The organism is Pseudoalteromonas sp. SWN166, assembly GCF_015864485.1.
Classification (GTDB): Bacteria; Pseudomonadota; Gammaproteobacteria; order Enterobacterales; family Alteromonadaceae; genus Pseudoalteromonas.
Genome location: NZ_JADYXB010000002.1, coordinates 1 through 57,671, shown reverse-complemented (window position 1 = coordinate 57,671; position 57,671 = coordinate 1). Strand labels below are relative to the sequence as shown.

The 57,671-nt window shown below is 39.6% G+C and carries 44 protein-coding genes (1 of these 44 running past the window's edge); 17 read left to right on the top strand and 27 right to left on the bottom strand.

All coding sequences use genetic code 11. The annotated features are described in order from the left end of the window. From I6F49_RS01500 to I6F49_RS01490, 3 genes are all read right to left on the bottom strand, one after another. Positions 1 to 1,239, bottom strand: the 5' end (the start) of a protein-coding gene (locus I6F49_RS01500) for a glycosyl hydrolase family 8 (protein ID WP_197178091.1). 1,518 nt of this gene lie to the left of the window's left edge; 1,239 of the gene's 2,757 nt are visible here — the first part of the coding sequence; the start codon lies at positions 1,237 to 1,239; its stop codon lies beyond the left edge, outside the window. Between the two features lie 575 nt (positions 1,240 to 1,814). Next, positions 1,815 to 3,218 (bottom strand): sugar porter family MFS transporter, encoded by a 1,404-nt coding sequence (locus tag I6F49_RS01495; RefSeq protein WP_442961238.1) that lies wholly within the window; start codon positions 3,216 to 3,218, stop codon positions 1,815 to 1,817. A 67-nt stretch (positions 3,219 to 3,285) separates the two neighbouring features. After that, positions 3,286 to 4,326, bottom strand: a complete 1,041-nt coding sequence (locus tag I6F49_RS01490; RefSeq protein WP_197178089.1) for a LacI family DNA-binding transcriptional regulator — start codon at positions 4,324 to 4,326, stop codon at positions 3,286 to 3,288. Between the two features lie 210 nt (positions 4,327 to 4,536). Between I6F49_RS01490 and I6F49_RS01485 the strand changes: the two genes are divergently transcribed. Next, positions 4,537 to 6,147, top strand: a complete 1,611-nt coding sequence (locus I6F49_RS01485) for a glycoside hydrolase family 43 protein (protein ID WP_197178088.1) — start codon at positions 4,537 to 4,539, stop codon at positions 6,145 to 6,147. 94 nt (positions 6,148 to 6,241) lie between these two features. Here the strand turns inward: I6F49_RS01485 and I6F49_RS01480 are convergent, their stop codons facing one another. Continuing rightward, positions 6,242 to 7,198 (bottom strand): Gfo/Idh/MocA family protein, encoded by a 957-nt coding sequence (locus I6F49_RS01480; protein ID WP_197178087.1) that lies wholly within the window; start codon positions 7,196 to 7,198, stop codon positions 6,242 to 6,244. Between the two features lie 162 nt (positions 7,199 to 7,360). On the opposite strand from I6F49_RS01480, the gene xylB reads away from it, so the two are divergent. From xylB to I6F49_RS01450, 6 genes are all read left to right on the top strand, one after another. Continuing rightward, positions 7,361 to 8,818 (top strand): xylulokinase, encoded by a 1,458-nt coding sequence (xylB, locus tag I6F49_RS01475; protein ID WP_197178086.1) that lies wholly within the window; start codon positions 7,361 to 7,363, stop codon positions 8,816 to 8,818. 30 nt (positions 8,819 to 8,848) lie between these two features. Continuing rightward, positions 8,849 to 10,168, top strand: coding sequence for a xylose isomerase (gene xylA / locus I6F49_RS01470; protein ID WP_007375167.1), 1,320 nt, complete (start codon positions 8,849 to 8,851; stop codon positions 10,166 to 10,168). 39 nt (positions 10,169 to 10,207) lie between these two features. Further along, positions 10,208 to 11,146 carry a transaldolase gene (tal, locus tag I6F49_RS01465; protein WP_197178085.1) on the top strand — a complete coding sequence of 313 codons (939 nt, stop codon included), beginning with the start codon at positions 10,208 to 10,210 and terminating at the stop codon, positions 11,144 to 11,146. A 58-nt stretch (positions 11,147 to 11,204) separates the two neighbouring features. Next, positions 11,205 to 13,223: a transketolase gene (gene tkt / locus I6F49_RS01460; RefSeq protein WP_197178084.1), complete on the top strand. Its 2,019-nt coding sequence runs from the start codon at positions 11,205 to 11,207 to the stop codon at positions 13,221 to 13,223. 80 nt (positions 13,224 to 13,303) lie between these two features. Next, positions 13,304 to 13,687, top strand: coding sequence for a hypothetical protein (locus I6F49_RS01455; protein ID WP_197178083.1), 384 nt, complete (start codon positions 13,304 to 13,306; stop codon positions 13,685 to 13,687). Positions 13,688 to 13,700: 13 nt separating this feature from the next. Next, positions 13,701 to 14,675: an aldose epimerase family protein gene (locus I6F49_RS01450; RefSeq protein ID WP_197178082.1), complete on the top strand. Its 975-nt coding sequence runs from the start codon at positions 13,701 to 13,703 to the stop codon at positions 14,673 to 14,675. A 96-nt stretch (positions 14,676 to 14,771) separates the two neighbouring features. On the opposite strand, the gene I6F49_RS01445 is transcribed toward I6F49_RS01450, so the two are convergent. Continuing rightward, positions 14,772 to 15,920, bottom strand: coding sequence for an endo-1,4-beta-xylanase (locus I6F49_RS01445; RefSeq protein ID WP_197178081.1), 1,149 nt, complete (start codon positions 15,918 to 15,920; stop codon positions 14,772 to 14,774). A 169-nt stretch (positions 15,921 to 16,089) separates the two neighbouring features. Here I6F49_RS01445 and I6F49_RS01440 point away from each other — a divergent pair, with 169 nt between their 5' ends. From I6F49_RS01440 to I6F49_RS01425, 4 genes are all read left to right on the top strand, one after another. Beyond that, positions 16,090 to 16,560, top strand: a complete 471-nt coding sequence (locus I6F49_RS01440; RefSeq protein WP_231615002.1) for a cupin domain-containing protein — start codon at positions 16,090 to 16,092, stop codon at positions 16,558 to 16,560. Between the two features lie 275 nt (positions 16,561 to 16,835). After that, positions 16,836 to 18,740 (top strand): ATP-dependent nuclease, encoded by a 1,905-nt coding sequence (locus tag I6F49_RS01435; RefSeq protein ID WP_197178080.1) that lies wholly within the window; start codon positions 16,836 to 16,838, stop codon positions 18,738 to 18,740. Then, positions 18,733 to 19,458 carry a UvrD-helicase domain-containing protein gene (locus tag I6F49_RS01430; protein ID WP_197178079.1) on the top strand — a complete coding sequence of 242 codons (726 nt, stop codon included), beginning with the start codon at positions 18,733 to 18,735 and terminating at the stop codon, positions 19,456 to 19,458. Before I6F49_RS01435 ends, I6F49_RS01430 begins: the two co-directional genes overlap by 8 nt. Continuing rightward, entirely contained in the window at positions 19,422 to 20,585 is a 1,164-nt protein-coding gene (locus tag I6F49_RS01425; protein ID WP_231615001.1) for a hypothetical protein, read from the top strand. Before I6F49_RS01430 ends, I6F49_RS01425 begins: the two co-directional genes overlap by 37 nt. 222 nt (positions 20,586 to 20,807) lie before the next feature. Here the strand turns inward: I6F49_RS01425 and I6F49_RS01420 are convergent, their stop codons facing one another. Continuing rightward, positions 20,808 to 23,030 carry an endo-1,4-beta-xylanase gene (locus tag I6F49_RS01420; RefSeq protein ID WP_197178078.1) on the bottom strand — a complete coding sequence of 741 codons (2,223 nt, stop codon included), beginning with the start codon at positions 23,028 to 23,030 and terminating at the stop codon, positions 20,808 to 20,810. 596 nt (positions 23,031 to 23,626) lie between these two features. Further along, on the bottom strand, positions 23,627 to 24,760 hold the full coding sequence (locus I6F49_RS01415) for an endo-1,4-beta-xylanase (RefSeq protein ID WP_197159491.1): 1,134 nt from the start codon (positions 24,758 to 24,760) through the stop codon (positions 23,627 to 23,629). A 115-nt stretch (positions 24,761 to 24,875) separates the two neighbouring features. Here I6F49_RS01415 and I6F49_RS01410 point away from each other — a divergent pair, with 115 nt between their 5' ends. Next, the gene (locus I6F49_RS01410; protein ID WP_197178077.1) at positions 24,876 to 25,850 is read left to right on the top strand and encodes an SMP-30/gluconolactonase/LRE family protein; all 975 of its coding nucleotides are present in this window, start codon (positions 24,876 to 24,878) and stop codon (positions 25,848 to 25,850) included. 153 nt (positions 25,851 to 26,003) lie between these two features. On the opposite strand, the gene I6F49_RS01405 is transcribed toward I6F49_RS01410, so the two are convergent. The 9 genes from I6F49_RS01405 to I6F49_RS01365 form a co-directional block, all read right to left on the bottom strand. Then, positions 26,004 to 27,284, bottom strand: a complete 1,281-nt coding sequence (locus tag I6F49_RS01405) for a glycosyl hydrolase family 8 (protein WP_197178076.1) — start codon at positions 27,282 to 27,284, stop codon at positions 26,004 to 26,006. A 213-nt stretch (positions 27,285 to 27,497) separates the two neighbouring features. Continuing rightward, positions 27,498 to 28,256, bottom strand: coding sequence for a ThuA domain-containing protein (locus tag I6F49_RS01400; protein WP_231615000.1), 759 nt, complete (start codon positions 28,254 to 28,256; stop codon positions 27,498 to 27,500). A 76-nt stretch (positions 28,257 to 28,332) separates the two neighbouring features. After that, on the bottom strand, positions 28,333 to 29,043 hold the full coding sequence (locus I6F49_RS01395; protein ID WP_024611073.1) for a DUF6445 family protein: 711 nt from the start codon (positions 29,041 to 29,043) through the stop codon (positions 28,333 to 28,335). Between the two features lie 5 nt (positions 29,044 to 29,048). Continuing rightward, the gene (locus tag I6F49_RS01390; protein WP_165727807.1) at positions 29,049 to 30,533 is read right to left on the bottom strand and encodes a tryptophan halogenase family protein; all 1,485 of its coding nucleotides are present in this window, start codon (positions 30,531 to 30,533) and stop codon (positions 29,049 to 29,051) included. Positions 30,534 to 30,555: 22 nt separating this feature from the next. Further along, positions 30,556 to 31,566, bottom strand: coding sequence for a cupin-like domain-containing protein (locus I6F49_RS01385; RefSeq protein ID WP_197178074.1), 1,011 nt, complete (start codon positions 31,564 to 31,566; stop codon positions 30,556 to 30,558). Between the two features lie 10 nt (positions 31,567 to 31,576). After that, complete coding sequence (locus I6F49_RS01380) at positions 31,577 to 32,320, bottom strand: SapC family protein (protein WP_197178073.1); 744 nt, start codon at positions 32,318 to 32,320, stop codon at positions 31,577 to 31,579. A gap of 185 nt (positions 32,321 to 32,505) precedes the next feature. After that, positions 32,506 to 35,535, bottom strand: a complete 3,030-nt coding sequence (locus tag I6F49_RS01375) for a TonB-dependent receptor (RefSeq protein ID WP_197178188.1) — start codon at positions 35,533 to 35,535, stop codon at positions 32,506 to 32,508. A gap of 388 nt (positions 35,536 to 35,923) precedes the next feature. Continuing rightward, a complete protein-coding gene (locus I6F49_RS01370) occupies positions 35,924 to 36,991 on the bottom strand; it encodes a glycoside hydrolase family 43 protein (protein ID WP_197178072.1) in 1,068 nt (355 codons plus the stop codon). A 62-nt stretch (positions 36,992 to 37,053) separates the two neighbouring features. After that, a complete protein-coding gene (locus I6F49_RS01365) occupies positions 37,054 to 38,409 on the bottom strand; it encodes an MFS transporter (RefSeq protein WP_007585185.1) in 1,356 nt (451 codons plus the stop codon). A 364-nt stretch (positions 38,410 to 38,773) separates the two neighbouring features. Here I6F49_RS01365 and I6F49_RS01360 point away from each other — a divergent pair, with 364 nt between their 5' ends. After that, complete coding sequence (locus tag I6F49_RS01360) at positions 38,774 to 39,502, top strand: NUDIX hydrolase (RefSeq protein WP_166419481.1); 729 nt, start codon at positions 38,774 to 38,776, stop codon at positions 39,500 to 39,502. A 100-nt stretch (positions 39,503 to 39,602) separates the two neighbouring features. On the opposite strand, the gene I6F49_RS01355 is transcribed toward I6F49_RS01360, so the two are convergent. Next, on the bottom strand, positions 39,603 to 40,364 hold the full coding sequence (locus I6F49_RS01355) for a 2-keto-4-pentenoate hydratase (RefSeq protein WP_197178071.1): 762 nt from the start codon (positions 40,362 to 40,364) through the stop codon (positions 39,603 to 39,605). Positions 40,365 to 40,552: 188 nt separating this feature from the next. On the opposite strand from I6F49_RS01355, the gene I6F49_RS01350 reads away from it, so the two are divergent. The 3 genes from I6F49_RS01350 to I6F49_RS01340 all read left to right on the top strand — a co-directional run bounded on the left by I6F49_RS01350 (position 40,553) and on the right by I6F49_RS01340 (position 45,098). After that, on the top strand, positions 40,553 to 43,384 hold the full coding sequence (locus I6F49_RS01350; protein WP_165739262.1) for a TonB-dependent receptor: 2,832 nt from the start codon (positions 40,553 to 40,555) through the stop codon (positions 43,382 to 43,384). 173 nt (positions 43,385 to 43,557) lie between these two features. Continuing rightward, positions 43,558 to 44,295 carry a FadR/GntR family transcriptional regulator gene (locus I6F49_RS01345; protein WP_149605834.1) on the top strand — a complete coding sequence of 246 codons (738 nt, stop codon included), beginning with the start codon at positions 43,558 to 43,560 and terminating at the stop codon, positions 44,293 to 44,295. Between the two features lie 68 nt (positions 44,296 to 44,363). Beyond that, complete coding sequence (locus tag I6F49_RS01340; protein ID WP_197175043.1) at positions 44,364 to 45,098, top strand: FadR/GntR family transcriptional regulator; 735 nt, start codon at positions 44,364 to 44,366, stop codon at positions 45,096 to 45,098. Between the two features lie 102 nt (positions 45,099 to 45,200). Here I6F49_RS01340 and I6F49_RS01335 read toward each other — a convergent pair whose 3' ends face one another. The 10 genes from I6F49_RS01335 to I6F49_RS01290 all read right to left on the bottom strand — a co-directional run bounded on the left by I6F49_RS01335 (position 45,201) and on the right by I6F49_RS01290 (position 56,609). Beyond that, positions 45,201 to 45,821, bottom strand: a complete 621-nt coding sequence (locus I6F49_RS01335; protein WP_165739258.1) for a 2-dehydro-3-deoxy-6-phosphogalactonate aldolase — start codon at positions 45,819 to 45,821, stop codon at positions 45,201 to 45,203. Then, on the bottom strand, positions 45,812 to 46,819 hold the full coding sequence (locus I6F49_RS01330) for a 2-dehydro-3-deoxygalactonokinase (protein ID WP_197178070.1): 1,008 nt from the start codon (positions 46,817 to 46,819) through the stop codon (positions 45,812 to 45,814). The genes I6F49_RS01335 and I6F49_RS01330 overlap by 10 nt, the downstream gene beginning before the upstream one ends. 18 nt (positions 46,820 to 46,837) lie before the next feature. Continuing rightward, the gene (locus I6F49_RS01325) at positions 46,838 to 48,001 is read right to left on the bottom strand and encodes a mandelate racemase/muconate lactonizing enzyme family protein (RefSeq protein WP_024594150.1); all 1,164 of its coding nucleotides are present in this window, start codon (positions 47,999 to 48,001) and stop codon (positions 46,838 to 46,840) included. A gap of 10 nt (positions 48,002 to 48,011) precedes the next feature. Next, positions 48,012 to 49,439: an NAD-dependent succinate-semialdehyde dehydrogenase gene (locus I6F49_RS01320; protein WP_197178069.1), complete on the bottom strand. Its 1,428-nt coding sequence runs from the start codon at positions 49,437 to 49,439 to the stop codon at positions 48,012 to 48,014. Between the two features lie 123 nt (positions 49,440 to 49,562). After that, positions 49,563 to 50,546, bottom strand: coding sequence for a hypothetical protein (locus I6F49_RS01315; RefSeq protein ID WP_197178068.1), 984 nt, complete (start codon positions 50,544 to 50,546; stop codon positions 49,563 to 49,565). Position 50,547: 1 nt separating this feature from the next. Next, positions 50,548 to 51,327 (bottom strand): SDR family NAD(P)-dependent oxidoreductase, encoded by a 780-nt coding sequence (locus I6F49_RS01310; RefSeq protein WP_197178067.1) that lies wholly within the window; start codon positions 51,325 to 51,327, stop codon positions 50,548 to 50,550. Positions 51,328 to 51,338: 11 nt separating this feature from the next. Continuing rightward, positions 51,339 to 52,910, bottom strand: a complete 1,572-nt coding sequence (locus I6F49_RS01305; protein ID WP_197175037.1) for a sugar porter family MFS transporter — start codon at positions 52,908 to 52,910, stop codon at positions 51,339 to 51,341. Positions 52,911 to 53,111: 201 nt separating this feature from the next. Then, positions 53,112 to 53,987, bottom strand: a complete 876-nt coding sequence (locus I6F49_RS01300) for an SMP-30/gluconolactonase/LRE family protein (protein ID WP_197178066.1) — start codon at positions 53,985 to 53,987, stop codon at positions 53,112 to 53,114. Between the two features lie 17 nt (positions 53,988 to 54,004). Next, positions 54,005 to 55,168 carry a mandelate racemase/muconate lactonizing enzyme family protein gene (locus I6F49_RS01295; RefSeq protein ID WP_197178065.1) on the bottom strand — a complete coding sequence of 388 codons (1,164 nt, stop codon included), beginning with the start codon at positions 55,166 to 55,168 and terminating at the stop codon, positions 54,005 to 54,007. 19 nt (positions 55,169 to 55,187) lie between these two features. Beyond that, positions 55,188 to 56,609 (bottom strand): sulfatase, encoded by a 1,422-nt coding sequence (locus tag I6F49_RS01290; RefSeq protein ID WP_197178064.1) that lies wholly within the window; start codon positions 56,607 to 56,609, stop codon positions 55,188 to 55,190. Positions 56,610 to 57,027: 418 nt separating this feature from the next. Between I6F49_RS01290 and I6F49_RS20545 the strand changes: the two genes are divergently transcribed. Further along, the coding region (locus I6F49_RS20545) for a multiheme c-type cytochrome (protein WP_331461434.1) at positions 57,028 to 57,671 on the top strand (644 nt) is incomplete at its 3' end.

Genomic DNA, 57,671 nt, shown 5'->3' with positions numbered 1-57,671 from the left:
GGCATAATCAGGTGATAAGCCGGTACTAGAATTTGCAGTTGTCTTGAAAAATTTACGACTTTCAACCGCCATTTCAGCCCATAAGTCATTATTATTATCAGCCCATCGAGCCCACAATTCATAAAATGCAGGTAAATGATATGAAGGGTCGGTCCAGTTACGGTCAGTAGGGGTAGATGGCGAGAATACGATTTGTTTGTTCGCTTTATCAATTAAGGTATATTGTTCTAACTGCCCTTGATTGTTATAACGTGTTTCACCATTACCAACCATGTCTTTTAATATTTGGTTTGCGTGTGCTTCATAGTTATAAATACCTGAGCCATTACCCCATCGGTTAGCAGCAAAAAATAGTGCTGTTACAAAGTACTCTTCACCATCAGGCGCCGGCGCAGCATCTTGCACTTGGCCACTTGTACTTACTTTCCATGCAAAATAACCTTTATTGTTGCCTGATTTATTTAAAGAATAAGTATTGGCCCATTTCCATAATTTATTAAAGTCATCTTGGCGATCCATTTGAACAGCCGCCATCATACCGTATGACATACCTTCGGAGCGTACATCGTTATTACCCACATCCCAAATGTAAGCCATATCATTACCAGTAGGAATGAAAATCGCTTTATTAGCTGTATCGGTAGAATGGAATAATTGGTCATAAACTTTATTTAAACGCGCTGTTACTTCTGACGAAGAATAACCAAACTCTTGGAACATACTACGATATTGACCAGAGTCGAATGCTCCTTGGCTTGGTAACGTAGGCGCTGCAGGCGCTGCCGGAATGTCGCCAACACGGTGTAATTCATAAAAATCTAAAAAGGTGTCATTGCTACCATTATCAGATTCTAAAACAAACTTAAGTTTTGTATTACTGGGTTGACTCGATAATTTAAAATCGATGCTCGATACGCTAGCAGATGAACCACTAAAGCTGGTTGCGCCCACTTTTTTATCGCCAAGGTATACACTAATATCGGCAGCGCTGTTATCGGTACTTGCACCACGAATATCTAAACGAAATTTCCCCGGTATGCCACTCACTTGGGTATTTACTTCCACGCCATCATTGTTAGCAAATGCCGCGACACCGTTAAAAGGAGTATCTATAACACTAGAATAACCAGGTAGTAATGTACCGCCTTCTAATTCACCACTTGCCAATTGTTGAGCATAAGCACTTGTTGTTAATGTACTTATACCTAAAATCGGTAATAATAATTTATTAATTTTCATAACAATCCTATTTTTAATATTTGATTACTTTACGATCCATGTTTTTTATTATTTAGAAATACATGAATGTAGAGCTACTTGCTAAACACTTGTAATAAACTCGTAAAACACTGCGTACAACAATCAACTCAAATATCACAACCAGCAAAACCAGATTTCACATATCATCTAGTTTTTTATGCTGTTTTTTGAATAATTAACCATCAATGCACAGATGATTATAGGTGTTAATGTCATTTTGACAATAAGATATTAAATAAATAATATTTTGTCATCAAATATTAACAATTAAGGGGCCGACGGCGATGCAAGCAGATTAAATAAGGAATAATAAAAATTGAATAATGATGTTAAACGCTATTACAGATCGTGATATTAAACAAGCGACTCACACTTTAATTAAATTCATTGATAATTTAACTATTGAGAAATTAGGTAGTTACTGCAAGTTTATAACGTGTTGGTTTAGTAAAAAAGCTTAACGAATGAAGCAGTCTAACAACGCCAAAACTATTGCTTTAGTTCTATTATTTTAGTTCTATTGCATTAGTTTGGCGCTTATTAAAGGGATAATACTACCCTTTCATTTGTTCAAGCTCTTTGCCTTTGGTTTCGTGTAAAAACTTAAATACAAATATAATTGAAACAAACGCGCAAAATGCGTAAAAACCATAAGCCCCTGCTAAACCAATACCGGTGAGCATTACTGGGAACGACCAAGTAATTAAAAAGTTAGCTATCCACTGGGCAAAGCCGGTAACTGCAAGGCCTGAACCGCGAATTTGGTTAGGGAACATTTCACCTAACATAACCCACATTACAGGGCCCCACGATAAGTTAAAAAAGAATACATAAACATTAGCGGCTATTAAAGCAACTATGCCCTGCTCTCCTAATTCTAAGTTACCTGTTGAGCCAATATCTGCGTTTAAAAAGGCATAAACAATAACCGAAAGCGTCACTGTCATACCTATAGAGCCGGTTAACAAAAAAGGTTTTCTGCCAATTTTGTCTATAAAATACATGGTAATAAACACCGCTAAAATACTTACAAAGCCGCTTATTATATTAATGAGTAACGCGTCAGATTCAGTAAAACCAGCTGCTTGCCAAAGTACCGCGCCATAGTAAAAAACAACGTTAATGCCGACTAATTGCTGAAATGTAGCTAAGCCAATTCCTATCCAAACGATGGGGCGTAAACGTTTTTTAGGTTTATCAATAAGATCAGATAATTTAGGTTGGTGCTTATCGGCAGCAAGCGACTCTGCTATTTCATTCAATTTATGAGCGGCAGTTTTATCACCATATAATGACGATAACACCCGTGCAGCAGCGTCTTTTTTACCAGCCATAATTAAGTATCGAGGGCTTTCGGGGATAAAAAATAAAGCGATTAAAAATAAGCATGCAGGTAATAATTCAACCCAAAACATCCAACGCCATGTTTCAAAGTCGAGCCAAAATATAGCCGTAGAACCGCCAGCAGTATTGGCTAAAAAGTAGTTACTCACAAATGCGCTAAACAAACCAAAAATAATAGCCACTTGTTGAAGTGTAGAGAGCGTGCCTCTGTATCGCGCGGGGGCAATCTCGCTAATATAAGCTGGGGTCATAACCGACGCAGCCCCTACAGCTAAGCCGCCTAAAATGCGATAAATCACAAATTCAAACGAGGTGACTGACACACCCGAACCCCAAGCACTTATAATAAATAAAGCAGCGGCAAAAAGTAATATCGGACGCCGACCAAATTTATCAGCTAACCGACCTGCGCAAAACGCACCAATGGCACAACCAATTAGCATGCTCGATACGTTAAATCCCGTACCCGCACTACTGGAGCCAAACGCCGTTTGGAGTCCATCAACCGTGCCGTTAATTACACCGCTGTCAAACCCAAATAAAAACCCGCCAATGGTCGCAACAAAGCAAACCAGTACTATTAAAAGTACATTTTCTTTCTCGTTCATAAGTATCCATATTGTGTGTTGTTGTTATTTTATATAGATTTTGAAGCTCAAAAGGGTGTGCGTACTCGTTTATTTAGTTGTTTTTATTGGCTGAGCTTGATTCTCTTTCTATTAATTCAAAATCTAAAATATGTCTTAAGTCTAAGCTTTTTACATTGCTCAAATCGTTATACTGACCCGATGCAAGCAAAGTAATGGCAAGCTCAGCCATTTCATTAATAGGCTGTTTTACCGTAGAAATATTAGGCCAAACTATGGTTGCAAGTTGCGTGTCATCAAAGCCAACAACCGAGAGTTCGCTTGGAATATTAATACCTTGCTTTTGAGCTATTGAGATAACAGCGGCAGCCATATCATCGTTAGCTGCAAAAATAGCCGTTGGTTTATCATCAAGCGAAAGTAATTTTATTGCCGCTTCCATACCCGATTGATAGGTAAAACTGCCCTGCTCTATATACTCAGGTGGCGTTATTATTTTATTAGAACGCAATGCATCTAAATAACCTTGGTAACGCAAACGACTTACACCTTGTTTGGTGTCGCCAATAATATGTGCAATTTTGCTATGCCCTTGATTTATTAAATGCTCTGTAACATCAAACGCCGCTTGATAATCGTCCATGCATATATAAGGGGAACGATTTAATTTTGTATCTGGTGTTATTCTTACAAACGGAACATTTGCTTTAGTTAGTACATCTAAAACCTGTTCGCTGTCGCACATAGGAGGCAGTAAAATCATGCCATCAACCTGTGTAACATCAATAAGTTGCTTTACCGATTCAATTGTTTTGTCAATATCGGTATGCGCTTCGTCAACAACAAGGTGATAGCCCAATGCGCGGCATTTTTTAAGCGCTGCCAATAAAAACTGGCTTATATAAGAGTCACTTGGGTTATCGTATAAAAGTCCTAAAAAGAATGACTTAGTGCTTGCAAGGCGCCTAGCAGACACGTTTGGCCTGTAATTTAATTGCTCAACAACCGCCATTACTTTTTCGCGGGTTTTGTCGCTTACTTTTTTGTCTTGGTTGAGCACGCGCGAAACTGTCATCATTGATACACCAGCCTGCTCGGCTACATCTTGTATTCTTGCTCTTTTAGGGTCGGCCATATTCTTATTACCTACTCACAATCATGTGATTGTTATAATTAACTTTCTTAATTTTCATTATACATAATTGCGAAGCTTGATATTGTTTACAGCGTGTTTTAAATGATTACTTATTGACAAAGTCTTATACTACACTGAAAATGTTAGCGCTAACAACAAATTTGTAATATTCACAAATAATAATATAAAAAACTTAATAAGGCCTATATTATGAGCATGCTGCAAAACCCAATCCTAAGAGGCTTTAATCCAGACCCAAACATTGTCAGAGTGGATGATGATTACTACATAGCCACTTCAACATTTGAATGGTTTGGCGGTGTGCAAATTCACCACTCTACCGATTTAGTAAATTGGCGAGTTATAGGCCAAGCACTTAACACCGTAGAGCAACTCGATATGCGAGGAGTGCCCGACTCTTGCGGCGTATGGGCACCGCAACTTAGTTACAATAATGGCCGTTTTTATTTGGTATATACCAATGTAAAAAGCTTTGATGGCCCGTACAAAGACACGCCAAACTATTTTGTATCAACCACTAATATTACCGGTAACTGGTCACAGGCTACTTACTTAAATTCTAGCGGTTTTGATCCGTCTATTTTTCACGATGATGACGGTAAAAGCTATTTGCTAAACATGCTGGTTGATCACCGCAACAACGCACTATTTGGTGGCATAGTAATGCAAGAGCTTTGCCTAAAAACCAATAAGTTAATAGGCGATGTTAAACCTATATTTTCAGGCACAAAACTTGGTTGCACTGAAGGCCCACATATTTTAAAACGCGGCGATTACTACTATTTAATTACCGCTGAAGGTGGCACTGGGTATGAACACAGCATTAGTGTAGCGCGTGCTAAAAACGTATTTGGCCCTTACCAAGTACACCCGTACAACCCCGTAATAACAGCAGCCCACGAGCCGAGTAATACGCTACAAAAATGTGGCCATGGAGATTTTTTTCAAACACAAACCGGTGATTGGTACACGGTATTTTTAACATCTAGACCACTGACTGAGCGCGGCCGCTGCATTACAGGGCGTGAAACAGGGATTGAGCAAATAATCTGGAAAGACGATGACTGGCCTTATGCCAAACACACAAATAAAGCCCCGAGAATACACGTACCCGTTGAAGGTTTAACGCTAAACCCACAGCCGCAACCCACAACACATATTGATTTTAGTAAAGATGATCTGACTGTTGATTTTCAGTCATTGCGTATACCCATGTGCAAAAGCTGGGTGTATAAAAATACTCAAAAAGCATCGCTCACCCTAGTGGGAAAAGAGTCTTTAAGCTCATTGCATCAGCAAAGTTTTATTGCCAGGCGTGTACAGGCTCATCATACTGTTAGCAGCACATGCGTTAATTTTGCGCCGTGCAGTTTTCAGCAAATGGCGGGGCTAGTATGTTATTACAACACCGCACATTACTACTATTTGCATATAAGCGGCGGCGATGTAGGCGATGAAACCACACCACGTTATTTAAATATAATTAGCTGCGATAAATATCAAACAAGCACGCCTGTTGCACCGTTTTTGCTTAAAACAAACAAACCTGTTTACTTAAAAGTTGATTTTAATGGCGCTCAGCTGCAGTTTTACTACGCCACCGAGGAAGACTGCTGGATAAAGTTTGGCCCAGTGCTAGATGGCAGTATTTTATCTGATGATTACGTACAGCAATCACCGCAAGGGTATCGCCCGTGTTTTACCGGTGCTTTTGTTGGTATGGCGTGCCAAGACTTATCGGGTCAAAATAAAGAAGCTCACTTTTCATTTTTTGATTATGACGAACCTAGCGGCGAATAAATCGCCGCCACTTAAGTTTATTAGTTGATTTAGAGCTGATATAAAGCTTTTTAAAACTCTTTTAAAGCTCTATTAAAGTTCTCTTAAAACTATTTTAAAACAGGGCTTTAATACGCTCCATTTGCGATTGTAAAAGTAAACTCTGAGAGTGGCTCATAATGTCACTCTCTCGTTTATTTTCGCTCAGTAAGCGCCCTACTTCTTGGGCTTCAAAGCTGTAACCTTGTGACTGCCTGCCATCTTCAAAATGCTCAATTAAATCATCAAGCTCATACAAAGAGCACTCATAAGCTCTAAATGCATCGGGTATTTTTATATAGCCTTTGTCGCCAATAATATACGCGCCATTACCTAACCGACATTGAAATGACGTTGCTAAGCTCACCATTACATCGCCACAATTAGCCGTAATAAGTACATCGTCTTCCACGCCTTTGTAGCGAATATTTGCTCTTACGTATAAGTTTTCAAGGTCGTTATTTAAAAAGTAATTGGCAATAGCTAGCGGATAAATTCCCATATCAAGTAAACAACCGCCCGCTAAATCTGGGTTGTATTCACGCCCGCCGGGATTAAAAGGCACGGGGTAGCCAAAGTCGGCTTTAACATGCTTAATAGTGCCTATTCGTCCTTCTTCTACCCATTGTTTAGCTTTTTGTATTGCTGGTAAAAAGTACGTCCACATGGCTTCCATTAAAAATACGTCGTGCTTTTTAGCCAGTAAAGACAACTGCTTACACTCTTCAGCCGAGACCGTAATGGGCTTTTCACACAATACATGCTTACCTGCTTTAATAGCATCGCTGGCATTTTTAAAGTGAAAGTTATGCGGGGTCGCAATGTAAACCACATCAACGTTTTTATCGTCAAATAATGCTTGATACCCTTCGTAGGCATTGGCCGCACCATACTTGCTCGCAAAAGCGGTTGCATCACTCCCGTTTCTTGCTGCAACCGCGTACGCAACACCATTGTTGGTATGTGCTAAGTCTTCACAAAATTGTGCAGCAATTCGGCCACAACCAACGATACCCCAGTTTATTTTTTTCATAGTGTTTCCTTATGATCTTAAAAAGAAATTTAAGTGAACTCCAACAACCAAGCAATAAACTTGCAAATTAATTGTTAAACATAGTTTAAAACTAGCTTGACTTAACAATATCAAATCATTAATGTTAGCGCTAACACTAAAACAACATTAAGCATCACATTTATGTTCCTTGGTATCGATTTAGGCACTTCAGGTGTAAAAGTAATTATTTTAGACGAGCAAGACCAATTGCTTGCTCAAGCAAGTGGATCTTTGAGCGTTTCACGCCCGGCCCCCCTTTTTTCTGAACAAAATCCAGCAGATTGGTGGCTTGCTACATCTCGCGCAATCGAGGAGCTTAAAAATACTCACCCTGCATTACTAAAGTCAGTAAAGGCAGTAGGCCTTTCTGGGCAAATGCATGGCGCAACACTACTTGATAAAAACAATAATATTATTCGCCCCGCCATTTTATGGAACGACGGGCGCAGCGCAGCGCAATGTGTAGAGCTTGAAAAACGCGAACCTAACTCTCGTAATATTACCGGCAACATTGCCATGCCTGGTTTTACTGCACCAAAATTAGTGTGGTTAAAAGAGCATGAGCCAGCAAACTTTGCAAAAGTAGCCAAAGTATTGTTACCAAAAGACTACCTACGCTTTTTAATGACCGGCGATTTTGCATCAGACATGTCTGACTCTGCAGGCACACTGTGGCTAGACGTAGAAAAAAGAGCATGGTCACAAAAAATGCTTAGCGCCTGCGACTTAACAGAGCAACACATGCCTACTCTTTTTGAAGGCACACAAATTACGGGCAAATTAACCGCTGAAGTGGCTGCTAAATGGGGAATGGAGCAAGTACCTGTTGTTGCAGGCGGAGGCGATAATGCCGCAGGCGCTGCCGGTGTTGGCGTAGTAAGGCCTAAACAAGCGTTTTTATCATTAGGTACTTCGGGCGTTTACTTTGTTGCCAACGAAAAATACCTGCCTAACCCAGAAGGTGCAGTACATACCTTTTGTCATTGCATTGAAAACACCTGGCACCAAATGTCAGTGGTGTTAAGCGCAGCGAGCTGTTTAACCTGGGTCACTAAATTAACCGGTTTTGAAAACGAAGGAGCATTGCTTGAACAAGTAAGCAAATGCGACTTTAGCAAACCAAGCTCAGTGATATTTTTACCTTATTTAACTGGCGAACGTACGCCGCATAATAACCCCGATGCCAAAGGTGTGTTTTTTGGTTTAGACAGCGATACCGATGCAGCAGCCCTTGGCCGCGCAGTACTCGAGGGCGTTGCTTTTGCCTTTGCCGATGGCCAACAAGTTCTGCTTGATGCTGGCGCACAAATTGACGATGTAACCGTTATTGGTGGCGGCGCTAAGAGCCCACTGTGGGGAAAAATCATCGCAAGCGTACTTAACCGCCCCCTTATTTACCGAGAAGGCTCAGAAGTTGGCCCTGCATTTGGCGCAGCAAGGCTTGCCCGAATAGCAGTAACACAACTCCCTGCACAACAAGTGTGTGTTAACGGCAAAGTAACGCAAACAATTGAGCCAGACCCAGTTATGCAAGACTTTTACGCACAGCAATACACAACATACAAAGCACTTTACCAAAGTGTAAAAACATACTTTTAATACACTATTATAAAATTAATGGAGCACATTATGAGCGAACAATTTTTTACAAACGTTGAAAAAATTAAATTTGAGGGTGAAAACTCTAAAAACCCATTTGCATTTCGTTACTACGACGAAAACCAAGTAGTGCTTGGCAAAACAATGAAAGAACATTTACGTTTTGCAGCCTGTTACTGGCATAACTTTTGTTCTACAGGGTTTGATATTTTTGGTGAAGGTACGTTTGACCGTCCTTGGATCCAACCTGTAGGCAACCAATTAGAACTTGCTGAACAAAAAGTAAAAGTAGCCTTTGAATTTTATGAAAAATTAGGCGTTCCTTACTTTTGTTTTCATGATGTTGATATTGCCCCTGAAGGCAAAACACTACAAGAAAGCCACGATAACGTAACGCACATAGCTAACATTATCGAAAAAGAAATGCAGCGCACAGGTGTAAAACTACTGTGGGGTACTGCTAACTTATTCTCAAATCAACGTTTTTGTGCCGGTGGTGCAACAAACCCTAATCCTAATACGTATGCATATGCAGCAGCACAAGTTAAACATGCAATGGAAATTACGCATCGTTTAGGCGGCGAAAACTACGTACTTTGGGGTGGCCGTGAAGGTTACGACACGCTACTAAATACAGACCTTGCACAAGAAAGCGAACAGTACGCACGCTTTTTGAAAATGGTTGTAGAGCACAAGAAAAAAATTGGTTTTAAAGGCACATTATTAATTGAGCCAAAACCACAAGAGCCAACTAAGCACCAGTACGATTACGATACAGCAACGGTTGCAGGCTTTTTATATAAGCATGGCTTACAAGACGAAATTAAAGTAAACATTGAAGCAAACCACGCAACACTTGCGGGTCATAGTTTCCATCACGAAATTGCAGTTGCTTGCGCAGAAGGCATTATGGGTAGTATTGATGCTAACCGTGGCGACATGCAAAACGGTTGGGATACTGACCAATTTCCTAACGACGTAGCCGAGTGCACACTTGTTGTTTACGAAATTTTAAAAATGGGTGGTTTTACAACCGGTGGCTTTAACTTTGACACTAAACTTCGTCGTCAATCGTGTGAGCGTGATGACTTATTCATTGGTCACATTGGCGGTATGGATACAATGGCTAAAGCATTACTCAATGCAGCAGCAATGATTGAAGGTGGCGAGCTGACTGATTTTGTTGAAAAACGTTACGCTGGTTGGAAAGAAGACCTAGGTCAAAGCATTCTAAATGGTGAGCAATCACTTGAGAGCCTTTCTGCCTTAGTACACGAGAACAACATCGATCCTAAGCAAGTTTCTGGTCGCCAAGAGCTGCTTGAGAATATTGTTAACCGCTACGTATAAGGACATCGCCTCGGTTTTAAAGCCGAGGCGTACATCATTATGAACTTGTTAGAACAACTCAAAAAAGTAACCACAGTCGTTGCCGACAGTGGCGATGTAGAGTCAATCAAAGCCCTACAACCGGTTGATGCAACAACCAATCCTTCGTTAATTTTACAAGCTGCAAAATTACCTCAATATAAACATTTAATTGAAGACGCTATACAAAAAGCTGGCAACAACGTTGACGCTATATGCGACCAACTTATTGTTAACTTTGGCTGTGAAATACTAAAAGTAATACCTGGGCGTATATCGAGCGAAGTAGATGCGCGTTTATCGTTTGACACCCAAGCAAGTATTGCCAAAGGGCGTAAGCTTATTTCACTTTACGAGCAAGCGGGTATTTCAAAAGACCGCGTACTCATTAAACTTGCTTCAACGTGGGAAGGCATTAAAGCCGCCGAGCAGTTAGAAAAAGAAGGCATTAAGTGTAACTTAACGCTGCTTTTTTCGATGGCTCAAGCCATTGCCTGCGCACAAGCTAACGTAACGCTTATATCTCCGTTTGTTGGGCGTATTCTTGATTGGTATAAAGCGTCTGAAAACAAAGAGTACACCCCAAGTGAAGATCCTGGTGTGCAGTCGGTTACTGGTATTTATCAGTATTACAAAAAGTACGATTATAAAACGGTGGTAATGGGCGCAAGCTTTAGAAACATTGAAGAAATAATCGAACTTGCTGGCTGTGATTTACTCACTATCTCGCCACCACTGTTAAATAGTTTACAAAGCCAAGAAGGTGAACTGGTTACAAAGCTTGACGCTGCAAACATTGCCAAAGCACCGCAAAGTGACTTAACCGCACTCACCCATGAGCAATTTTTATGGCAGCACAACGAAGATGCAATGGCCAGCGAAAAGCTCGGTGAAGGCATTCGTAACTTTGCCAAAGACCAACGTATTTTAGCTAAATTGGTTGAAGACCTACTAAACTAATTTCCCTCAAGCCTGCCACATTACGTGCGGGCTTTTTTAATTTTATTTGAGGTAATACATGACTCAGCTTTCTTCTCGTGCGCCTTTTGCTAATGCCATTCGCGCACTCAGTATGGATGCGGTACAGCAAGCAAATTCAGGGCATCCGGGCGCACCTATGGGTATGGCCGATATAGCCGAAGTACTGTGGAACGATTTTTTAAACCACAATCCAACCGATCCAAATTGGCCAAACCGAGACCGTTTTGTACTCAGTAACGGTCACGGATCTATGCTTATTTATTCTTTATTGCATTTAAGCGGGTACGAACTACCACTTAGCGAGCTTAAACAATTTAGACAAATGCATTCAAAAACCCCAGGTCACCCTGAATACGGTTATACCCCAGGTGTTGAAACAACCACAGGTCCGCTTGGCGCAGGTTTATCAAATGCCGTAGGTATGGCTATTGCCGAAAAAGCCCTAGCAGCACAATTTAACAAAGAGAGTTTTGATATTGTTGATCATTACACTTACTGTTTTATGGGTGATGGCTGTTTAATGGAAGGCATATCGCACGAAGCATGTTCGCTTGCAGGCACATTAGGCTTGGGTAAACTAATTGCTTTTTGGGACGATAACGGCATATCTATCGACGGACACGTTGAGGGCTGGTTTACCGACGACACCGCTAAACGCTTTGACGCTTACGGCTGGCATGTAATAAAAGATATAGACGGCCACGACCCAGAACAAATTGCAAGCGCCATTGCACAAGCAAAACAAGTGAGCGACAAACCTACTCTACTTTGTTGTAAAACCGTGATTGGTTTTGGCTCGCCAAATAAATCAGGCTCGCACGACTGCCATGGCTCGCCATTAGGTAAAGACGAAATAACTGCGGCACGTAAATTTTTAAACCTCCCAAATGAAGCATTTAGTATCAGTGATGATATTTACGCCCATTGGGACGCTAAACAAAGCGGTGATAAAAAACAAAAACAATGGCAGCAACTGTTTAGCGACTACACCAAAAGCCACCCAGAGCTTGGCAAAGAATTTGAGCGTCGCGTAATTAAACGCACCCTTCCTGACAACTTTGAAGCTATTGCAAACAACTATATTGCACAGTGCAACAAAGACGCCGCTAACATTGCCAGCCGAAAAGCCTCGCAAAACACCATTGAAGCCTTTGCCCCGCATTTACCAGAGTTATTAGGTGGCTCTGCCGATTTAGCCGGTTCTAACTTAACGCTGTGGTCTGGCTCTAAAGGCATAAGCGCAGATGACGCCAGCGGTAATTACCTGTTTTATGGCGTGCGCGAGTTTGGTATGAGCGGCATTATGAATGGCATATCACTGCACAGTGGTTTTATTAATTACGGCGCAACGTTTTTAATGTTTATGGAATATGCCCGCAACGCAGTAAGAATGTCGGCACTAATGGGTATACAAAATATATTTGTGTATACCCACGACTCTATTGGCCAAGGTGAAGACGGTCCAACTCATCAACCTATTGAGCAACTAGCCAACCTACGTATGACGCCAAACCTAGTAACATGGCGCCCATGTGACGCGGTAGAAACCGCTGTTTCGTGGAAAAACGCTATACAAAATCAGCAGCAACCTACAGCGCTTATTTTTAGTCGCCAAGGGCTCAACCATCAGCCACGTACCGCTCAGCAAATTAGCGACATAGAAAAAGGCGGCTATATTCTCAGCGATAGCAATAAAACGCCTGAGCTTATTTTAATTGCAACAGGCTCTGAGGTTGATTTAGCAATGCAAGCCGCTAAAGAGCTAACAAAACAAGGCGTTGCCGTGCGTGTGGTATCAATGCCAAGCACCACATTGTTCGACCTGCAATCAGACGATTACAAGCAAAGTGTATTACCAAACTCAATTGTAAACCGTATTGCAATTGAAACCTCACACCAAGATTACTGGCTTAAATATGTTGGCTTACAAGGCAAAGTAATTGGTATGAGCACTTTTGGTGAATCGGCGCCAGGTAACGTGCTATTAGCGCACTTTGGCTTTACAACCAAAAACGTAGTTAGCACCGCACACGCGTTAATTAAAGCCAACGCTTAATACTCTTAAAAATACAATTTTATCCAATTAATGCGCTAAGTATCCCAATGCTTAGCGCATTTTTAAATTTAAGGAATATGATGAAATACTTACTATTAATTATGCTTTTTAGTGCAAGCATTAGTTTTAACGCATGGGCAAATGACGACCAAAATGATGAACTAATGCTGACGATTTTTTTAAAGCACGACCAATCAAAAAGCCTCTCTGAAATAAAAGAAATACTCAACAACGCCAACTTTTACAAACATTTTCCGCCAGAGGGTGCAACGGTAGAATCTTGGAAAGTAATGATGGGCATAGGCCAAGTAGTTACTTTGCGCTTTCCGGCAGCACTATTACCAAAAGTAAATTTATCGATTGAACGTTATGGTTGGAAAGCCTACAGCACTGAGTTTTACCCAACTTACGATCTGTATCCAATCGTAAAAGAAGAAATTAAAAAAGCCAGAATGAACAATTAAAAGAGTAACCACCATGACAACTTCACTTGTTCAATACACACTAAGTAATGAGGCAAACGACACTATTTCTATTATTAACTACGGTGCCCGGCTTACCAGCTGGGTTACCCATGTTGATAATAAAAAAAGAAATATTGTACTTGGCTATTCTAATATTAATGACTATTTAAACGACGAGTTTTACTTAGGCGCAGTAGCCGGCCCTTATGCAAATAGGCTAAGTAACGCCCAAATACACATTGATAATAAAGCTTATGCGCTTAATAAAAACGAAGGCAATAACCAACTTCATGGCGGGCATAAAGCATTAAGCGACTTGTTTTGGCAGCTCGATTATCATCACAAAAATGCATTAAGTTTAAGTATTAGCCTACCCGATGGTTACAACGGCTACCCAGGTAAAACCACATTTAATGTGCTGTACAGCTTTACCACTAGCAGTAAAAACGAGAGTAATCTTGATATTAAATTTACAATTACCAGTAATAAAAAAACCATTGCAGGGCCTACATCACACCCGTATTTTAATTTAAATGGCATTACTAACAGCGCACAAGGGCATATATTAAAATTGGCCGCCGCGCATTATACGCCCATAAATTCTCACGCAATTCCCACAGGTTTAATAGCCCCTGTAGCAAATACGCCTTTTGACTACATAGATGCGAGCGTGCTCAATAAAACCGATAAACTCGATCATAACTTTATAACCGAACAAACACTTAACCTGCAAACCAATAAGCAACACGCTGAGCTTACAAGTGCTGATGAAAAGGTAATGCTGAGTGTGCTTTCTAACTATCCTGCTATTCAGGTATATACGGGGCAGCACTTAAAAGGTGCGTTTAATGCATATGACGGTATTTGCCTAGAGCCGCAATTTTGCCCCGACAGCCCTAATAACCCACACTTCCCATTTAGCTATTTAACACCACAAGTGCCTTTGCAAACGCATATTAGTTATTGCTTAACTAACTTGAAATCTTAATAATAAACCTATCAAAAATAGCTATTTTAAGCGCTTAAAACCAAAAAAGGATCGCTATTAAGCGATCCTTTACGGGAGGTTAAATGTTTTTTACTATTATAAATCGCTTACAAAGCTTTTAAGTTTTAGCTCACGGTCAATTAATAATGGGTAATCGGTGCGCCCTTGCATTGGCCAATCGTTACGCCAAGTGCCTGCATCGCTTATACCCCAAAATGTTACGCGGCTTACTTTATCGTCATGCTTTTTAAGTATGTTAAACACGGCTTTATAGCGCTCGCCTAACTGGGTATTTACTTCGTTCGGTAAACCATTAGGGTATGGGTTAAAGCGCTCTTGTAGCGCAATATCTAACGAAATATCAGCCCCTTGCTCTTCACCTTCAGGGAACGGCAATACTGAAATATCAAGCTCGGTTATCATCACATCAATACCCGTTGCAGCATATGCCACAATAGAGTCTTCCATTAACGACAGCTCTGGGTTATCAAGCGAATAATGCGCTTGCATGCCAATGCCATCTATTTCAATGCCTTTGCTTTGTAAATTTTTAATAAGCGCAATTGCACCGGCTCTTTTTTCTGGCTTATACAAGTTGTAGTCGTTGTAATACAGCTTGGCATTAGGCGCTGCCTGCTTAGCGTATTTAAACGCGTATTCTATAAAGTCGTCACCAATAATAGTGCTCCATTTAGATTCACGCAGTGTGCCGTCTTCGTTTAATGCTTCGTTTACAACGTCCCATGCAAAAATACGGTTTTTATAACGCCCTGCAACAGCATTAATATGGTTTTGCATACGCTTAAGTAATGCGTCGCGAGTAAGCGGTTCGCCCTGCTCGTCTTCAAAAACCCAATCAGGTGTTTGCGAATGCCACACTAATGTATGCCCAACTAATTCTTGGTTGTTCTCTTGTGCGTACTTAACTAACGCATCAGCGGCTTCAAAATCATACGTTTCAAGCTCTGGGTGTATACGTTCCCACTTCATAGAATTTTCTGGCGTAAAGGTATTAAATTGCGCTTTAGCCACGTTTAAATCTTCAGGCAAAGCTCCTAACACTTGGTCGCGGCTAATTGCGGTACCAATTTTAAAGTGGTCTTTAAATTGCGCTTTAAGCGTTAATTGCGCCGGCGCTTTTTGTGCTTTTAAAGTCGGTTTACTTTGCTCTGCTGAGCCATTACAGCCAAGTGTAAGGCTCGACATTCCTAATAAAATAGCAATCGTTAGTTTATTTTTATGCATGATGTACCTGTTGTGTGTTTTTTAGTGTGCAAGGTAAACTTAACACCATATAGTCTTTTTGACAACAACGTTTTATTAAAATAGACTGAACAAAAATAACACAGCACACATTCCTTAATTGCATACCTAACTAGCAAGATAACTAGTAAATAAATTAGCAAGGACACACATGAAAAACACAACAAACACTTTATCACTAAAAGCCGCAGGCACCTTTGCATTAACGGTCGCATTAACTGCTGCATTAACTTCTGCAATAATTACTGCATTACCTGTCAGCGCAGCAGATAAACCCAAGCAACTTACCTCATCTATAGTGAGCCCAAAAGACGCGCATATCACTCACTACGAAGGCGGTGATTTTCATACCTACTTTTATGGCGATACATCACTCACCAAAGGCGCTATTACCGGCGTCGCGGTTATTAAACCTAATAACGAAATACACCCTGCCCACCAGCATCCCGATGAAGAATACTTAATGATTCTTGAGGGCTCAGGCACCTGGACGCTTAATGGTAAAAGCCAACCTGCACTCACCGGAGATATTTTATTTGCAGCCCCTAATGACCTACACGGGATTTATAACAACGGCGATGTGCCACTTAAGTTTGTGGTAGTGAGGTATCAGGCTAAGTAGGTTTGATTTTTTAGTTTTTAGTGAAATAGATTAAGTGAATTATGCACAAAGAGGTTAAGAGGCGCTTCGCTTTTAGAGGAAAAAATAGTCTGATATAGGGTTAAACTGCGTATTTCTGTCCATGATAATTTACTAACAAAGAATTTAGCTAATATTTACTCAGTGAGATAATTACTTAATACTTTAATTTGAAGGTAAATTTACTCAATTTACCAAGTAATAAAATATTACTTTTATTTCTTGGTAAGTTACCATAGATAACTAATGACACTCAAATGGATAGGATGCCAAGTATGTATTTATCGCGGCTAGAAGTACGGAATTTTCGACAGTTTGAAAATTTTTTAATCGAGTTTAACAGAGACTTAAATTTATTAGTCGGTGAAAATAATGCAGGTAAAAGCTCTGTCATTGATGCTATAAGAATTGCCCTTGATACCACCTCTGCTGAATGGGTCTCAATTACTGACACTGACTTCTTAAGTGGTAAAAATGAACTTCAAATAAAATTACAGTTCGTTGATTTATCTATATGTGAGTCTGGAATTTTTCTCGAACACTTAACAACAGAAGAAAACGCTGATCAAATTGACGAGCCTCGTCTCTACATAACACTGACAGCAAAATTAACTAGAAACTTCTCAAAAAAAACCCAATATATTAAAACTGAAATTCATTCAGGAAAAATTGGTGACGGACCTATAATTGAACGAGACATACGTGACTACCTAGCGACCACCTACTTAAAACCTCTTCGTGATGCTGAGGCTGAATTAAAAGCAGGAAGATCATCAAGATTGTCACAAATATTAGGAAGTAGCAGCAGTCTAGCTGGTGATAATGTTGCCACTAAACGTATTATCGAATTACTTACAGCAGCAAGTAATCAAATTCAAGCGGATCTATCAATTCAAGCCGCACAAGAAAGTATTGCCACTCTACTAAACTCCTTAACATTTAAGTCAAACGTATTTTCCCCAGCATTAAGCTTACTCGGTAGTAAAGCTTATAATGATATGAATGAAGCTGAAAAAACATTTGCATTGAAGTCTATTCTAGAGAAGCTCACCCTCGAACTTGATGGTACAGGCATTAAACACGGTCTGGGTTATAGTAGTTTGTTGTTTATGGCTACTGAGCTAATGCTAATTAAGCAAGAAGAAGATCAATATCCTCTTTTATTAGTTGAAGAACCAGAAGCACATCTTCACCCTCAATTACAGTTAAAGTTCATTAAATACTTACGTGAAGATAATAGTGATCTGCAATGCATATTATCTACTCATAGCACTGTTTTAGCATCAAAAGCCCCTCTTCAAAGTTTAATATTAATGCAGAACGGCAAAGCTTTCCCACTTAGAGAAACCCATACTGCATTAGCACCGGATGACTATGTGTTTTTAGAAAAATTTTTGGATTCCACAAAAGCTAATATGTTCTTTGCAAAAGGTGTACTTCTAGTCGAAGGTGTTGCTGAAGTTGTTCTGTTACCTCAAATTGCCGAGCTACTCGACAGACCCTTGGAGGATTACGGTGTATCACTAGTAAGTGTAAATGGATTATCGAGGAAGAGATACGCTAAGATTTATCGCTCTAACTCTAACTCAACAACATCAAGTCCTTTACCTATAAAAGTTGCCTGTGTAACAGACCTCGACTTATGGCCAGACGAAGCTGAGAAAGTAGCTGCTAACCCTCATGGTTTTAAAGTAAAAAAACAACCAAATTCTGAGACCGGTACAGGTGGCAATCTTCGTTATTGGCTTAATGAACTTGATCAAGCTGCTATAGATTCGCAGATAGCAACGAAAAAAGCACATGATGGCGAGTTAGTTAAAACATTTATATCTAGCGATTGGACATTTGAGTTCTGTTTAGCGAAGTATGGGTTAGCAGAAGAAATTTATCTTGCACTACACGGTACCAATAAAGGATTTGACGATTTAAGTACGAACAACCAGATTAGAGCTGTTCAATTGTACGGAATGATTGAAAGTAAAGGGAATGCTAAAAGTGAAATTAGTTATGTACTAGCGAGCATTATATCAAAGTACAGCGGTCAACCAGAATTATTAAGGAGCAAGCTACCAAGCTATATTATTGATGCCATCGAATATGTGACTGAACCACTCCCATTGTTACAAACAGCAACTAATACAGATATTAACCAAAATGATTGATATTTATGATGCTGATATTATTGAGATCGAACAACAGTTAGGTATCACTTTTGATGAAACAAGGAAAAATATCATAAAAATATTTGATGATGTACAAGCTTGTCCTGGAAGTGGAAAAACGACTATGGTTGCTGCAAAGTTGCTAATCATAGCTAAAAAATGGCAAAGTAAACACCAAGGTATCTGTGTTCTGACACACACAAATGTTGCTAAACAAGAAATTATAGCCCGTCTTAACAAAGATTCAGATGGTGTTAAATTGTTATCTTATCCACACTTCATTGGCACTATTCAGGAATTTATAAACAAATACATTGCTATACCAGCGCTCCGCTCAAATGAGCTATGTGTTAATCAAATTGATGACGAAATGTGTAACACCAAAGCTTGGTATCTTCTCAGTCGAAGAACAAGGACTTATTTAGAAAATAAATTCATAACGTCTTTACAAGAGTTGCAATATAAATTTAGTGAGGGACGACTAAAACTGAAAGTTCCTGGGTTTAATTCTGAATCGACATCAAATAGTTATAAGGAAATAAAAAAAGCTAAAGATATACTCATAAATGATGGATATTATTATTATCACGAAATGTATGCTTTCGCTGAAAAGTTCATTCATGAAACCCCAAAATACTTGACTCTATTCGTCACAGATTCCCCATCGCATTCATTGATGAGATGCAAGATACACAAAAATTTCAAGACGAATTATTGAATAAAATATTCCTGCACGATAATGTACAATATCAGAGGTTTGGTGACCCGGATCAAGCAATATATAGTGGTAGTGGAGAAGAAAACCAAACTTATAATCCTGCTATATTAAACAAAGTTGAAAACAGTCATCGATTTGATAACTCAATTGCCTTATTGGCAAAAAATTTAAGTTATAACCGTATAGCTCTCACTTCGAATAAAACTGTTCCAGAGGCTTCTCCACATACCATCTTTTTAGTTGATGAAAACTCTAGATATAATGTTTTTAATGCATTTGCTAGGTTGTGTGAACAAGTTATTCCTGTTGACAGCGTCAAACCCATAAAAACTGTTGGTGCTGTCGGAAAAAGAAAAGAAGATAGTTTAACAATTTGCCATTATCTCGACTCATTTGATAAAAACAATAATACCAATAAATTTAAACCCAAAAAACTAATTCATTACTTCTATGAAGCAAAACGTCTAAGAAACGGCCATGAAGCATATCAAATGATTTTAAATGGCATTGCAAGGTGTGGTCGCATAAGTGACTGTGAATTGATTTTTTCAGATAACTCAAAATATTTTTACTCCATAGCCAGTACCCGTAAATATTTGAAAGATTCAAATAATTTACTTACTTTCAATATTTTAGTTAAAGAATTTCTTGATAGCTCAATGGATGTAAATCAATGGAATAATACGATTTCAAAATTATTAATGTTAAGCGGTATACAAACATCTATAGTTCCACAGGACTTTATTCTTTTTGATAATTCTACTGTTCAGAATACGCCGCTGAATGAAACTTGCTCTAATAGGGTCATAATAGAAATCAACGGGCGAAGAGTAGAAAATGAAGTATCTACTATTCACTCTGTCAAAGGCGAAACGCATGCTGCAACACTTGTACTAGAAACAAAAAACTATAATTTTGATATAGGTACTCTAATTGATTACATCCTCAACGAAAATACAATACAACCAAAAGCAGTAAGAAAAAAAGGATTTATGAAAATGCTCTATGTTGCCTTCTCAAGACCTGAGCACTTACTTTGTATTGCAATGGATAAATCTCGATTTCCGACAGAGCACCTGCACAAGTGTAGTTATGCAGGATGGAGAATCTGTGATCTGACGACTTAACTTAAAAAACGAGAATTTAAATTAAGATGCCCTAGTTATAGGTAGCTTATTCTGTTTGGTATTAGGTAATCGCTTATCAAGGCATTCCAACAAGCCACCTAAAAAGGAAGCGCTGCTTAACTTGCTTCGTTTTGATTAAAACAATTAAAGCCCGCGCAAAAAAATAGTCTGTATAAAAATACAGACTATTTAATCTGGGGTTAATTACTTTTAGTTAGGTTTTTATTCGACCAAGGTTACCGATACATCATCCACATAAAAGTCAGCGGTGAGCTCACTTGACTCAACATAAAGCAAAGCGGCGCTTTCCTGTGTTGTAATTGAATGTGTGTAAGTACCTGATAACTGAACCCAGTCACCTGCGTTAACAGATGTAACGGGTGTAAGCTCAAGGTACTCGGTGCTAGTGTGTTCTATTTGTAGCGTTAGTTTTATCTCTGGTGAAACGGTGCTGGTATCATCAGATAACTTAATCCATGCAGATACGTTATACGTTTTACCTGCGCTAAATAAGCCTTTTACATCCTTTTGTAACCCATTCCATGTTTCAGTTCGACCTTGAACTAAAGCGCTATTATTACCGCTATGAGCTTGGGTTGACTCTAAGGTTATGCTTGCACTGCCACGCGCTTGCCATGAATCAAGTCCTGCTTCAAAGTCGCCATTAGTTAGCAGCTCTGATGAAGGTGCTGGTTGACCTACTTCAATTAACTCTTTTAATGCATTAGCAAATCCTTGTAAGGCAGGCTTTGCAGTAAAGTCATTAAAAAATAACAGTGGCCATTCTGTTGTCGGCTCTGGCCAGTTTTGTAACCAGCTATCCTCGTCAATTACGCCCCAAATTGTAATACCACCGCGTTGATCTTCAGGTACAGTTTCTAGGTATGTTTTAACAATATCGTAGTAGTACTGCTTTTGCTCATCGGCTCTTTCACTGGTTAGGTAAGTTAAAGGTACGCCGCCTTCGTTGTTCATTCGAACATCGAGTTCGGTAATTTTTACTTTAATTTTAGGGCGAATGTCGACCACTTTTTGAAGATGTGCCTGAATGGTTGAAATATCAGGGCTGTTAAGTGAAATATGAGATTGAAACCCTATACCATCAATAGGCACGCCATTGTTTTGAAAATCGTTAACCATAGATATAACGGCATCTAATTTATCAGCATTCCAAATCAGGTTGTAATCATTGTAGTATAAGTCGGCATCGGGGTCGGCCGCTCTTGCTGCTTTATAGGCTAATGGTAAAAATTCGGCTCCTATATTTTCAAACCATACAGATTCGTCGGCACTGTCGTTTGTCGTTTTTTCACCACGGTATTTGCCATTTTCCATAAACGCTTCGTTAACTACATCCCAACTCACTACGGTATCGTTATCGCCTTCTTCTTCAAAGTGAGTGGCAACTTGAGTGATGTGGTTTTCCATCATGGTTATCCACGCGGCTTTATCACCTTGAAAACTCTGCATCCAAGGCGCAATTTGCGAGTGCCAAACAAAAACATGACCATGTACCGTGAGTGAGTTGTCTTTGGCGTAGTTAACTAGCTCATCAGAATCATCGTAAAAAAATTCACCTTGGGTTGGTTGTAAATAGGTAGGCTTCATAATATTTTCAGCAGAGAGCTGATTAAAGTGTTGTTCAATAAGCGTTTTAATCTCTGGTCTGTCTATTATGCTGTTACCAAAACCACCCGCTGGTACAGCCACGCCAATATTAAAATTAGGTGCCAATGCTTTTAAACTTTGTGCTGTTACTTCGCTGTATTGAACATCAGGTATTTCTTCTGCTGGTACATCGTCTAAAATAAAGCCTGAAAATTCGTCTAGGTATATAGACTTATCTATGTTCTCTTCTTTTGAAAAGTGAATTGCCAGCCTAATTAAAGAGTCAGCTTCGGCAGTTGCTGCTGTTAATGTAATTTTTTGCCACTCTCCCGTGAGTGTTTCTTTTACTAGGCTAAGTTGACCATAATCTGGAGCGGGTGTTTGAATCCAAAAATCGGCACTGGTTCCCTCTTCACCTTTGGTCCAAACACTAAACTCATAATTTTTACCTCCAGTGACAGGAATGTCCTCATAAGCTATTTCAATACCCCAAGGGTTATCACCTAATTCACTAACGATAACCTCTACCGCTTTTGTCCCTTTATAGGTATTAATGCCTTCTTGTGATTCAATTACTTCTATAGTTGAAGAAGCGCTTAATTCTTGAACAGGTCTAAATACCCAATTTCCGACGGGTGTTGTTTGCCCTGCTGTGTCTTCTTCAAACCCGCCATTTGTTATTTCAGCTGCTATTGGCGCTTCAGGCTCTGGAGTATCAGGGGCTACTACTTCAGGTATGGGTTCAGGCACCGGTGTATCTTTATTATTCCCCCCGCACGCCATTAAAAGTGACACTAAGGTCACTAATCCGGTGTTACGAAAAATCGATTTATTCATTTTTTATTCCTTAGACTAAAGCAATAAATGAGTCGTTTTTTAACTAGATGCAATAAACGTCATTTAAGTGAATAAATATGCTCAAAGTGTTTTTTACAACACTTTCAAACTATCTATTATTCAATATGACTACAACTTACTAGTAAAAATAGACTGTCATCTATATTTATTATTGTAATATCTCTTTAATTATTAATATTCACCTTGTAAAAAACCACAAAGAGAAGCTAATAATCAATTAGTTATAGTTAAGGTTTAAATTAAATTTTTATTGTTCTATATCGTGTGTGTGAATATACAATCATTAAATTAACCTAAAACCAACACTGTTATAGTCTAATTAACAATAAGTATCAAGATTAAAATTTGTTCTACTTTTATATTTGCCTAGGTGGTTAAATCGTAAGGTGAATACTTTTATAAAAGGCATAGTGGTATCTGAACGTATAACACTTGCGTAAAATCAGGATATTTAAAATCACTAACTAGCTAAGTTAGTGAAGCGGTTGCTCATTATTTTTCTTTGTAACAACTTCAAACACAAAAAAGCCGAGTATTTAAAAACACTCGGCTTTACATTTTACACATTAAATTGCTTACTGAACTACATCAGCAATTGTTTTAATAATCGGTTTAGGATTTAAATTACGATCCCATAATAATGGGTAGTTTGTTCTGTTTGGGATTGGGTAGTCGTTTTTCCACGACATACCATCGTGTAATCCCCAAAAGGTTACGCGGTCTATCTTGTCGCGTTTTGCGTAAAACAGTTCAAACAAGGCTTTATAACGGGCGTTTAATTGCGCCTCTACGTCGCTAGGTAAGCCATTTTTGTATGGGTCGAGGTAGGTTTCAAACTCTTCTAACTGAAACTGTGGTTTCATCATATCGGTGCCGGTAATCTGCCCTTCTTTTGTTAAAGGCAGCACGTCTATATCAAGCTCGGTGATCATCACTTTTATACCCAGCGCGGCGTATGCATCAATGGCTTGTTCAATATATTGCATTTTAGGAAAGTTAAGCCCCCAGTGCGCTTGTATGCCAATGCCATCGATTCGAATACCTTCTTTTTGCAACATTTTGATCATACGTATAATGCCGTCTCTTTTTTCTGGTCGCCATGCATTAAAGTCGTTGTAGTAAAGCTCGGTATTAGGTGAATACTGCTGGGCGTATTTAAACGCGGCTTTTACCATTGTATCGCCATCACCTACGCGGTTAACCCACACAGTTGGGCGATAAGAGCCGTCATCAGCAATTACTTCGTTAACTACGTCCCATGCATCTACTTTGTTTTTATAGCGCCCTGCTACCAGCTCTATGTGTTTGCGCATTTGCTCTAACTGCTCTGCTGGGGTATTTGGCTCATTTTTGCTATTTGTAAAAAACCAGTCAGGCGTTTGGTTATGCCACACTAAGGTGTGGGCTACGGTAAACATGTTATTTTGCTTGGCAAAATCTATAAATGCATCTGCACCACTAAAATCGACCTTACCTTGCTGTGGGTAAATTACTTCTGCTTTCATGGCGTTTTCTAGGGTGACTGTATTAAATTGCTTAGCAATAATTGACTGCGCGGCTGCGTTTTTGCCTGTCACTATATCTTGATTTACAGCAACCCCCATTTTAAATGAGTCTGCAAAGGTGTTTTTAAGACCTTGGTCTTGTGCAGCGTTTACGCTTAATGATCCTGCAAGTAAAAGCAGGCTGAGTGTGTGTTTTTTATGCATGTGTGTGCTCCGTTGAATCGTTATTATTTTCGATAAATATCATACAACGAAAAAAATAAATGATATAGTCAAAATGACCATTAATTATAAATTAAACAAACCTGAGTAAACGTCTATGCTAAAAACACACAAAAAAACGCTAAGCCTAGTTGTATTAATGCTCTTTTTTAATAAAGCAGCGCTGGCACAACAACCTGAAAATACACCTTTGTTAAACGCTGTAAACAGCCAAAGCAATGAGCAGTCGCCATTAATAAAGGGCGTAACACCCACACTCGTTAGTGACAATTTATTATTTTTAGAAGGCCCAACGTGGTCAAGCCAAGACAATGCGTTTTATTTTTCAGAAATGAACTTTGCTAGCTCGCAAGCACTTGGCCCTGATTCGACCATTTATAAATTAGTGCTGCCCAATACCCTCACCACTTATTTAAAACACAGTGGTACAAACGGCTTGTATGCCAAAGGGCAGAACCTCTATACGCTTAACCATAGTACGCAGTCGCTTTCTAAAATTAATATAAAAAGTAAAACTAATACCGTAATAGTTAGCGAGTTTGATGGGCTAAGCTTTAGCTCGCCAAACGATATGACTATGCATAAAAATGGCGATATATTTTTTACCGATCCTAACTGGCAAATAGGCGAACGCACTCAACAAATGCCTTATACTGGTGTGTATAAGTTAAGCAATACAGGCGTACTTAGTTTAATTGACGCTACTCTTGAAAAGCCCAACGGTGTTGCGCTCTCGCCCGATCAACGTACCCTTTATGTTGGCGACTTTAGCAACCGCGTAAGCAAATACACTATCGATGAAAACGGTGATATTTCACCGCGCGAAGACTTTATTAAAGTAACCTCGCCCGATGGTATAAAAGTAGACTCTGCTGGCAATATTTACGTTAGCAGCCACAAAGAAGGCGTTATTAATATTTACACGCCAAGCGGCTTACTTATCGATAAAATTGAACTGGGCCCTAATGTAACCAACCTTGCGTTTGGTGGTAAAAATCGCAAAACATTATTAATAACCACCGCTAAGGGCTTGTTTACGCTTGATGTAAAAGTAGCGGGTTTGGCTAATTAGCTAAATTAGTTAAGTAACTTATTAAAGGGAAAGTTAAGCTCACTCGTTAAGCACAAAAACCGGTGTAACTTGGTTACACCGGTTTTTTATTATTTAAGTTTTTGCTGCCTAAGCTTTTGCTACTTAGATTTTTGCTACTTAGGCACCGTTATTTTAATTAAACGTGTTGTTATAAAACTTAAAATTGCCCGATACATGCAGCATAGCTAACATATATAACGAACCATTATAGTAACGGTAGTCACCCGTTGGTTGCGATAAAGACCAAAATTCGTTAAAAAACTCATTTGCTTGCCCAGCGTTTGTTGAAGCAAGTAACGCTACTGCATTCGCGGCTTTTTGACCTTCGCCTGCACAGCCTTTGTTTTGCGCTCCACCGTACGAATACACTTGCTCGTAACAGTTATTACTGTTGTTAGTTTTTGCATAACTTAAAAAGCCCAGTGCTTTATTTACTGCGCTTTTATGCCACGCTTGAGCACCCATTAAATGCGCGTCTAAGCCAACATTCATAATTACGCGCCATGCATCAAACTCATACCATTGACCTGGGTTTGCTTGGCCGTTAAAAATGTAGCCAATAACAGGGCTGCCATCTAAGCGCGATAAAAATGTAGGTAAGTTCCAATGCGGATTATCATTCACTTTTGTAAAATGGTTTTTAAGTAAGGTTCTACTTTTTGTAGCCACTTGTCGCCAGTAATTTTTGTCGGCTTTATTAGTCACGTTATTTGCAAAGTAGTCGTAAAACGCAGGTATATGATAAGAAGGGTCTGTTAGGTTATCAATGTAAGGTGAAAAACGGATTATTTGGTTTTGCATCAGCTTGTTTTTAATTGTGTTTAACATGGTAATGGCATCAGCATAATAATCAAATTCGCCCGAATTACCCCAACGGGCTGACGCATTAAGTAGTGCGAACGCAAAGTACTCTTCGCCATCCGGAGCCGGACCTTCATCTACTTTATAAACAAAGCCGTTTTGATTAAGCTTTAGTTTCCACGCGTAAACGCCTTGTTTTTTTACATCAGGGTGATTGTCTGGATTTTTTTGATACGCTTTAGCAAAGCGCCATAGGTTATCAAATTCTTCTTGCTTGTAGAGCATAACAGCGGCGGTCATTCCCCACGATTGCCCTTCTGTTCTTATATCGTCGCCTTCGTCTGGGTTAATTGCTTTTATGTAGTGTGCTTTATAAACACCGTTTTCGGTGTACGGGTAGTAAAGTTGTTGAGTGTTGTTATAGCCAAACATATTGTCAAAAGTACTATTCACCTTTTGCTGTATATTTGTTTTACCCATTTCTTGTGCGAGGTTACGGTATGTCCCTGAACTGTCGGCGCCTACACTCGATGGGTTATTATTAAATGCAGCAAGTGATTGATAGCTTATTAGTGTTAACAATAAAGTTGTTATTTTAAAAAATACTTTCATGTTTATCCTCTTTATTTGAATTATATCAGCGTGCAAATTTAATATAGTCTTCCTGACCATTTGATCAAGCAATTCTCAAAATTATTTGTTTATTTTATAAACTAAGTGAAATGAGTGAGGTGTTTAAACAGTGCCTAAAATGCAAAAGGCCGCTTAAAAAAGCGGCCTTGAACGATGTAAATAAAACTAAAAAGTACATTTATGAGTTATTCATTAATTACTGCTTTTTAACCCTTTACCTGTTGCAGCCCAATAAATACCGCCATAAATATGTTCGGTTAAAAACTCACTGCTATACACCGCATTAGTATGCCCAAGAGCGGTATAAAATGAGCGGCCGCCATCGTAATTGTGATACCACGAAATAGGATGAAACGATCCCATGCCTGAGCCTGTTTTGTTATTACCCCAATCGGCAGTTGGGTTGTAAGTTTGCTCATCAACCGTGAGTAAGTAGTTTAACTTAGTGAGCTCTGGCCCAAACTCGTACCACTCGTCAGTCCAAAGCATTTCCTGCGGCATATGGCTTAAGCCAATAAAGTTAGTATTAGGCACTTTGCTTAATACACCGGTTTGAATAACAGGATGAATGTTAAAGGTGCGCCCCACCAGCTTTTGATACCACAGCCAATCGTATTCGGTGTCTGATGCGCTATGAATACCCACAAAGCCTTTACCTGCTTTTACAAATCGTTCAAGCGCGGCTTGCTCTTTTGGGTTTAAAATATCGCCTGTGGTTGATAAAAACACTACTACATCAACATTTTTTAAGTAATCGTCGTTAAAATAATGGCTTTCTTCGTGCCAAATTAAATTAAAAAAGTGCTTATCGGCTAAGCCTTCTAGCGCTTTATTGCCTTCGGTTTGCGACTTATGGTGCCACCCTGCGGTTTTTGTAAATAGCAGCACATTAAATTGCTTTTTAGGGAGGGTATCAAACCCTGTAGCATGACTTTTTTGCACTGTTGCCATACTCAGCGCCAATACAACAAAGCTTAATAGCCAACCCTTATATGCGAATCTAGGTAAAGAAAAAAACATAGTATTCCTATTTAAAATGAACAAACATATTGGCCGTTAACCGCCCTGTTTGTGGACACGGTGAAATATCGGTGGCTGTATTAAGTAAACTGGTGTGCAGCAAATACCCAGGAAACACAATAAGCCTATTTGGCTTGTAGGGTATGTGCTTGTAGCATTCAAACTCACTGTGCTGTGGGGTGCAGTAACTAGGTTTTGTGTTACTGCACTCAAGAATGTGTTGAGCATGCGTTAAATACGTGTTTTTGCGCTTTGTGCTTATTGTTTCAAACCCTGTTTTTTTATGCCTAAAAAACCCCGTTCCGCCATGCGGCCCCTCTCCAAGGTAATGAATAATGGCAATTAGGTTAGGATCGTTGGTATCAAAGTGTGGCAAGGTTTGTATTGGTGATAGCTGCTGCTCCGTTTTAGTAATTAACGATAAGGCATTATCTTTTGGGTATGGGGTAAGTGTTTGCCCAATATTAAATACGTTATAAAACCCCTGTATAAGAGGCTTTAAGTAATCAACCACACATTGCTTTGGCAGCGGCATACGTAAACCTGGGTATTGAGTGAGTTCGTCGGGTTTAAACTCTCCATTACTTTGAGCAGCACTTTGCGCTAATTTTATAAGTTTTTGCGGCTCACTAAGGTAGTCGTCAATTATAATAATTGGCGTTTGCTCTTGCCCTATAAACTCATACTCTGGCTGTAAGTTATTGCCAAGTGTTAGCATAATACTTACTTAGCCTTGCAATAATGATTAATAAAATCAATGTGACTCGGTAAGCTATTTGCTTTTTTAGCCACATGATTTTTTATTGATTCTAAAAATCGTTTAAGCTCATCATCGCTCATGCTATCTACAATGGGGTGATAATTTTGCGGCACTAGCCCTTGCCCTAACATCACTTGTAACCACGATGCTTCGCCAAATAGCTCTTGCTCTGCTTTATAAACATGCCCGCTTTGTTTAAATAGCTCAAGGCGTTTAGCGAGCGACTCTGGTATTGGCATATTTTTACAGTAACGCCAAAAGTCGCTGTCGGTGCGCTGCGTTACGTGGTAATGCAGTACAATAAAGTCGCGGATATTTTCCGCCTCAAAGCGCATTTTGTTATTAAAGTCATCTTGATAGCACGACTCAATTGCTTTGGTTGGCATGTTTTGCATTAATCTAATAATGCTTTGCTGAATTAAATGAATACTGGTTGATTCAAGCGGCTCAATAAAACCACTTGCCAAGCCAATAGCAACACAGTTTTTGTTCCAATGTTTACGCCGTGTACCGGTGCGGTATTTAATAACGCGCGGCTCATTAATAGGTTTGCCTTCTACGTTATTAAGGAGCGCTGTTTTGGCCTCATCATCGCTCATGTATTTACTACAAAACACTAAGCCATTACCACGGCGGCTTTGCAGCGGTATTTGCCACTGCCAACCACATTTATGTGCCATTGCACGCGTATATGGCACTATTGGGCTTACTAATTCGGTTTGTACTGCTACTGCGCTGTCGCACGGGAGCCAATGGCTCCAATCTTCGTATCCGGTGTGTAGCGCTTGCTCTATTAATAAACCTTTAAAGCCGGTGCAATCTATAAATAAATCGCCCTCAATAATTTGCCCGTCACCTAAAGTAAGCGATTTTATAAAGCCATTATTGGGCTCTAAGTTAACTTTGCTTATCATGCCTTCTATACGTTTAGCGCCGTTTTGCTCTGCAAAATTTCGTAAAAACTTAGCGTACAAACCGGCATCTAACTGATAAGCATGGTTACGGTCTTGATTCGGCACTACGGCAAATTTACCCAAGCGACTTGCTACGTGCTCTGTGCAATAATCACCAATATCGGCTGCTACACCTTGTTGCATACCTTTTAGCCAAAAGTGCTGAAAACCTGCAGCCCAACAACCTTGCCCCACATAACCAAATGAGTGAAAGTAGCTTTGCTGGTTTTGTTTCCAGCCCTCAAACGATATGCCTAATTTAAACGTGGCGTTAGTGGCTGCCATAAATTCTGATTCACTAATTTTTAGTAAATCATGAAATATATGCAGCGTAGGAATAGTTGACTCCCCGACCCCTACGGTAGGTATTAAATCGGATTCAACCAAGCATATTTCAATATTTTTACCTAGCAGCTTTGCCATTGCAGCGCTGCACATCCAACCAGCGGTGCCGCCACCTGCTATTACTATTTTTTTAATTGCATTTTGATTCATAATTCAAACCTTACAAGTACGCTTAGCGTCTTAATTTATTTTGTAATTCGGCTCTTAATTTACGCGCTGTTAGCTCATCCATTGGCTTTGTTAAAATAGCCTGTGCGGGCTCTGGTATGTGGGTAAATTCGTTATCAGCAAATACATAGTAATTAAACAAGCGTTGCCATGCTGCTCGCTCATGTTTTGGTAAATTACGTATGTTTAAAATAGCAAGGTGCAACGCATTAGTAGGCTGCCCATACACCGCAGGCGTATTTTTAAACCAATAATTAAACAGTATATTTAAACTGCCAAGCCCCTGTACTTGGTGCCACCACATGCTGGGTAAAATAAGCGCATCGCCCGCCTCTAATTCAACGGTAATTGCCGCTTTTATTGCCTGTTCAAACTTAGGAAACTGCTTAAAGTTGGGTGCTGTTGTGGTGGTTAAACTTATAGGCTGACCACCGGGTGCTTTATCAAGCGGGCCTATATATAAATTATCGATTTGATCGGGGGGAAATAAAGTAAAACGCCTTTTACCTGCAACGCAACAGGCTAAATTTTGCGCTACGTCGTAATGTGCTGGCACGGTAACCTTGCCGCCTGCCCACACATTAAATAAACAGCCTTCGCTTAACGCATTAACGTGGCAGTGATCAACCAAAGCAGGTAAGCATTGTGCAATGCTAGTAGAGCCAATGTATAGCGTATCTGCGTGTGGGTTATTTGCAGTTTGCGTTATTTGCTCAAGCGCGTTAATAAATGGCGCTTGTTGATTAGTAAAATTAAAACCACTCATATCGGGGTTATACCCTACAACCCCATTTTGACTGGCGGGTATTGTGCAGGTATTAACTAAAAAACCTTCGTAAAACGGCGTTAAATAATCAATTACTGCAGCATCAGATTTTTTAGCAGCAATAACGAGGGGCCATTCGCTTACAAACCCTTTTAGTACAATAGGCACTGGCGAGTTTAAAAGCTCCCTTGGTAACGTACTGGGAGTTAAACCACTGAGCGTTTGAATTTCATTTACTAAATTTGCCATAGTTAAGCACTTACACCGCTTGCTTTTGTAGCATAAGTTGCTCGTTTTTAAGCGCCACTAAATCACGTACATGTACTTGCGATGCAATGACCATATATATACACGCTAAATACCCTTGTGAATGCAGCTGTGTAATTGCCTCGCTACCTAGCTGGTTGAGCGAGTCTTCGTTTATGGTATAAAAACCGAGTAAGTTATGTTTAAGCCCGTTTACTAAATCAAGCTCTAGCGATACCGACTCAAGCAAACCATGTTTAATTAAGGTTTTAATAAAAGGCTGATTTTCTTGAAGGCCATGATGAAGGCTGTCGAGCACGTTTATTATATTTTCGAGGTAATCACTATTCCCGCCGTGTTCTAGAAATAAGTTAATACCCTGCTTTGTTGACACTTTTGGCGAGTCTAAATCAATACTAAGCATGCGCTCTTGCGTTGCTACACCGTTTTGCACTGTATTTTGAGTCGCAATAGCAAAAGGCAGTCGCTGCATGCTGAGCGGAATGTAGTGTGCTTGCCATTGTTGGTTTACTAAAAATAAGTTTTCGTCTTTGTTTATGCCGTACAAACACACCGGCGAAAATGTATTTGTTGCGTCATCTTTGGTAAAAAATATTGGGTAATGTGCTTGAGCGACTCTAAATTCGCTCACAAATGTTTCGCTGTACCAAACCCCGTCACCTAAGTGTTTGCTACGTGCAGGGTTTATTTTTAAATGCTGATGCTCAACATTATTTAATAATGCATGATTGGCCATGGATTGTGTGCTCCAATTATTGTTGTGTGCCTTTACTTACTGCTACGCATACCTACTGCTGTGAAGTGAATGTAACAAATAAGTTAAATTCACATTGACTATAACAGGTGGGTATTATTATTACTAGATTAAAAAGAGCAAAAAAAAGCCGCATAATGCGGCTTTAAATAGGTAGATAATATTTATTAAAAATTATAACGAACACCTAAACCGTAGCGAGAGCCTGTTTGAGTGATGTTATAAATCAGCTCTTGCTTGCGCCCGTACGATGTTACGTACTCGTCAGTAATATTTATACCTTCAATAAATACGGTAAGCCCTTCTACTGCGGGTACTTCGTAACTTACGTTAAAGTCTATTTGGTAATACTCATCGGTATAAATTGGCGCAGTTAAATCGCCATTTACACGGCGCTCATTTAAAAACGAATCGCGCCAGTTATACGCAATACGTGCTTGTAAGCCTTCTTTATCGTAAAAGAACACCACGTTTGCCGTATCACTTAACCCTACAAGTGCTTCTGTATCCTCAAGTGAATCGTTGTCGTATTCAAGACCTGAGTCAACCATGGTGTAGTTAAAAATACCGCCAAACCCTGACTCACCAAATAAGTGCTGAATATTAAATTCAAAGCCATCAATGGTGTATTCTTGGTCGCCATTTACAGGCACGTTTATTCTAAAGTTTACAGGTTCATCTGTTGCTGGGTCACCAACAATTGTGCCGCCGTCTAACTCGCCATTTTCATCAAAATTAGGCTGTACATTTGGATCATCAGCAAAGTTTTCAAAAATATATGTTCGAATAGCTAAGTTAGAAGCATCAGCACCTAATGCACTTTGTGCTGCTTTGAACTTCTCACCGTTTAAAGGATCGGCAAGATTAAAAATATCCGAATCTATTGTGCCTGTTGTGATCCAATTGGTTACGTCTTTTTTAAAGTAACCAAACGAAATATAGCTACCTTCGCCGTAATACCATTCACTTGATAAGTCGTAGTTAATTGATTCAAGTGGTTTAAGTCCTGGATTACCAGACCCACCCGAATAACCACTTAAACTACCGCCGGTATTAATAGTTGTGCCGCCTTGCAGCTGACCATAACCCGCTCTTGAAATAGTTTTGCTTGCTGCTGCGCGAATCATTACATCTTCAACAACTTCAATATTAAAATTAATATTTGGCAGGAACTGGCTGTAATCTGCCGATTGGCTTAGCGTTTCAATACCGGTAACACCCGTTACTGATGTGGCTGTATCTTCGTTCCATTCTACGCGGCTGTAGCCGGGTGCGGTTGCTTTAGAATATACGTCTGTTTTTTCGTAGCGTAAGCCAACTTGTAGATCGAAGAACATGCCGCTCAATTCGCCTTTGTAATTTACTTGTGCAAAAGCAGACTGCGTTTTTTCTTCAGTAAAGCGGTTTGTTGCTGCATCCCAATCGGTTGAGGCACAAAATTGTCCTTCCCCGTTTGGTCCTGCCGCTGCGCCGTCGGCTGCTTTACAATCACCGTAAAGGTTATCTACGTTAGCAACAGGGTCAGCAAACTCGGCAGCATTTACAATCGCGTCAAAGTCGGCAAAAAAGATTGTATTAAATAAATCATATTCGCCTTGTGTTGCAGTGCCTTCAAAATTACCCGCTTTAGCTTGAAACTTATCTAAAATAGTATCTTGGCGCCAATCGATATCAGCAAAGTCGCCCTCAACACCAACTCCACCCCAATCTGGGCGCTGTACTTGCGTATGACGATAATGGTTATTTACTTTATTAACCGCAACGCCAAAATCAATACTTAAACTGTCGTCAAAGAAGTACTTACCTGAGATTTGTGTTTGATCGATTTCTGAATCGTATTTGTCGTTTGCAAACCAGCTACCCGATAAACGCATAGTGCTTGGGTTAAAGTTTTCGATGTTACCAATTGCAATACCGGGTAAATCGCCAGTTAAATCAAGCCCAGAGCGCGTACGTGTGTACGAAGGCAACTGAATATTGTTACGCGTACCGTGGCGTGGATCGGTTGCTTTCATAGAGGCTTTTGAACTGTGATGATCAAACTCTAGGTTAAGCTGATCCGACACTGCCCACTCTAAGTTAAAGCCTAATGAATCTGTTTTTTCTTCGCGACCCCAAGAACCTACCGTAAGCGACGTATCGCGGTAGTCGGCATCACTTTGAATGTCATAAATTTCTGAGTAAATGAGTGGGTACGCGTTAGGCTCGCCCGCCCAAACAGACTCACTTCTGTCGCCTGCGTAGTTAAACCATACTGAAGCATCAGTGTGTTGCTCTTCAACGGTTGTTTTAAAGCCGGTGTAATCAAGGGTTGCTGTAATGTTTTCAACAGGCTGATATTGAAAAACTAGCTGCCCATTTACACGTTCACGTTGGCGCTCTTCAAACACATAACGTGGTTGTTGCGGGTTTGAGTAAATGCCTGATGTAGGTCTGTTTGTTCCGCCTTCAGCGCCTGCAGGTACGCCGCCCCATCCTGTATTTGTGTAATCAGATGCTCTGTAGCCTTGATCTTGAATAAACTGTTGCATACCGCTTTCACGGTCTTGGTAGCTACCTGAAATCGAAATACCAAACTTGTCATCCCCAAATGTTTGCGAATATAAACCGCTTACCTCTGGTGTAATGCTACCCTCGTCGGTAGATTGATCGTCTACAGCTTTAACGCCAAACGATGCTTTTATACCTGGGCTATTTAAGGGTCTGTTTGTTGTTAAGTTTATAGTTGCGCCAATGCCACCTGAGGTAACACTTGCGTCTGATGTTTTATAAACTTGCACACCCGATACGCTTTCAGATGCGACATTTGCAAAATCAAATGTGCGGTCACCTGTTGTATTAGGAAGCTGACGACCATTAATAGTAATTAAGTTATTAGCAGGTCCAAATCCACGGACTGTTACGCGGCTACCTTCACCGCCGGCTCTATCAATTGATACGCCGGTAATACGTTGTAGCGATTCAGCAAGATTGGTATCAGGAAATTTCCCCATATCCTCAGCCGAAATTGCATCGACAATACCAGAAGAATCGCGTTTAACATCCATAGAGCGTTGCAATGAACCTCTAATGCCGGTTACTTGTATTATTTCTACATCTTCATCGACAACGGTTTCTGCAGCGTAGCTTTGGTGAGGAAGCGTAACCGACCCTATTGCAGCGAGTATGGCTGTTGAAATTATCTTTTTCTTAAACATCATGATGCCCTTTTTCTTATTTAATTATTATTGACGTACTGCAAGACTTTAAGAATTACTCGAAACATAATTGTAAACTATTTGTTTCATTTTACGGTCAATAAATAATTATTGTGTGTGTATGTTTTAAACGTTTTACAAAGACCACAACCAGTTTTAAACATGTGCTACTTAACTAATAAATCTTTAAATAACAGCATGTTTATGCTAATTCTTTGTGCTATTTTTTACTTTAAAATGTTTTCATTTTTTCATATGTCCTCAGCTTCCTCTTATTTAGACTATTAACAAAATAAATAAATGGTCATATTGACTATATCTTTTTTATGCAAATAAAAGGCGTTGCAGTGCTCACGCAGATAATTTGCATTGTTTATAACTATTTTTATTAAGCGTGTTCATATGGGCTTATTGTTTGGATTTTTCCGTTTTCGTCGTGCTCAAGCTTAGCCATTTTCATACTGCGTAAATGGGTTTGCCCGCTCGATAACGTACTGTCGTGATAAAATAAAAACCAATCACCATTGTGCTTAACAATTGAGTGGTGCGTGGTCCAACCCAGTACTGGGTTTAAAATAACGCCCTGATAGGTAAATGGTCCGTACGGATTATCGCCCGTTGCATAGACAATTTTGTGTGTATCACCCGTTGAATACGAAAAATAATAAACACCGTTGTGTTTGTGTACCCATGGGCCTTCAAAAAAGCGGCGGTTGTTATCGCATACTGTAATTGGTAAGCCACTCTCATCAAGTACAACAACCTCTTTTACGTCTTCGCTTAGGCTGATCATATCTTCCGATAATTTTGCTACGCGTGCTGGAATTGCAGCTTCACCATTTTTTGGATATGTACCTTCTTTGTTAAATTCGCTTGTTTGCCAATTTTGTAATTGGCCGCCCCACAAGCCACCAAAATATAAATAATGGCTTGAGTCGTCATCTTCAAATACAGCCGGATCGATACTAAACGTGCCTTGAATGTAATCGTCTTCTGCTTTAAAGGGCCCTGTTGGGCTGTCACTTTTTGCAACGCCAATTCTGAAAATACCTTGCTGATCGCGTGCCGGAAAATAAAGGTAATACTGACCAAGTTTATGCGCTGCATCGGGTGCCCACATTTGCTTGCTTGCCCATTTTACATCGTCTACACAAAGTGCTACGCCATGGTCTATGGCTTTGCCTGTGCTTTCGTCCAGCGAAAACACATGGTAGTCGCGCATTGCAAAGTGGTCGCCGTTATCATTAATTTCATTTTTTGATTCAATGTCGTGCGACGGGTAAATATACACAGTGCCGTTAAACACATGCGCAGACGGATCGGCGGTATACATGTGATCAACTAATACATTGTGATTTTGTATTAACGAGTTGGCTCGTTGTAAGTCTTTTAACTGTTTAAGTTCAGCGTCACTTAATCCATTAGATGGGGGTGCTGCTTGTGCTGTATTTTGCATTTTCACTCCTAGTATTGCCTGCCCACTTTGCACTTTTAAAAGGTGCAAAGTGGACTGCTAAATTAGTTTATGGTTTTGTTATCAGCCAGCTGCGTTTGAATGCGCTTTACCTCAGGCTCGGTAAGTTTGTAACGTGTTATAAAAATTAAACATGCCACGGTACAAATTACTGGAATGCCAGCAAAGGCGAGTAAAATGCCTGATAACGTGTGTTCTGATTGCTCTTGATTAGGCACGTATGCATAGCCAGATAATATCCACCCTGCAATAGCACCGCCAATTGCAAAGCCTAGTTTTATTGCTAATAAATGACCCGAAAACGTAACAGCGGTTAATCGGCGACCAATTTTTAATGCGCCGTAGTCAACCGTATCTGCCACCATCGAAAACATAATTGGGGTAATTATCATGTGGGCAAAGTTAGCAATAAAGTAGACGATAAAAATGGTGACTATGGCGTCGCTCTCAAGTACGTAAAACATGCTATGAGAAATAATTACGACAACTAAAGCGACTATAAATAGTGTTTTCTTTTCAATAAATTTGGTTAAAAAGTTGGTAGACACAGCGCCTAGTACTGAGCCAATTGCTGAGAGTGTTAAAAAGTTAGAAGTAAGTGAGGCTTCTCCTACGTAGTACTTAATATAATGCGGTGCTACTGAGGCTCTAACGCCAATTAATATTAATGTTGCTAGGCTTATAACGGCTATTACAACCCATTGATCGTTTTTAAATAAGCTTAAAAATTCAAGGAAGGCATTCTTTTTACTTTGCGCGGGTTTAACTTGTTTGGTTTCTTTGGTCATTTTAAAACACAGTAAAAAACAAGCCGCTGCAAGTCCGCCTAAAAACACCATGGCTAGTGGGTAACCTACTACATCGTCGCCGTCGCCAAAAAAAGCAACCAGCTTAGGCAGTGCCCATACAATTACAAGCAGTGCAGCCATTGCCATTGCAAATCGATATGACTGAAGCGATGCACGCTCTTTAGGGTCGTTTGTCATTACTGCGCCAAGTGCGCCATAAGGTATATTAATAGCGGTATAACACGTCATTAATAGCCCGTAAGTAAAGTAGGCATATATAAGCTTGCCCGTAGAATCAAAATCGGGGGTTATAAATGCTAAGCAAGCAAACACACCGTAAGGCACGGCTAAAAATAATATATATGGGCGGTAAGACCCCCAACGGCTGCGCGTTCTATCGGCAATGCTGCCCATTATAGGGTCGGTAATACCATCAAATAAACGAACCGCTAATAATAAGGTACCCGCAGCGGCTGCAGATAAACCGTAAACATCGGTATAAAATATCAACATAAAGTTAGCGACCATTTGAAATACAATATTACTGGCTGTATCACCAAGGCCGTACCCTATTTTTTCTTTAATTGTGAGTGTGTGTTTTGTGTTGTTCATGTGTGCTCAATTTTCAATGCAAATCGATATAGTCAAAAATACTATATGCATTTTTGGCACATGTAAACATTTATGTTACATTTTTAATCAGCCAGTAATTTATTTAATACATGACGCTAATTTGGCGTTAAATTTACTAACATACGAAGGCATTAGCCGTTCAATAAAAAACCACTACTTGGCCAAAATAAAAAAGGTGCGTTGATACATTAAATTAGGTACAGCTGAAATAGCGGTTAATTAAATAGATGTGATTGTTTTAGATAGGATTTATAAATGTTTTTTATTTGCGCTTTAAGCGCCTTTTATATACTCTTAATAGTCTTTATAACAATATGTATGTATAGCATTGGCTGAGTAATTTATGCACCATAAAACATCAAATATTTCTAACAATATTGACGAAGAATCGATTCCTGATGACTGCATTAGTAATCTAACCGTAGATAATATTGTATTTGCTATCCATGAAGGTAAGTTAAAAGTGCTGCTGGTTAAATATAATCGCGGTCTTGCAACAAGCCAATGGGGTTTAATTGGTCATTGGGTTCGTAAAGACGAAAACTTAGACCTTGCAGCTCTGCGTGTTGTTAAAAGTACCACCGGTGTTGAAAACCTTTATTTAGATCAGTTAGGTGCATTTGGTAACGTAGACCGCTACCCCGCTAGGCGTATTATTACTATTGTTTACTACTCGCTCGTGCGCTTTGAAGAAACCAATCTTGTGAGTGGCGATAACGCTGTAGAATGTGAATGGTTTGATGTAAATAACGTCCCTAGTTTAATGTTTGACCACGCCGACATTTTAAAAAGTGGCCTTGATTACTTACGCTATAAAGTAAGGCACGAGCCTATCGGTTTTAGCTTACTCCCAGAAAAATTCACCCTGCTTGAGCTACAAGGAATTTACGAGTCGATTTTAAATAAGTCACTCGATAAGCCTAACTTCAGACGTAAGTTTCAAAAAATGAACTTATTAATAAACTGCAAAGAAAAACAAACCAACGTAGCCCACAGAGCTGCTACTTTGTACCGTTTTGACATAAACGTATATGAAAAATTAAGAGAGTTTGGTTTTACGTTCGAGTTTTAAATAATTTGATTTTTGTTTTACCGTAAAACCAAAATACACGTGTAGGTTAGCTGTACAACGTAATTTAAAAGCGTTGGCTAACCTACAGAACCTCAGTGTATCAACATGAAAATTCGACTGTAATCTCTCCTAAACCTTCGTACTTTATTGATGTTTTTTTATTTATATCTAATTGCATTAGACCGTTATAAGAGCCGGTAATAAAAATATGGCCTGCTTTCAATTCAAACCCATTTGCCGTTAAAAAGTTAATAGCCCAATACAAAGGAAGTTGCGGCAAACCTGCAGGATGCGTCCCCGCATAGCTTTGTAAATCTTCGCCCTGTTTAACATCAATATTTATATCACTGCTCTCATATGCTTTTTTAACGTCTACTTTAGGGCCTAAATATACACCTTGATTAGATAATCCATCGGCCAATTTTTCATAGTGTGTTGCTTGATAACCCTCTGGAAATCTGTTTTGAATAAGCTCCAACGCTAAATGGGCACTACCAATGGCATTATCTATATCCTCATCTTTATATTCTTCATAGCTTGCTAGGTCTTTGTTTAACACAAATGCAATTTCTGGCTCAATGAGCGCTTTATTATTTTTTGTGAAAAGAGCACAACGTCCCATAGATTTAACCGGTGCATGCAAAAGTGGCGCGAGGATAATCGTGCCATCACCTGATGGAAGCATACATTTCCAACCATACACTTTTTGATTATTTAGCTTAATCATCAACTTCTGAACTTCTAAAACGTCGTCTACAGAATTAAGCGTTATATCTGATGATAAGTCAGGTATCGCAATGCCTTGCTCTCTTTTATTTAGTAAATGCTTAGCGATATGTTCAAGCAAGATTGAGTTATCCACTGTAGTTCCTTTTTTGCTATTGAAAGTAATTTGCATAGCAATAATAACAGTGTTCTTGACAATTAAACATATGATGTTTAGATTTCTCGAACGTTATTCTTTTGCGAATTTACTTCTTGTTAAGTGAGTAAACTCTCAAAGGTTGAACTTTATCTGACGACACGACACACAAATATATGGAGATCACTATGCGTTCAAAGAAAAAAATTGCACTCGGTGTTTTAGCCGCTCTCTCAAGCTGTTCATTTGCTCAAGCTGCTACAAACGATAAAGTAAAAGACGATACTGAAGTCATTGTTGTAACGGGTGTTCGTTCAAGTCTCGAGGCCGCATCATCTCTAAAACGTTACAGCGATAGTGTTCAAGATAGTATTGTTGCTGAGGATATTGGTAAGTTTCCCGATCAAAATGTTGCTGAGTCTTTACAACGTGTTCCTGGTGTTTCAATTAACCGTGTAAATGGTGAGGGCTCAAAAATAACCGTTCGTGGTTTTGGCCCAGAATTTAACGTTGTTACATTAAACGGGCGCACATTAGCCACTTCTGAAATTGGTCGTTCGTTTGATTTTCAAGTATTAGCAGCTGAGCTAATATCGGGTGCTGATGTAGTCAAGTCACCTACGGCTAAAACGCCTGAGGGCAGCATTGGTGCTTATGTAAACGTTAAAACAGCACGCCCATTAGATAACCCTGGATTGCATGTATTGGGCTCTGTAAATGCTAAATACAGTGAGCTTTCTGGCGAAACAAGCCCTGAATACTCTGCGTTATTTAGCAATACGTTTGCTGATGAAACATTTGGTTTTAATATTGCCCTTTCACAACAAAAAAGTGATAACCGATACGATTCAATGGGCACTACCCGTTGGTTATTACTCAATAATGAGCCAGGTGTGATTGAAGGCGACATTCATAATTTAGATGGCAATGTGGTTACGCCAACTATGCTTCGCCATGCCGGGCGAATTGAATACGCATTAGGGCAAGAGCATCGCGAACGTACTGGCATTAATACCAGTTTTCAGTGGGCACCAGATTCAAGCTTTACCAATACCTTTGATTACATGTATACGGATCTCTCAGTAGAAACTCAAACTCAAGGTTTGCAAGCCGGCTTACAGTATCCTAATTGGCGAAATGTGGTTGTATCAGACAACGGTACTATTTTATCAGGCACTAAGTTTTCGGGTAAAACACTGGGCGGAACTGGTGAAAATGTTGATTTTAGAATTGATGGTTTATTTCAAGAGCTGGAGTCAAAATCAAAAACACAGGCATTTGGGTTTAATTCTATAAAAGAATTTGATGTATTAACGCTTGAGTTTGATATAAGCCATTCAACATCAAAATCAACGCCACGTAGCGACTTATTAGTTCCTAATTATATTTCACCGGAGCGAAACGACAGTTTAAATTTTGATTTTAGAAACACTGATACCGTTAATTTAGACACAACCATTGATTATGCTTCGCCGACAAGCGTGAGAGCACATTGGAATCAAGTTTCACATTACGAATTAGAAGACACGATTACGGAGCTGCAAACAAAAGGGAAATACTTACTCGATTTAGAGTTTGCTGAAAGCCTAACCTTAGATTCAATCGATTTTGGTATTGCGTATTCAGATCGCGAAAAAGTAAGAGATCGCTTTGAAACATTCCATGAAGATAACTGTGGTTTAGTAGCACCGAATGCCGATATTTGTGGCGAACTTAGAGATATGCCTGATGACATCTTTTCAGCAAGTCCCTATTCAGATTTTTTAAGTAGTGAGCCGGGTAATTTTCCGCGTGACTTTTTGTTTGCTGATATAAATAAATACCATAGCGCTATTCGTGATATGACCAAAAATCCAAATTGGCCAAACGAGCAATATAACGAAATCGCATCATCAAGCGTCACCGAAGAGAAAATAAGTGCTTATTCGCAGTTTAATCTCAGCGGCTTAATTGGTGATTACGATTGGCGCGGTAATGTGGGAGTCCGTTATGTAAAAACGGATACAAGCTCAAGCGGTTACGGAAAAAGGCGCCTAGGTTATACTGGCGAGCTTGATAATGGCCAACCTTTATTAGTTGTTGATTACACAGACTCAGGAAGCCTTAAAGCCAAAAACAGTTACACTAACTGGCTACCTAGCGCTAATTTTAGTATTAATTTAAGTGATAACTTATTGGTAAGAGCCGCAGCGGCTAAAGTTATGTCGCGCCCTGCCATTGACGACATTGGCGTACAAACAACGTATACCGATATGCAAGCAGGTAGCTTTTCTCAAACAGGTGGCAATCCTTATTTAGCACCTTATAAAGCTAATCAATACGATTTATCTTTTGAATATTATAGTGATAGCGGCGATTCTTACGCGGTTAACTTTTTCAAAAAGGATATATCTAGCACAATTGCACAAATAACTTATCTAGATAATACGCCTGATATTTGGGATGGGTCGCAATACGTTGATTCATCAGTAAGTATTGATGGATACGGCAATGTAAACGAAACTATTAATACTAAACAAAACCAATCAGGCGGCTCAATTACTGGAGTAGAACTTGCTGTACAACATAATATGGATTATTTACCGAGCTTTTTAAATGGCTTAGGTGTGCAAGCAAACTATACATGGGCTGATACTACAAATAAAAACACACAAAAAATAGAGCTTCCAGGTGTCACCGACCCAGGTGATAAATTAGAGGGATTTGCCGAAAACTCTTATAACATTGTTGCCTACTACGACAAAAATGCATTTCAAGCGCGTTTAGCCTACAACTGGCGAGATGACTTTTTAAGTAGCCGAGCAGGTATACGCAGTGGTGGATTACCAGAGCATACTGCAGCTTATGGTCAGCTCGACTTTAGTATGTCTTATGCGGTTAACGATAACTTTACGCTAACAGGCGAAGCAATAAATATAACTGATGAACGTACCTATCAATATGCCGATGTAAAAGAGCGCGTTATTAATACCCAATATACTGGTCCGCGTTACCGTATAGGTATACGCGCTAAGTTTTAACGCTTTATTGAAATAACCCAAATTGCTATAAAGATCGCTCATCAGCGATCTTTATTATATTCCCACTATGTCACTTTTAAACATATAAACAACGATTAAAATTAGTTACCACTCCCCCCTATTTTGTGCACATTACATTGACCAGTCAAACATAATATGTTTATATTAAAGATATGAGCGAACTTATATATTACGACCTAAAACAAACATCAGGAATGGCAGCAAGCCTTTCTGTTCAAGTGGCTAAAGAAATTGGCAGACGCATTGTGTCTGGATCATTTGAAGCCGGCAGTTTAATTGATGATGAAGATGCACTCGCTAAACGCTACCAAGTAAGCCGCGTAGTAGTACGCGACGCGGTAAAAATCTTAGTAAGCAAAGGCCTACTTGATGTACGCAGAGGTATTGGTACGCGTGTACTACCTCGTGATAGATGGAATATGCTAGACGATGACGTATTAGCATGGCATTTATCAGCACCACCTAATCGTAAATTTTTAGAGCAATTAATGGACGTGCGCCTAGCCTTTGAGCCAAAAGCAGCACGTTGGGCAGCTGAACGTGCGCGCCCTGAGGATTTAATTGAAATTGCAGCCGCATGCGAGCGCATGGCTAAAACAGATAACAGCGCAGAAGATTTTATTATTGCTGATTCTTTATTTCATAAGGCCATTATAAAAGCAGCGCAAAATAGCTTTTTAGCTTCTATGGAAGGCGTTATTTATTCTGCACTTTTAGTTAGTATTAAAGTAACAAATAAAGACCCGCGCGATAACGGTGCATCTATTCCGTTTCATCGTGAAGTGTACGAAGCCATTGCTGCAAAAGATGGCGATAAAGCCGAATTTCTCACCGAAAAACTCCTAAAAGATGCCAGCTTTCGTCTTTCTGCGACAGTAAATAACAAATAGCCATTGTTTATTGTCGCAAATTCATATAAATAGTACGTATAAATAAATAATACGGACACTAAGATACTATGAGCGAATTAACATACTACGATCTAAGACGCAGCAGCGCCATGTCACCTAGCTTACCGGTACAGGTAGCTAAAGAATTAGGCCGTAGAATTGTTGCTGGCACATACACTCCTGGCACACTGATTGATGATGAAAACCGTTTAGCTGAACGTTTTCAAGTAAGTCGAGTTGTTGTTCGTGATGCAGTAAAAATTCTTGTTGGTAAAGGGCTTTTAGATGTACGCAGAGGCATTGGCACTCGCGTAAAAACCCGTGATAACTGGGCGTTGCTTGACGATGATGTTCTTGCGTGGCATTTAAGCGCCCCACTTAATCCTGAGTTTTTAACTCAATTAATGGAATTTCGTTTAGCATTTGAGCCCAAAGCAGCGAGTGTTGCAGCGCTTCGCGCAGAGCCTGAAGATATTAAAGCCATTGAAGATGCATTAAATGAAATGCAAAGCTCGGTAAGCGATTTAGATAAGTTTGTTATTGCTGATGCGCATTTTCATGGCGCTATTTTACGCGCTTCTCATAATGAGCTATTTATTTCTATGGAATGCGTTATTTTTTCAGCGTTGCTTGTGAGTATTAAAGTAACAAACCAAAGTGCACAAAGTAATCATGCTTCTATTCCGTTTCACAGAGAAGTATTTGATGCTATTGCCACCGGTAATAGCGAAAAAGCACAAGCCCTTACAGAAAAGCTTTTAGCAGATGCTAAAGCCAATTTGGCTAAGTTAATGGATATTTAATTTATTTTAAATAGCACCGCTAACTCATCATTTATTGTGAGAGGAATGATGAGTAGCGATGCAAGCACAACAACGTTTTATCGCAATTTTATTAAAAATTAATTAAAGATAATATTCAGCATAATTTTTAGCATTAGTCGTAAATTCTTCTAAACCCATTCCGGCTTTATACAAGCCGCTTCCTAAACCAAAACCAGTTGCCCCTGCATTAACAAATTCGTCCTGGTTTTGAGGCGATACACCGCCAACAGGGTAAATATCAATACTAGAAAGCACCGTTGTAATTGCTTTTAAGCCTTTTGGGCCAGCTGTATCTGCTGGAAATAACTTAAGCGCGTCGGCACCAGCATGCAGTGCAGCAAAACCTTCAGTGGGTGTATAAAATCCTGGTACGCTGTATAATCCTTTTAATTTACTATAACGGATCACCTCTACATCGCTATGCGGCGATATAATAATACGCCCACCCGCTTCAATCACCTGATCAACTTCGTCTTTAGTAACAACCGTGCCCGCGCCAATAATGGCTATATCTGCGTATTTATCACTTAATAACTTAATACTTTTTAATGCCTCAGGAGAATTAAGTGGCACCTCAATAACGCGGTAACCAATATCAATAAGTACTTTTGCATAATCAAGCACTTCATTTGGTGTAATACCGCGTAAAATAGCAATCAGTGGTAGTTGCTTCATAGCATGAGTTAACGTAATTAATGACATAATTGAGTTTCCTTTTTAGTTAAAAGACCGGCCTGTACAGCTAGTGTAAACATGCCTTTAGTAGATGCCGTAGCACTGTTTAAAATAGAAGAAGTGAAGCCGAGTTCTTTTAATGCTTCACAATAGAGAGTGTTTAAACTTGAGTTACCAATTAAATAAACTTGCTTAATGTCGTTTAGCTTACTTTTAATATCCGCAAGCTCAGCGCCAATAAGTAAACCAGATAAGTAACTAGGTACGTTTTGCAGCGTTAATTGTTTATCTAGCTTTAAAGTACGCGCACTAAATAATGCACTTAATAAACTGCTCTGAACTTGACTAACACCAACGCCTTTTAAAAAACTTGGCATATCTGTTGGTGTTTTATCTAGTGACTCTAGCCCTTCACCTAAAATGCTTTGTTTAGTCAATAAATCAAACATTTCGCCGGTCATGAACGTACTAAGACTTGTAATAACCGTTTTTTGGTCAGTATCTTTTGCAACTTGAACCCACTTAGAGTGAGTACCGGGTAGGCAAAACATAGTCTCACTCAATGTTTGATTACTTAGCTCACCCGCTGTTTGCTCTACATCTAATACAGCGCCAAATACTTGTACTTCTTCACCGCGCATTACATCGCATACATTATTTTCCATAACGTATTTAACACCCGGCACAATACTAATTTGTAAGCCTGCTTTATTATTTGCTTTACAAAGGTTTACGCTCATACTACCGAGATTAGCTGGCGCATTTACATAGCCTGTATCTTGCCAACCTATAGCACCGCCTACCATACCCGCCATAATAATCGGCATTTTATGCTTTGATAACCAGCCTGATATATAACTAAGTAATACGGTTTCTAAACAGTCATTTTTAATACAAAGTACGCCCTGTTCACCATTAACAGTATCTAAAATGCTGCCTTTGCCATCGACTAAAAAAGCTCTAAAGTTAGAGCTTCCCCAATCAACCACAATTAATGCTGGTAAGTTGCTTTTGTTATCGCTCATAAGCCTTGCCCTTATTTATTAAATTGATACTTCGTAATGTTTAATAAAATCAAGGTCGGGCTCAATACCAAGGCCTGGACCTTGTGGTAGCGCAACTGTTCCGTTGTTATTTTTAACTTGCTCGTTAATATTTAGAGACTCTTGCAATAACTGCTCTCTAAATAAGTTTGGCGTTGTATCGTACTCAAGCATAGGTTGTACTGGGTGTGCAGCACCTGGTAAATCAGGTAACGCAGCTAATAAATGTAGATTAGTACCTACCGCAATAGCCGAACCCCACACATGGTTTATAACAGGCACAAAATGCGCGTGTGCCATAGCTAATACTTTTTGATATTCGGTAATACCACCGAGCGCACACACTTCTGGCTGGAGTAAATCAACGCAGCGGTTTTTAATTAAGTCTCTAAAGCCCCAGCGAGTAAATTCTGCTTCGCCACCGGCAATGCTCATATCAAGTGCTTCACATAAATCGCGATAGCCTTGATGATCCTCTGGTGCAACCGGTTCTTCAAACCAGTACACGCCTAAATTTTGCAGCTCTCGACCTAGCGGAATAGCTTCGCGCGCTGTATATGCATGGTTAGCGTCAACCATTAGGCGCATATCGCGGCCAATACCCTTACGCACAGCTTCAACAAGCTTTATATCGCGGTCTGGCGAAAGGCCTATTTTCATTTTCATGGCCGTAAAGCCCATTTCTTTAATGCGTTGGCTTTCTTCGGTAAAGCGCTCTTCCAGGTTTGGAAATTTTTGTAGCATCATGCCGTAACCATAAGCCGGAATGCGGTCTCTAAAAGCCCCCCCTAGTAACTTATAAACGGGTTGATCTAAAAATTTACCTGCAATGTCCCACAGAGCAATATCTACACCAGATAAAGACTGAATAGGCATGCCTTTTTGGCCATGATCGCGCAGTAAGTTATAAACTTTATGCCAAATCACTTCTCTGTCGAGTGGATCCATGCCCAAAATCATGGGTTGAATTACATGCTCAACAATTGTTTTATTGGCAAACGCAACGCCGCCACCGCCAAAACATTCGCCCCAACCTGTAATACCTATATCGGTACGAACTTCAACTAAATGTGCGGTACGTTTAGCGTAATACTGCTGCGAATAACCAAGTTCTTCTTCTAGGTCGTACTGTAAAACGTGGCTAATAATTTGTGTGATTTTCATAGTCTGTTCCTTAAACCTTTAACGCGCGAGAAACACGTTTATATGCAAGGTAGTCATCTAAAGCTAACAACGAACAATCAACACCCACGCCCGATTGCTTAATACCAAAATGAGGTAGATTAATGCTGTATTTAATGCCGTTAACCTGTACTTCGCCAAAGCGTAAATGTTTTGCAAAGTAAGAAATAGTCTCTTCGTTACTACTAAAAATAAATGAACTTAAACCAGCGTCCGTGTCATTTGCATCGCTAAGTACCTGTTCGTTATCACTAAACGTAATAATACTAATAACAGGGCCAAATATTTCGTCTTTGTATAGATTCATGCTCGAATCAACATTTGTGAGTACGGTTGGTTCGTAAAAATACCCATTAACGCCTGTAGGTTTTTTACCACCTAATTGTAATTTAGCGCCTTTTTGCTGTGCATCTTTAACTAGCTCATCAATCCGTTGCCATGAGTTAGCATCCATAACGGGGCCCATATCAATGGCCTCGTTTTTATCAAAACCAACTTTTACTGCTTTTGCACGAGTAAGTACTTTTTCAATAAATTCATCAGCAACGCTTTCGTGTACAAATACACGATTTGGGGTAACACAAATTTGCCCTGCGTTGGCAAACTTAACGCCACAAATCACATCGGCTGCGTTATCTAAATTTGCATCGCTACATACAATGGCAGGTGCATTACCACCAAGCTCCATTGAATAACGCTTGATTGACGTAGCACCTGTTGCAATTACATGCTTACCCACATTAGTAGAACCAATTAAAGTAAGTACAGAAGGAATAGTTGACGCTGAAATGGCATCGCCTACGGTGCTATCCGTGCCCGAAAGTATGTTAACCACACCTGCTGGCAAGCCGATTTGTTCACATAATTCGCCTACAGCATAAGCAGACAAAGGCGTTTTACTTGACGGTTTTACTACAAGCGGACAACCCGCAGCCATTGCTGGGCCTAATTTATAAGCCAAATTTAATAATGGAAAATTCCATGCTAAAAATGCAGCCGCTACACCAACAGGCTCACGCGAAAGAACATGGCTGTGTGTACCTTCATTATCTTTTAATTCTTCATCGGCGATATTAACAATGGCATCAGCGTAAAAATTAAGGCTATCAACTAACATTTGAAAGTCGTCAGCGGTTGACTGCCATGGTTTAGCCATTTCTAAATGTACGCATTCACGTAAGTGTTGCTCGTTTGCAATTACTGCATCACGCAGTTTAAGCATCCATTGAGCACGCTCTGTTGCAGGCGTTGTTGACCAACTTGAAAATGCTTCTTGCGCAGACTCTAAGGCCATGTTTGCTTCATTAATACCTGCAGCCGAAATTTCGCCTACAACTTCGAGTGTTGCAGGATTAATAATTTCGGTCGTTGCGTCACTCGTTATTAATTTTCCACCAATATACAGTTGTTTAGAAAGCATTCTGTCGCTCCATTATTATCTACAACACCCTAAGGGCTAAATGACTAAAGTAAGACACACAGGCCTTAATACATAATAACTATTTAAACATATGATGTTTGATTGAGCAAACACAAAATACATTTAGTTAACAAAAAAACTCATATGCCAAGATTTATGAGCATTGCTTTTAATTAAGCCTTCTTCTTCACTCGCCATGGCTTTGTGTAAAGAATCGCTATTGCCTATACAAGGTTCTATCCCAAGTACAAAAGGGGGTAGCTGCTCATTGGCAGACCAACCGTTGTAATTAAACCAAAGCCCCAAGTGACTTATGTTTGTTGATGAAAATTCAAACCCGCAGCTTTGCTGAGCTTTATCATCAACCAGTTTTACAATTATATTTAGATCTTTATGAGTGCCCGTATTTAAGTGTTTGCTAAAAACCTTACTTGCAAAACCACTGTTATAGGGCATAACTTTATTTAGCGGCGGGACTTTAATTGAGCACTCACTCCAGTTAATAAAGGCACTATTAACGTTATAAAAATGACTTAGCCCTTCATCAACTTTAAACTCCATATGTTTGTTATTTATTAAAATACGCATCTCTGGTTTTATGGCAAAAATAGGATGCGCTGACCAAACAAAAGGGAGATTGTGAGTTGTGTTATTTTTTACGTGGTAATCAACAAGCAGCCGCTTACTGTGTTTTTTTAAGGTAAACGTTCTTATAAATGTAAAAGTAGAGTCAAAAACCTCAGCTTGTAAGCTAAGTATTATTTCTTCATCGCTAATATGGGTATTAGTTATTTGCCATGCTTGGCACCACAATTCACCATGATCATGTGAAAAATGTGTTTTATTGGGGATATGTTCGTACAGCTGAGGAGAAATACCCGGAAAACATTCATCCCAACCACCGCTATCATGCTCAGAGAAATCATTGTTTTTTGCAGGTTTTAAAGTGATTTGTTTATCGTGAGCAAGCCACTCTCTATTGTGTTTTAAGCTTACAATAGAGATGACTTTTGCACCCAACTGAGGAATAACTGTAATAGCAAGCTCACTATTTTTTAGCAAAATAGCCTCAAAACCATGAGCCTTACAGTGTGTTAAGTTAAGCACTTTAATCGTGATAAATTACAGAACGGCCGCCATCAATGATTAAGCTTTGCCCCGTCATAAAACTCGAATCTGAACTGGCTAAAAACACGGCTGGGTAAGCGATTTCTTCAGTTGTTCCATTTCGTTTTAGAGGATGTACATCGCCCATTGCTTTGCGTGAAGCTTGCGGATCGTCTGTTTGCTCCCACGACTTAAACGCCATAGGTGTTTCTATCATGCCTGGGCACAGTGCGTTTACTCGTATGTTGTGCTTTGCGTATTCAACGGCCAAGTTTTTAGTTAGCCCTATAACCGCATGCTTAGTTACCGCATACGGAAAATACCCCGGTACAATTTTATAAGAATGCACAGAACCTACATTTATAATACTACCACGGCCTAACTCTTTCATATGCTCAAGTACGGCTACAGCACACTGCCACATACCTTCAACATTAACCGCAAAGCTATCACGCCACATTTGTGGAGTAACGTCATCTACGTTTCGCCCGGGGCTAATTAAAGCCGCGTTATTAACTAAAATACTGGGCTTGCCGAGCTCATTAACTACTTTTTTAACCATGTTTTTTATAGCCGTTTCGTCGCTAATATCGGTATGAGCAAAAATAGCATCAAACCCTTTGCTTTTTAGCTCTGCTACAACACTTTCACCCATTTCTTTATTTATATCAGCAACACACACTTTAGCGCCTTGCTCACAAAATACGCGTGCTACTGTTTTTCCAATTCCATCGGCTGCGCCAGTGACAATAGCAACTTCGTTTAATAATCGTGATGACATAGTTATATTCCTTATTTATTGAGCCCAGGGACCAAATCGCGTTCAATGGCCTCAATAGACTTGCCCTTAGTTTCGGGAAGTATGAATGCCATAACAATGCAGCCTACAATAGCGACGCCTCCGTAATATAAAAACGTATTTGCTGCGCCCATGTTCTCTAATTGCCAAGGGAAAAACTGCTGAATACTCCAGCTAGAAATACTCTGTACTAAGGCGGCAAAGGGTAACGCAACACTGCGTACTCGGCTTGAAAATATCTCCGAGAATATCACCCACATTATTGGCCCTATCGACATATTAAAGGCGGCTAAAAATGCGAATAATCCAAATAAAACATACGCAGGACTAATATTTATAGAAGCATTAATAATTGCACCGGTAACAACTGGTAGCTCTTTTTTACTGTAAATAGTGGCTAAATCTGCTTTTAGTGCAACATCAGTGCTGTATATTTTATTTTCGAAAACGTGCAGCTTTGTAATATCTACTTTTTGCTCTGCAACTTTGGTTATTGCTTCACTGTTGAGTGAGTACGTGGCATTTTCAAAACCATACCAAATTGATACATGCGCAACAGCAATAAGCAGCAAACCGGTAATGGTTAATGTTCTTCTGCCGAGTTTTTCAACAAAGAATATGGCGACCAATGTAAATAATACAGATACCGCACCAAGTACTATTGTTTGTAAAAATGAGTTTTCGACGCTCATACCTATTTGTTCAAACACGGTAGGTGCATAAAACAATACGGCGTTCATGCCGGTTGCGCCCTGCACTACTGCGTAACATACAGCAAGTAACACAACAAAACGCATAGGCTTACTAAACAATACTTTAAGTTGCTCTAGTGCACTGTTTTTTGAATCTTCTTGAATGGTTGCTTTAATATCATTAAGTACTATTTCGGTATCGGCGTTATTGATCCCCATACCTTTGAATACAGCGCGTGCTTCTTCATCACGTTTTTTGCTCATTAACCAGCGCGGCGATTCAGGAATCGTCATTAATAACGAAAACCAAATAATATTAGGCACAATTTCAAAGCCAAGCATATAACGCCAAATATTTGCTTCATTTAACCATTCAATTGAGCCCATGTTTTTAACAAAAAAGTAATTAACAACAAACGCAAATAAACTACCTAACGTTATAAGTAACTGATTAACTGATACAAATTGGCCGCGTTTATTAGCGGGTGCAATTTCACCAATATACATGGCTGAGACGGTTATGGAGGCAAATGCGACCCCTCCTATAAAGCGTCCAACAACCAGCATGGGGTAACTTACCGCAAAAGCAGAAATAACCGTAGAGAGTGAATATGTTAAAGCAATGCCAATAAGTACCTTTTTACGACCAAATTTTTGGCATAAAGTACCAGTAAAAAAAAGTGCGATGATTACGCCAACAATGGCGCAACCCACTACATTACCTGTTTGTAAACTGGTTAGCTCAAACTGCGAACTAACATAGCGTAACGCCCCCGATATATTGGCCGCATCTAGGCCAAATACAAATCCGCCAAATGCTGCAATGAGGGAGTACTTAATTGCTTTTGTTGATTGTGTGTGTGTGTCTTTCAATGTATTACCCTTAGTTTTATTTTTATACTTTTACTGTGTTGGTAATGAGTGCTCTACAACATATAAAAGAATAACATTGATAGAATTAGTAAAAACAATATAAACATATGATGTTTATATGTGCAATGTGTTTTTCCTCTCACATCTAATTAATATAAGAGGAAAAAACACAAAATTAATATTTAAAGTGAATACGTAAAATTAAAAACCGTCTATTTTAACGCAAGGCTCAAATACGCCTTTTACCGCATTTTTAAATGCAAGCGTAGCGCCGTGAGGTATAGCATCAAATGGGGTATCTTCTAGGCCACATTGTGCTGACGTTACGTAAAGTGTTGTACCATCGTCACCAAATGCTGGGCATGTAGGGCGAGGTGTTTGAGTCGCTAAGCTTTGAATTACCTTAGCTTCGGGCGATATGCAATCTACACGTGCGCCATCCCAAAGTGCAATCCACATGTTGCCTTCGCTATCAATTACAGCGCCATCAGGTGATACAGCTGAGCTTGAATAGTCAAAAAACAACACACTTTCTCCTATTGGCGAACCCGTAAGTGAGTCGACGTCAAATCGGTAAATTTTTTGCGTTTTTGAATCTGCGTAATAAGCTCTAGCACGCGACTTATCAAAACAAATACCATTGGGTATGGTTAAATCACTAACAACTTGAGTAAGTACGCCGTTGTGAAAACGATATATTGCCCCTTCGTTTTCGTGAGCATCGCCGTGCATTGTGCTTATCCAAAACCCACCCCACGGATCGGCACGCCCATCGTTACTGCGGTTGTCAGGTTTATCTGCTTCAACGCTGCACAAAAAAGTTTGCTTATGCGTGCTGGTATTATAGGTATTTAGGCCTTTATCACTTGCTAGTAATAGGGTTTCATTGTTTACCCAAGCCAGAGCGGTAACCATATTATCTAAGCGTTGCTCAACTTTATGGTCGCCTTTTTTGCTGTGCAAAATATGGTTTGGAAAATCAACCCAATAAAGCGTTTGTGTGATCGGGTGCCACAAAGGCCCCTCGCCTACAAAATTTAGTGTGTTATCAAAAACAGTCGCTGTAAGTGTATTCATTTAATTCTCTAAACAAGTTACCAGTTAGTATGTGAACCATCACCCTTTGATAAATGCGGCGCTTCGGTTTCTACAGGGGTTGCCAATCTAAACGCGGCTTCATTCACTTCAACACCTAAACCAGGTACTTCAGGAATAGTAAATTTATTGCCTGTTAACACATGCTGCTTAGGAAAAAGAAGTGGATCATGAGCGCCAAACTCACTAAACGGGCCTTGGTGCGTTTCCATTAAGCCTAAATTTGGTAGCGCTGCTGCAAAGTGATTTGTGGCTGCTGTACACACAGGGCCAAGCGGGTTATGTGGCATAACATCGATATAATGTGCCTCAGCCCAACCAGCCACTTTCATTGCTTCTGTTAAGCCACCAATGTTACACACATCAACACGTAAATACTGAGTAAGCCCTTGTTCTATATAAGGCTTAGCTGCCCATTTAGAGCTAAACTCTTCACCAATAGCAAAAGGAATATGCGTTAAAGTACGCAGCGTTTTATACGCATCAGGAGATTCATGACGAATCGGTTCTTCAATAAAATCGAGTGTATCGGGCTTTAAACGTTGGCAAAACGAAGCTGCCTCAGCCACGCTTAATCTGTGGTGGTAATCAATACCGAGTGTAATATCAGGCCCAAGTACTTTACGCAGCTCATTTAAACAACGCGCTGTGCGCGTTATAGATTCTTGTGGTTCAAAAAACACAGGGTCGTCAAAACGACTCGGTATCACTCTTATTGTTGTCCAACCTAGCGCTATAAGTGCTTTTGCTTCTTTAACTAAATCGTCAAATTTATCAGGATCGGCCTCTGTATAACAACACGCAAAACACGCTATATGTTCGCGTTGTTTGCCCCCTAACAACTGATAAACAGGCACTTGTAGTGACTTACCTAAAATATCATAAAGAGCAATATCAATGGCTGAAATAGCAGCCGTAATTACACGGCCCCCTTCAAAGTAATGGCTGCGGTAAAGCTCTTGCCAAATACGGCCAATTTTACGTGGATCTTGTCCTTTCAAAAATCCAGCAAAGTGATGTATCGCGCCAATAACTGCTTGCTCTCGATTTGATAAGCCCGATTCGCCCCAGCCAACTATGCCACATTCGGTTACTACTTTTACTAATAGCTGATTACGTTTTCCTACGCAGCCTAAAAGCGCTTCAACAGATTCTATTTTCATTATTATTACCTATGCGTTATTAAGGTTGAGTTGCTGGTAAACGGTATTTATCCATGCGGTCTATATCGTATTTTTCGTATTTTCTTTTTAATAACCAGCGCGGACGCTCTAACGTTAATTCCCATTCAAACAATGATTTAAACATAGTTTTAACACGTTCAGGATTTTTTGCTGCTAAATCTGTTTGTTCACTAATGTCTGTGCTTAGGTCGTATAGCTCTGCTGGGCGGTCTGGGTAACGAATAAGTTTCCAATCGTTATCGCGTATTACAGCTCTGTTTTCTTTTTTCCAGTACATCACTTTATGTGGGCGTGCTGTGTTTTTACCTTGAATATAAGGGAGTAAATCAACGCCATCAATATCATTACCTAACGCCTTACCTTGTGCGGCACTGTAAAAAGTAGGCAGTAGATCTAGTGTGCTTACTGGGTAGTCGTAAGTCGAACCTGGTTTAATATGTTTTGGCCAACTAATTAAGAATGGTACACGAATGCCCCCTTCTAACTGGTTTGATTTAGTCCCTGCAAGTGGTGCATTATTTGAGGCGTTTTTATCAGATGGGCCACCGTTGTCGTTTGAAAAAACCACAATAGTATTATCATCTAAGCCTAGCTCTTTAAGTTTATCAAGTACATAACCACTGGCTCTGTCTAACCCTAGGGTCATTGCAGCAAGCTCTTTACGTTTACCCGTTAAGTTTGGAAACTTAGCTAAATCTTTAGGATCTGATTCAAGCGGAGTGTGTACTGCGTTAAAAGCTAGGTAGATAAAAAAGGGTTTATCTTTGTTTTGTTCAATGTATTTAGCGGCTTCTTTACCTAACTCATCGGTTAAGTACTCTTTTGGCTCTTCGTAATTGCCAAAGTCGCGTTCTAATTTTTTATCAAAAAAATGTTTGTTTCCATTTTTCATTTCTTGTTCTGAATAGTTAAAGTAGCTTCTGTCGCCACCTCTAAACCCTAAAAAGGTATCAAAACCACGTTTTAAAGGATGAAACCTGTCGGCGTCACCTAAATGCCACTTACCAAATACCGCTGTTTTATAACCCTGCTCTTTAAGATAATCGCCCATTGTTTTTTGATCTAATGGCAAGCCCATATCTGCACCTTTAAGTGCTGAGTTATCGCTCATAAAACCTGGTACGTTAATTTCTTCGTAACCAAAACGTTGCTGGTACTTACCCGTCATTAAACCTGCGCGTGAAGGGCCACAAGTAGAATCACTTACGTAACCTTGAGTAAAACGAACACCGCTTTGGGCAAGTTTATCTAAATTAGGTGTTTTAAGCTGCGTACTACCTTGAAAGCCAAAATCACCAAAACCTGCGTCATCAGCAAAAATTAAAACAATATTAGGTTTTTCTGTTTGTGCTTTTGCCATTGCATTAGCACTAACGCAAAAGCCTAAACATACAGAAAGAAGAACAAGTAGCTTATTCATCACAGTTTCCTATTTAATATAATAGTTAAGCACATAGCTAAAAAATATTAATTACACCATAGCTAACATATTGGTTATATTAGACTATTACGGCTAGTTAATTTAATGGTTGAGTTGTAAATAATGCGTTTATAAATCACAATATCGCTACACTAAACAAAACATAACAATATTGCAAACATATGATGTATGATATTTTGAAATTAATTTTTCAATTTCTCACTATTACTTAAGCCTAATAATAGTCTCAGCTTAAAGGCAAAGCTCATTTATTGAGTACTTAGCTGCGGCCCGTTATTTAGTTTTAAGTATGCATTAGTGTGCTATTAAAGGTGGATTCTAAAATGATAAATATAAAAAACAGCCTTTTTGTTGTTCTTTTTTTATGCAGCTGTTTTTCAGCGATTGCAAATGATGAGTGCCAGTCTTGTNTGTTCTTTTTTTATGCAGCTGTTTTTCAGCGGTTGCAAATGATGAGTGCCAGTCTTGCCATCAACAACAAACCCTCGATTGGAAACAATCAGACCATGCAAACTCAATGGCTTTAGCCAATAAAGATACCGTGCTTGGTGATTTTAATAATATAACTGCGACCCACTTTTCTCAAAAAGCCGTTTTTTATAAAGAAAAAGAGGCCTTTTTAATTGATTTGACCGAGCAAGGTACCAAAAAAACGTACACCGTAAGTTATGTATTTGGCTTTGACCCACTGCAACAGTATTTAATTGAAGTTGAAAAAGGCAAATACCAAGTATTTCCCTTTGCATGGGATAGTCGCGCTAAATCACTAGGCGGAAAGCGTTGGTATGCCAACTACGCTAACGAAGATGTAAAACCCAGCGACCGTCTCCATTGGCTGCAACCTCTGCAAAACTGGAACGGCATGTGCGCCGATTGCCATTCTGATAATTTAAAGCGTAATTTCAATAGTGAAAAGGAGCGCTTTGATACGCACTTCTCGAATATAAATGTGGGCTGTAAATCGTGCCACAGCGATATAACGGATGAACATAAAACTAAAAAAATAATAAAGACAGCTCAAACAAGCCCTACCAATATGTC

What these genes read in the sequence shown, in the direction of transcription:
- I6F49_RS01490 (WP_197178089.1), bottom strand. Translation starts at nt 4,326, where the DNA reads ATGGCCGACCCTAAAAGAGCAAGAATACAAGATGTAGCCGAGCAGGCT.
- I6F49_RS01485 (WP_197178088.1), top strand. Translation starts at nt 4,537, where the DNA reads ATGAGCATGCTGCAAAACCCAATCCTAAGAGGCTTTAATCCAGACCCA.
- I6F49_RS01480 (WP_197178087.1), bottom strand. Translation starts at nt 7,198, where the DNA reads ATGAAAAAAATAAACTGGGGTATCGTTGGTTGTGGCCGAATTGCTGCA.
- xylB (WP_197178086.1), top strand. Translation starts at nt 7,361, where the DNA reads ATGTTCCTTGGTATCGATTTAGGCACTTCAGGTGTAAAAGTAATTATT.
- xylA (WP_007375167.1), top strand. Translation starts at nt 8,849, where the DNA reads ATGAGCGAACAATTTTTTACAAACGTTGAAAAAATTAAATTTGAGGGT.
- tal (WP_197178085.1), top strand. Translation starts at nt 10,208, where the DNA reads ATGAACTTGTTAGAACAACTCAAAAAAGTAACCACAGTCGTTGCCGAC.
- tkt (WP_197178084.1), top strand. Translation starts at nt 11,205, where the DNA reads ATGACTCAGCTTTCTTCTCGTGCGCCTTTTGCTAATGCCATTCGCGCA.
- I6F49_RS01455 (WP_197178083.1), top strand. Translation starts at nt 13,304, where the DNA reads ATGAAATACTTACTATTAATTATGCTTTTTAGTGCAAGCATTAGTTTT.
- I6F49_RS01450 (WP_197178082.1), top strand. Translation starts at nt 13,701, where the DNA reads ATGACAACTTCACTTGTTCAATACACACTAAGTAATGAGGCAAACGAC.
- I6F49_RS01445 (WP_197178081.1), bottom strand. Translation starts at nt 15,920, where the DNA reads ATGCATAAAAATAAACTAACGATTGCTATTTTATTAGGAATGTCGAGC.
- I6F49_RS01440 (WP_231615002.1), top strand. Translation starts at nt 16,090, where the DNA reads ATGAAAAACACAACAAACACTTTATCACTAAAAGCCGCAGGCACCTTT.
- I6F49_RS01435 (WP_197178080.1), top strand. Translation starts at nt 16,836, where the DNA reads ATGGATAGGATGCCAAGTATGTATTTATCGCGGCTAGAAGTACGGAAT.
- I6F49_RS01430 (WP_197178079.1), top strand. Translation starts at nt 18,733, where the DNA reads ATGATTGATATTTATGATGCTGATATTATTGAGATCGAACAACAGTTA.
- I6F49_RS01425 (WP_231615001.1), top strand. Translation starts at nt 19,422, where the DNA reads ATGCAAGATACACAAAAATTTCAAGACGAATTATTGAATAAAATATTC.
- I6F49_RS01420 (WP_197178078.1), bottom strand. Translation starts at nt 23,030, where the DNA reads ATGAATAAATCGATTTTTCGTAACACCGGATTAGTGACCTTAGTGTCA.
- I6F49_RS01415 (WP_197159491.1), bottom strand. Translation starts at nt 24,760, where the DNA reads ATGCATAAAAAACACACACTCAGCCTGCTTTTACTTGCAGGATCATTA.
- I6F49_RS01410 (WP_197178077.1), top strand. Translation starts at nt 24,876, where the DNA reads ATGCTAAAAACACACAAAAAAACGCTAAGCCTAGTTGTATTAATGCTC.
- I6F49_RS01405 (WP_197178076.1), bottom strand. Translation starts at nt 27,284, where the DNA reads ATGAAAGTATTTTTTAAAATAACAACTTTATTGTTAACACTAATAAGC.
- I6F49_RS01400 (WP_231615000.1), bottom strand. Translation starts at nt 28,256, where the DNA reads ATGGCAACAGTGCAAAAAAGTCATGCTACAGGGTTTGATACCCTCCCT.
- I6F49_RS01395 (WP_024611073.1), bottom strand. Translation starts at nt 29,043, where the DNA reads ATGCTAACACTTGGCAATAACTTACAGCCAGAGTATGAGTTTATAGGG.
- I6F49_RS01390 (WP_165727807.1), bottom strand. Translation starts at nt 30,533, where the DNA reads ATGAATCAAAATGCAATTAAAAAAATAGTAATAGCAGGTGGCGGCACC.
- I6F49_RS01385 (WP_197178074.1), bottom strand. Translation starts at nt 31,566, where the DNA reads ATGGCAAATTTAGTAAATGAAATTCAAACGCTCAGTGGTTTAACTCCC.
- I6F49_RS01380 (WP_197178073.1), bottom strand. Translation starts at nt 32,320, where the DNA reads ATGGCCAATCATGCATTATTAAATAATGTTGAGCATCAGCATTTAAAA.
- I6F49_RS01375 (WP_197178188.1), bottom strand. Translation starts at nt 35,535, where the DNA reads ATGTTTAAGAAAAAGATAATTTCAACAGCCATACTCGCTGCAATAGGG.
- I6F49_RS01370 (WP_197178072.1), bottom strand. Translation starts at nt 36,991, where the DNA reads ATGCAAAATACAGCACAAGCAGCACCCCCATCTAATGGATTAAGTGAC.
- I6F49_RS01365 (WP_007585185.1), bottom strand. Translation starts at nt 38,409, where the DNA reads ATGAACAACACAAAACACACACTCACAATTAAAGAAAAAATAGGGTAC.
- I6F49_RS01360 (WP_166419481.1), top strand. Translation starts at nt 38,774, where the DNA reads ATGCACCATAAAACATCAAATATTTCTAACAATATTGACGAAGAATCG.
- I6F49_RS01350 (WP_165739262.1), top strand. Translation starts at nt 40,553, where the DNA reads ATGCGTTCAAAGAAAAAAATTGCACTCGGTGTTTTAGCCGCTCTCTCA.
- I6F49_RS01345 (WP_149605834.1), top strand. Translation starts at nt 43,558, where the DNA reads ATGAGCGAACTTATATATTACGACCTAAAACAAACATCAGGAATGGCA.
- I6F49_RS01340 (WP_197175043.1), top strand. Translation starts at nt 44,364, where the DNA reads ATGAGCGAATTAACATACTACGATCTAAGACGCAGCAGCGCCATGTCA.
- I6F49_RS01335 (WP_165739258.1), bottom strand. Translation starts at nt 45,821, where the DNA reads ATGTCATTAATTACGTTAACTCATGCTATGAAGCAACTACCACTGATT.
- I6F49_RS01330 (WP_197178070.1), bottom strand. Translation starts at nt 46,819, where the DNA reads ATGAGCGATAACAAAAGCAACTTACCAGCATTAATTGTGGTTGATTGG.
- I6F49_RS01325 (WP_024594150.1), bottom strand. Translation starts at nt 48,001, where the DNA reads ATGAAAATCACACAAATTATTAGCCACGTTTTACAGTACGACCTAGAA.
- I6F49_RS01320 (WP_197178069.1), bottom strand. Translation starts at nt 49,439, where the DNA reads ATGCTTTCTAAACAACTGTATATTGGTGGAAAATTAATAACGAGTGAC.
- I6F49_RS01310 (WP_197178067.1), bottom strand. Translation starts at nt 51,327, where the DNA reads ATGTCATCACGATTATTAAACGAAGTTGCTATTGTCACTGGCGCAGCC.
- I6F49_RS01300 (WP_197178066.1), bottom strand. Translation starts at nt 53,987, where the DNA reads ATGAATACACTTACAGCGACTGTTTTTGATAACACACTAAATTTTGTA.
- I6F49_RS01295 (WP_197178065.1), bottom strand. Translation starts at nt 55,168, where the DNA reads ATGAAAATAGAATCTGTTGAAGCGCTTTTAGGCTGCGTAGGAAAACGT.
- I6F49_RS01290 (WP_197178064.1), bottom strand. Translation starts at nt 56,609, where the DNA reads ATGAATAAGCTACTTGTTCTTCTTTCTGTATGTTTAGGCTTTTGCGTT.